Origin of the sequence: Mesorhizobium carmichaelinearum (genome assembly GCF_900199455.1) — a bacterium.
Lineage (GTDB): Bacteria > Pseudomonadota > Alphaproteobacteria > Rhizobiales > Rhizobiaceae > Mesorhizobium > Mesorhizobium carmichaelinearum.
This window is the reverse complement of the sequence record NZ_FZQR01000006.1, coordinates 56620-114290: the sequence shown is the minus strand read 5'-3', so window position 1 is coordinate 114290 and position 57671 is coordinate 56620. Positions and strand designations below refer to the sequence as shown.

Here is a 57671-nt window from a genome sequence, read left to right as displayed (position 1 = left end):
AGAGGGGTTTCCATGCACAGCAGCGACAGTTCAAAGACCATCGGCGGCATCGGCCGAGACCGCATCGCCGAGTTGCGCGAGACCGAAGGTGCGGCCTTCCGCAAGGCGCGGCCGAAATCGCAAGCCAAGGTCGGCAACGGCCTGCCCGGCTTCTTCGGCGGCGTGCCGATGCACTGGATGAACGACTGGCCGACGCCGTTTCCGATCCTGGTCGACAGCGCCAGGGGCGCTGCGATCACCGACATTGACGGCAACAGGCTTGACGATTTCTGCCTTGGCGACACCGGTTCGATGTTCGGCCACTCGCCGCCGCCGGTGGCGCGCGCCATCCGCCGCCAGGCCGGACGCGGCCTGACCTATATGCTGCCCTCGGAAGACGCGCTTGCCATCGGGCCTTTGCTGCAACAACGCTTCGGCCTGCCGTTCTGGCAGATCGCAACGACGGCGACCGACGCCAATCGCTTTGCACTGCGCGTGGCCCGTGCCATCACCGGGCGCGAAAAAATCCTGGTCTTCAACGGCTGCTATCACGGCTCGGTCGACGAGACGATGGTGCGGCTGATCGACGGCAGACCGGTCAACCGGCCGGGACTGGCAGGCGAGTTCCGAGACCTGACCCGCACGGCCAAGGTGATCGAGTTCAACGATGTTGCAGCACTTGAAGCAGCCCTCAAGGACAGGGATGTCGCCTGCGTCATCGCCGAGCCGGTGCTGACCAATTCCTGCATGGTGCTGGCCGCCCCTGGCTTCCACGACGCGCTGCGGAAGTCGACCCGCGAGACCGGCACGCTGCTCCTGATCGACGAGACGCACACGATCTCGACCGGACCCGGCGGCTATACCAGGAAATATGGGCTCACCCCGGACTTCTTCGTGTTGGGCAAGCCGATAGCCGGCGGCGTGCCGGCAAGCGTGTGGGGCATGAGCGACGAGGTCGCCTCGCGCTACGCCGACTACAACAGGACCAAGGAGCCCGGCTATTCCGGCATGGGCACGACGCTGTCGGCCAACCCGCTGCAGTTCGCTGCCATGCGCGCCACGCTGGAGGAGGTGATGACGGCGAAGAATTACGACCGCATGGACCATCTGGCGCGGCGTCTGGATGCCGGGCTGACCGGGGTGATCGACCGCTACCGCCTGCCCTGGCATGTCGCCCGCGTCGGCGCCCGCGTCGAATTCATCTGCGCACCCGGACCGTTGCGCAACGGCGCGCAAGCCGAGACCGCGCATGCACCGGAGCTGGAAGCCGCCATCCATGTCGCGCTGGTCAATCGTGGCGTGCTGATCGCACCCTTCCACAACATGATGCTGATCTCGCCCGCGACCACAGGCGCTCAGGTTAACCGGCTGATCAGCGCCTTCGGCGCGGTTGCGGCAAAGCTTGCGGCATGAGACAAGCGGCCATGGACAATGCCATTGTGACCTCCCCGTCGGGGTCTTCGCCCACCGAGGCGCAAGCCTTTCTCGACACTCATCCCGAGATCGAGGCCTTCGATATCGTGCTGACCGACGCTAACGGTGTCGGCCGCGGCAAGATCGTGCGCCGGCACGAGCTGAAAAGTATTTTCGAGGGTGGCCGGCACATGCCGATCTCGATCCTCGGCCTCGACATCACCGGCGAGGACGTGCACGAGACCGGGCTGATCTGGACCACCGGCGACGGCGATCTCCGGGCATGGCCGATCCCCGGCACGCTGGTGCCGCTCTACGGCACCAATCCGCCGCGCGGCCAGGTGCTGATGGCGATGTACCATCTCGACGGCCAGCCCATGTCGTCGGACCCGCGCCTGGCGTTGGCCCGGCAGGTCGACATATTGGCGGCCAAGGGGCTTTACCCGGCCGGCGCCTTCGAACTGGAATTTTTCCTGCTGGCCAACGAGCGCGACGCCGAGGGCAAGGTGCAGCCGGCGCGCGCGGTGCTCGATGGCCGCGTCTCGGGCAAGACGGAAGTCTATTCCGTCGACCATCTGCACGGCATGGAGCCGCTGTTCTCCGACATCTATGCCGCCGCCAAGGCGCAAGGCATTCCGGCCGAGACGGTGATTTCGGAATATGCGCCGGGCCAATACGAACTGACGCTGAACTACCGCAAGGATGTGATGCGGGCGGCCGACGACCTGGTCATGCTGAAGCGGCTGGTGCGGGCGCAGGCGCGCCGCCACAGCGTGACCGCCTGCTTCATGGCCAAGCCGATCGAGAAATATGCCGGCTCGGGCATGCATTTCCACGTCTCGCTGCAAGACAAGGCGGGCCGAAACGTCTTTGCCGAAGCCGGCGGCGAGAGCTGGTCGCTGCCTTTGCTGCAAGGGCTCGGCGGGCTGATACAGACGATGGCGGAATCGATGCTGGTGTTTGCGCCGCACGCCAATTCCTGGCGGCGCTTCGTTTCACAATCCTATGCGCCGGTGGCGCCGACCTGGGGCGTCAACAACCGTTCGGTGGCGCTGCGCGTGCCGGCGGGCGATGCCAAGAACCGCCGCATCGAGCATCGGCCGTCCGGCGTCGACGCCAATCCCTATCTGATCGCCGCGACGGTGCTGGCCGGCATCATCAAAGGCCTCGACGAAGGGCTCGATCCCGGCCCGGAAACGACCGGCAACGGCTATGAAGCGGCTGTCACTCGTACGACAATGCCGGCGGATTGGCGCGCGGCAATCGAAGCGGCCAAGGCGTCCAGTTTCCTGAAAGGTGCGCTCGGCGAGGATTTGCACCGGACCTTCGTGGCAATCAAACAGTCCGAATATCTGCGCGTGGCGCGCACGGTCAGCGAACTAGATTATCATCTCTACCTGCATGAGGTGTGATGACTTGATGCTGGGCGGCGATCACTTTTTCGCCGCCAGCCTCAAATGAGGTAGCAAACCGGCGTTGCAGAACATATCATGAACGAATGCGTGCTCTCACCGTCCGTGAAAAGCTGGCGATCCTGTCCGACGCCGCCAAATATGACGCCTCCTGCGCCTCATCCGGCTCGGCGAAGAAGGATTCGCTGAAATCCGGCGGCATCGGTTCCACCGAAGGCATGGGCATCTGCCATTCCTACGCACCGGACGGCCGCTGCATCTCGCTCTTGAAAATCCTGCTGACCAATTTCTGCATCTACGACTGCAGCTATTGCATCAACCGCTCGTCCTCGAATGTGAAGCGTGCCCGCTTCAGCATCGACGAGGTGGTGAAGCTGACCATGGATTTTTACCGGCGCAACTATATAGAGGGCTTGTTCTTGTCTTCGGGCGTCATCCGCTCGCCCGACGAGACCATGGGCGAGATGGTCGAGGTGGCGCGGCGGCTGCGGCTGGAGGAAAAGTTCTCCGGCTATATCCATCTCAAAACCATTCCGGAAAGCTCTGCCGAACTGGTCGAGAAAGCCGGCCTCTATGCCGACCGGCTGTCGATCAATGTCGAACTGCCGACCGATGAAGGCGTCAAGAAGCTGGCACCGGAAAAGAAGCCGGAAACGATCCGTCTTTCCATGGCCAGGCTGCGTCAGAAGATGGAGGAAAAGGCCGAGCCGACACTGAGGACCAAAAAGCGGGAACGCTTTGCTCCCGGTGGCCAGTCGACGCAGATGATCGTCGGTGCCGACAAGACATCCGACGACGGCATATTGCACACCAGCGCGCGGCTCTATGGCAGCTATCATTTGCGGCGCGTTTACTACTCGGCCTTCAGCCCAATCCCCGACTCGTCATCGTCCCTGCCGCTTCAAAAGCCGCCGCTGATGCGCGAACACCGGCTTTATCAGGCCGACTGGCTGATGCGGTTTTACGGATTTTCGCAGCCGGAAATCCTGGCCGGCAGCAGCGACGGCATGCTCGACCTTGCCATCGATCCGAAACTCGCCTGGGCGCTGCGCAATCGCGGGCAGTTTCCAGTCGACGTCAACCGCGCAGACCGCGAGGCCTTGTTACGCGTGCCCGGTCTCGGCACCAAGGTGGTGGCTAAAATACTGGAGACCCGCCGCTATCGGCGTATGCGGCTGGAAGATATCGGGCGGATTTGCCAGTCGATCGCCAAGCTTCGGCCGTTCATCATCGCCGAGGGTTGGTCGCCGGGCGCGTTGACCGACAAGGCAGGCTTGCGCGGCAAGATCGTGCGCTCTTGCGAACAACTGTCACTGTTTTGACCATGCAACCGGCTGAGCTCAACCTTGCCCGATACAGTGTGCGGCTCGACAGCGAGACCGATTTTGCTGGCTGGCGCGACGCGGCGCGGCGGCTGGCACTCAACGAGATCCGGCCCGAGGATATCAGCTGGCATGTCACGGCCGGTTCCGACCAGCCGCCGTGCAATTTGCCGGCTGTGCCTGCGGGGACGCAACTTGTGGTGCCGCGCGACTTCATCGCCCGTGCCGAAACCGCCTTTTGCCACTGCGACCCCGGCCGGGTCGCCTTTCTCTACAGGCTGCTGTGGCGATTGCGCAGCGAGCCCAAGCTGCTGGCGATCGCGTCGGATCCCGACACCAGACGGCTCGAGGCGATGGAAAAGGCGGTGCGGCGCGACAGCCACAAGATGCATGCGTTCGTGCGCTTCCGGAAGATGGGCGACGGCGCCGAGGAACGTTATGTCGCCTGGTTCGAGCCCGATCATTTCATCGTCGAGCGCAACGCGGATTTCTTCGTCAGGCGATTCACCGGCATGCGCTGGACGATCCTGACGCCTTACGCTTCCGCCGATTGGGACGGCGAAAGGCTGGTGATCGGGCCCGGTGCCGCCAAGGGTGACGCGCCAGCCGAGGACGATACCGAGGCGCTGTGGCTCACCTATTTCGAGAACATCTTCAATCCGGCACGGCTGAAGGTGAAGGCCATGCAGAAGGAGATGCCGAAGAAATATTGGCGGAACCTTCCCGAGGCCTCACTCATTCCAGAGCTGATCGCAGGAGCGGACAAGGCCGCCAGGGATATGATTGCGAAGATGCCGACCACGCCCGCGCCGCACCATGCCAAGGTGCAGGCCAGGCATTGGCCGAAGCAGCCCGCAGAGACGCCGCAAGATGACGACGCGAGCAGCATTTCCGAGTTGCGTGAGGCCGCGAAAGGCTGCCGTCGCTGCCCGTTGTGGCGCGACGCGACACAGACCGTGTTCGGCGAAGGACCTGATAGCGCCAAGGTGATTTTCGTCGGCGAACAGCCGGGCGATCAGGAGGACCTCGCCGGCAAACCTTTCGTCGGCCCGGCGGGCAAGGTGTTCGACGCCATCCTCGATGAGGCGGGCGTCGACCGGCAGAAGGTCTACGTCACCAACGCGGTGAAACACTTCAAATTCGAGCCGCGCGGCAAGCGCCGCATCCACTCCAAGCCGAATGCCGGTGAAGTACAGGCCTGCCGCTGGTGGATCGACCGGGAATTCGCGCTGATCAAGCCGGAGCTTGCCGTGGCACTCGGCGCAACGGCTGCCTTGTCCTTGCTGGGCAAGGCGGTCCCGGTGACGAAGATGCGCGGCCAGGTGATCGAGCGTGGGGATGGGCTGAGGGTTTTCATCACCATCCATCCCTCCTTTATCCTGCGCATTCAGGAGCCTGCGGAGAAAGAGGCCGAGCGCGAACGGTTCCTGAAGGATATGAGAGAGGTGAAGCGGCTGATGGCTGCTTGATCTGGCTGTCGGTCGGCGCCGCCCCTCATTGCCCTGCCGGACGTTCGTCTTTCGAAAAGCCAAGCAATTGGCTTTTCGTCCGCTGCGCGGACCACTCCTCAACTCCCCGTATGGTGACGGGGAGAAAGACGCCGTCTTCGGCGCTTTCGCCAACGTTTCAAGAAGGGCGCGAAGGCGCACCTAGCTCCCTTCTCCCCGTCACTATACGGGGAGAAGGTGCCGGCAGGCGGATGAGGGGCGGCGCCTGCGCTTGCGCAGAGTAACTGCGACGCGCTCTATCGGATCAGAATCGCCCTCAAATCATTCACATTCGTCCCGGTCGGTCCCGGCACAAATAGATCGCCCACCGCATTGAATGCCGTCCAGGCATTGTTGCCGGCCAGCATCGCCTTGGCGTCGACGCCGGCCGCGCGCATGCGTGAGATGGTCGAGCCGTCGGCGAAGGCCCCGGCATTGTTTTCCGAACCGTCGATGCCGTCGGTATCGGCGGCCAGGGCGTGGATGCCTTGTACGCCGTTGATGCCGATGGCGAAGGCGAGCAGGAATTCAGAGTTGCGGCCACCCTTGCCTTTGGCGCGCAAGGTTACCGTCGTTTCACCGCCCGAGAGAATGAGCACGGGCTTCGCAAAAGGCCGGTTGCGCGTCGCCACTTCGCGCGCGATGGCGGCGTGGACGCCGCCGACCTCACGCGCTTCGCCCTCGATGGCATCGGAGAGGATGACGGCCTCGATGCCTTGCCGCTTCGCTTCGGCCGCCGCCGCTTCCAGCGACACGCCGGCGGAGGCGATCAGATGCACCTCGTTGCGCGAGAAGCGCGCATCTCCGGGATTTGGCGCATCGGCCGCAGGCGACTTGATATGCACCATAACCGAGGCGGGCAGCTTCATGCCATAGGCCGATATCGAGGCCAGTGCGTCTTCGCGGCTGCCAGTATCGGGAACCGTCGGGCCGGAGGCGACAAGGGCCGGGTTGTCACCGGGAATGTCTGAAACCACCAGCGACACCACCTTGGCCGGCCAAGCGGCAGCGGCCAGCCGGCCGCCCTTGATGGTGGAAAGATGCTTGCGGATGGTGTTCATCGCCGCGATCGGCGCGCCGGAGGCAAGCAGCGCCTCGTTGACGGCGATCTCGTCGGCCAGCGTCAGGTCGGCGGCCGGTGACGGCAGCAGCGCCGAGCCGCCTCCAGAGATAAGCGCCACGACGAGATCGTCTTCAGTGAGATCCTGGACCTTGGCGAGCAGACGGCGCGAGGCCTCGAGCCCGGCAGCGTCCGGCACCGGATGCGCGGCCTCAATGATCTCGATGCGCTCGCATTTTGCGCCATAGCCGTAGCGGGTGACGACCAGCCCTTCGATCGGCCCGCCCCAGACCTTCTCGAACGCCGCCGCCATCTGCGCCGAACCTTTTCCGGCGCCAATGACGATTGTGCGACCCTTCGGCTTGGCCGGCAGATGATCCCGGATCGTCCGCTCCGGATCGGCGGCGGCGACGGCAGCGTCGAAGATCGAGCTAAGAAAGGCCCTGGGGTCGAGCACGGTCATTCGGCTTCCCTGGACAATGACAGCCCGTGCTTGTCGATGCCGAGATGATCGCACAGCGCATCGACGACAACACCGTGATCCTCGCGCTCCGGCAGGCCGGAAACCGCGATCACGCCGATAACGCCGGCACCTTTGACCGTCACCGGAAAGCCGCCGCCGGCGAGCACATAGTCCGAGATGTCGAGGCCCTCGCCAAGCTTGAAGGCGCGGTCGGGGCGCTGCTGTTCCAGCACCATGCGATAGGTGCTTCTGAGAAACCGCCTGACCACATTGATCTTGCGCCGCGCCCAGTCGGGGTTGGAAGCATTCGACCCCGGAAAGGCCGCATAGAACAGCGGCCGGTCCCACAGCCTGATGTCGACGATGATGGGCAGGTTTTCGGCGATCGCGCGCTTGCGAATCGCCGAGCCGATCTTGAAGGCAACAGCCTCATCGAAGGCGGAAAAGACCAGCGTCTCTTCCTGTTTCCGGATCAGAGCGATGTCGTCAGCAACGGCCATGTCGTTCCCCTGTCAACTTCGCCGCACGCTTTGACCGATGGCTGCCGCCGGGTCAAGCAATGAACGCATCTGGCGCTTAATTCGCCATGTCGCTCTTGGCCGCCCGGCCCGCGACATAGACCTCGCGCACGGCGCGGTCGTCGCCCAGCGTCTGCAAGAGAAACAATTCCTGCGCCAGCGTCTGCGCCGTTTCCATCCGGAGCCGCATCGCCGGCGTCGCCTGGGCGTCGAGCACGACGATGTCGGCATCGGTGCCCGCTTCCAGCGTACCGATCTTTTCGGCCACCGACAGTGCCTCGGCATTGCCGCGCGTGATCTGCCAGAAGGACTGGAACGGGTTGAGCTTCTCGCCGTTCAGCGCGATTACCTTGTAGCCCTCGTCCATGGTGCGCAGCATGGAATAGTTCGTGCCGCCGCCGACATCGGTGGCGGCGGCGATCCGGATCGACTTGTCGCGGCGGCGAAAGTGCTGATAGCCGAACAGGCCGGAGCCGAGGAACAGGTTCGAGGTCGGGCAGAACACCGCCACCGAACCGCTCTCCGAAAGCGCGTCGGCCTCACGCTCCGACAGATGGATGCAGTGGCCGAACAGGCTCTTTTTGCCCAGCAACCCATAGTGCTCGTAGACGTCGGTATAGTCGCGCGACCAGGGGTAAAGCTGTTGCGTGAAGGCGATCTCGGCATGGTTTTCCGACAGATGCGTCTGCATGTGCAGATCGGGATGTTCGCGGCAGAGCGCGCCGGCCATCTCCATCTGCTCCGGCGAGGAGGTGATGGCGAAGCGCGGGGTGATGGCATAAAACTGGCGGCCCTTGCCGTGCCACTCCGCGATCAGCGCCTTGGTGTCGTCGTAGCCGGATTGCGGCGTATCGAGCACGCCCTCGGGGGCATTGCGGTCCATCATCACCTTGCCGGCGATGTTGAGCATGTTGCGGTCATGCGACTCGGCGAAAAAGGCTTCAGCGGATGCCCTGTGCACCGAGCAGTAGGCGGCCACCGTCGTCGTGCCGTGCCGCACCATCTCGTCGAGGAACAGCCGTGCGATGCGTCGGCCATGCTGCGCGTTGGCGAATTTCGTCTCTTCGGGAAAAGTGTAGGTGTTCAGCCAGTCGAGCAGTTCGGCGCCATACGAGGCGATGACCTGCATCTGCGGGAAATGCACATGGGTGTCGATGAAGCCCGGCAGCAAGAGGTGCGGCCGGTGATCGATTCTTTTGACTCCCTCACCAGCCTGCTTCTCGACCTGCGCATAGGCGCCCGATGCGACGATCCTGCCGTCGCGGATCAGCAGGCCGCCATCTTCCTCGTAACGCCAGGCCGAGTGGTCATCGATGGTTTCGGGCCAGCGCACGAAGGACAGTGTGCGGCCACGCAGAAGTGTCGAAGTCATGCTATTTCCCCGCGCCTTCGAACCAGGCCACCAGCAGCGCCCGTTCCTTGTCGGTGATCTGCGAGACATTGGCGGGCGGCATGGCGTGGCTGCGACCGGCCTGCAGATAGATCTCGCGGGCGTGGTTGGCGATTGCCGCATCACTGTCGAGCATCACGCCCTTGGGCGCATGATAGATGCCTTCATAGACCGGTTCCTGAGCATGGCACATCGAGCAACGGCCGAGCACGGTGTCGCGCACCGCCGGGAAATGCGCCGAGGCGATATAGATGTCCGCCGAGGCGGACGCCTTGGGCTCACCCGTCAGCACCTTCGGCACGGTCGACAGCCAGATGATGATGACGAACAGGACAAGGGCGCCGAGCCAGGTCCAGTGTGGGTTGCCGGCACGCTTGTGCACGGTGTTGAAATAGTGCCGGATCAAGACGCCGATGATGAACACCAGCGAGGCGATGACCCAGTTGAACTCGGTGCCGAACGCCAGCGGATAGTGGTTCGACAGCATCAGGAACAGAACGGGCAGCGTCAGATAGTTGTTGTGGAGCGAGCGCTGCTTGGCGATCTTGCCGTATTTCGGATCTGGCTTGCGGCCGGCGATCAGGTCGGCGACGACGATCTTCTGGTTGGGGATGATGACCATGAAGACGTTGGCCGACATGATCGTGGCGGTGATGGCGCCCAGATGCAGGAAGGCGGCGCGGCCGGTAAACAGGTGGGTCAGCCCCCAGGCGATGAACACCAGCACGCAGTAGAGCACCAGCATCAGGCCGGTGTCGCTTTTGCCAAGCGGCGAGCGGCACAGCAAATCATAGACCACCCAGCCGACACCGATGGTCGCCATCGACAGCAGGATGCCGACCGGCACCGACATTGGCAGCACGTTGGGATCGATCAGGAACAGATCGGCGCCGGCATAATAGACCACGCACAGCATGGCGAAGCCTGACAGCCAGGTGGCGTAGGATTCCCATTTGAACCAGGTCAGGTGCTCCGGCATTTCGGCCGGCGCCACCAAATATTTCTGGATGTGGTAGAAGCCGCCGCCATGTACCTGCCATTCCTCGCCGAAGGCGCCGACAGGCATGCCGGGACGCTGGCGCAGGCCGAGATCAAGCGCGACGAAATAGAAGGACGAGCCGATCCAGGCGATGCCGGTGATGACATGCAGCCACCGCACGGCGAAGCTCAGCCAGTCCCAGAAAATCGCGAAATCCATCATTTGAAATCGTCCCTGCCGATTGGCTGACTTTACGGTGTCGCACGCAAACGGAAAGAGGCGAGGTGTACGATGACTTTCAAAAAAAAATGGAAAATACTAGGTTGGCTATACGCAGCCGCATGAGAGCCACGAAACCGCATGGCCTATCTCGACAACATCGCCGTCTTCGTCCGCGTCGTCGAACTCGGCAATCTGTCGGCGGCGGGCCGTGACATGCGCATTTCGCCGGCGGTCGCCTCCAACCGCATCAAGGAGCTGGAGAAGCATCTGGGCGTCAGGCTGTTCAATCGCACCACGCGGCAATTGATGCCGACCGAGCATGGCACGGTTTTCTACGCAGGCGCAAAGCAGGTGCTGGAGGCGATCACCGAAGCGGAAGCCGCGGTGTCGGCGCTGTCCGGCCAGCCGCGCGGCACCATCCGCGTGACCGCGCCGCTCGGCCTCGGGCGCCGGCTGGTGGCGTCGGGCATTCCCGATTTCCACGACAAATATCCCGATATCGAGGTGCGGCTGAGGCTCTCGGACCACAATGTCGACATCATGAAGGAAGGCATCGACGTCGCCTTCCGGCTCGGCATCATCGAGGATTCCAGCCTCAGGATGCGCGGCATCATGGAGTGCGAACGCGTGCTGGTGGCGGCGCCGAAATATCTCGAGGCGCGCGGCGAACCGGCCGAGCCGCAGGAGCTGATCGGCAAGAAGCATGACTGCCTGATGCTGCGCTATTCCGGCGCGCGCGAATATGTTTGGACGCTGCAGACCCCCACAGGGCCGCAGAAATTCGAGGTGCACGGCCCTTACGACACCGACGATGGCGATGTGCTGACCGGCTGGGCGCTGTCGGGACGCGGCATCATCAACAAGCCGCGCTTCGAGGTCGAACCGTTCATCCGCGACCGGCGGCTTCAGGTGATCCTGGCCAACACGCCGCCGACGCCGGTGCAGTTCGCCGCCGTCTATCCGCACAAGAAGCTGCAGGACCCCAAGGTGCGGCTTTTGCTCGACTTCATGGCCGAGCGCTGCCAGCGGCTGATTAAGGACCTGCTCGCTGGGCGATAAAGCTATAGGAGCGCTATCGGCAGCGCCGCGTTGATGGCGGTTTTGAGACTAGCAATCACACCGTCCATAAATTTCTGCACCTGAGAAAGAACGATGTGTGACGTGTTCGCGATGCCCATGACCAGCAGAAGGCGGGCGTTCTGCACGTACATTTTAGCATCTTTTTTGGTAATCTCGCCGCCGACGACACCCGCTGCTATGTCGGCCAACGATTGTACATAGGCCTTGGCGTACAAAGGTGTTGACTTCTGGATCTTAACCCACGTCTCTCCGCCGATCGTCGCCGCCTGCTGCAGGATCTGGCCGGTCACTGCACTCACGTCCATATTCGCCCCCTTACGGTTTTGCTGGTTTGTCGACGAGGAACGTCTGGATCGCACCCAGAATGGCTGATTCTAAAGTGTGACCAAGCGCGTTCACTTCCAGCCTGCTCAGGATGCCGCCACTCTCGTGGGCATAATGAAGTTGGTCGACATAGAACTGGACCGAATACAACTGAGACTCACGACAGTCGAATTTCAGATAGTCGTCGGGCAGCTTGGTGCGGCTGGTGGCTACCGTTTCAAAATCACGCAAGGAAGCATCCGAGGCGCACGGGACCATCCCTCTCGTCAGCCTAGCTCTCTGTTCCAATCTCTCCAATACATTGTACGTCGAAGCATAGTACGCCGTCGCCTCTTTAGAGGAATAGTTTCGCTCGCTACCACCTGCCGACGCGGAAGCTAAAAAGGTTGACGTATCTTCTGACAGTTTGTTGAGAGTCTGATCAAACATCGCGTCATATGGCGATACGATCGTGACGCACGCCGTAACAAAAAAGGCGAGAAAAATCAGACAGAAGTCCGCTTTAATACTCTTTTTCAAAGTCACCAACCCCCACCGACGCGGACCGACAGTATCGCCAATTTCTCGTCGGCAAATCAATTTGGTGGGAATTTCTTCAAAGCCGACCCGAAAGATCGCATCGTTGTTTCAACCCCACAAGATAAGCTGCTCGACCTCGTGACCGAGCGCTGCCGGCGACTGATCAACGATCTTCTCGCTGGCAAATAGGGGCTGGCCGGCAAGTCAGCGGCAATTGGCCCAGCGCCAGCGGTTGCCATCCCCTGATGTGGCGAACATAGTCCGGGTTCCGTTTCGTCTTGCAGGAACCATCAATGGACAACGGCGCCACAATGCATCTTGCCGTTTCGCTGTTGCCGGGGACCGCCGACACATCGCCTGGGGAAGAGCCGGAATTCAGTGGTCTAGCTGGTCTTGTGCAAAGGGCCGAAGCGGCCGGGATAGACATGGTGCTGCTTGTCGACTCCGCGCCAGCTTCGAGTAACAACGCCGCAAACAGTACCGTGCCTTTCGAAGCGACCACGCTGCTCGCCGCGCTGGCCACGGTGACCAGCAGAATTGGCTTGGTCGCCGCGGCCTCGACGGTTGCCCATCAGCCCTACAATCTGGCGCGCCGCTTTGCTTCGCTCGACATCATCAGCCATGGCCGTGCCGGCTGGAATGCAGTGATGGCGCAGGCCCCTCGCGAAGCCGCCAATTTTAGCCGGCCGGAAGGGTTTTCTGATACCGACTTTCGCCGCCGCAGCGAGGAATATATCGGCATCGTTCAAGGCCTGTGGCAGAGTTGGGATTTGGATGCGCTGCTGTTCGACAAGACCCGTGGCCGCTTCCATGACCCTGAGAAGATGCACCTGCTCGACCACAAGGGCGAATTCTTCTCCGTGCGCGGTCCGCTGAACGTCGCGCGCTCGCCGCAGGATAAGCCGGTGCTGGTGCTGTCGGGCTTGACGGAAGCCGATTTCGACATTGCCGCCCGCACCGCCGATGTCATTTTGCTGGAGAGCGGATCGGTCGAGAGCGCGAAAGCACGCTTTGATGATCTGAAGCGCCGCGCCACGGCGGCTGGGCGCGATCCGGACGCTGTGAAGGTGCTGACGAATATCTCGCTCACCGCCGAAGACAAGCCGGCCGCCACCGCAGACAGGCTGGAAACCCAATTCCGTGCAAAGAGCTGCGACGGTTTCAACATCCGGCTGCCCCAGCAACGTTCGGCACTCGACGATTTCGCTGATCGCGTTCTGCCGGAGTTACGGCAGCGCGGCCTTGTTCGAGAGGGCTATCGCGGCACGACGTTGCGCTCGCATCTCGGACTTGCCGGCGGAGGTGACCAATGACCGCGCGGATGAAGCTCGGCGCCTTCCTTTGGGCGACCGGCCATCACATTGCCGCCTGGCGCCACCCCAAGGCGTATGTGACGGCCGGCATCGATATCGACCATTACATCCAGCTGGCGCGCACGGCGGAAGCGGCGAAGTTCGACATGATCTTCTGCGAGGATGCCGCCGGCTTGCGCGAGGCCGATGTCGGCATCGCCAGCCAGACGTCGCGCTCGATCGGCTTCGAGCCGATCAGCCTGCTTTCGGCGCTGGCGGTCCAGACCAGCCGCATCGGTCTCGTTTCGACGGCGTCGACAAGCTACAACGAGCCTTATGGCCTGGCGCGGACTTTTCTGTCGCTCGACCATCTGAGCCGCGGCCGCGCCGGCTGGAACCTGGTGACCTCGGCCAGCCCCATCGAAGCCGCCAATTTCGGCTCGACCGGCCTCAAGCCGCATGCCGACCGCTACGAGCGGGCGCGCGAATTCGCCGAAGTGGTCACCCGGCTTTGGCAGGGCAAGGCTCCTGGCCATGACGGCCAAAGCTTTTCGGTGCACGACCCGCTCGACCTGCCGCGTTCGCCGCAGGGCGCGCCGGTCATGGTCCAGGCCGGCGCTTCGGATGTCGGCCGCGACCTCGCCGCCCGCACCGCCGATGTGGTGTTCACGGCGGCGCAAACCTTCGAGGAAGCGAAGGCCTTTTATGGCGATCTGAAGGGGCGCATGGCCGCGTATGGACGTGAACCCGACGACATCAAGATCATGCCCGGCGTCTCACCTGTTGTGGCGGAAACCGAAGCCGAAGCCCGCGAGAAACACGAGGAATTGCAGGCGCTGATCCCCGACGATGTCGGCGTGGCGCTGCTCTCCAGCTATCTCAGCATCTCCGATCTGTGGCGCTACCCGATCGACGGGCCGCTGCCCGAACTGCCGGAGAGCGAGGGCATGAAAAGCCGGCAGGCGCTGGTCATCGAACAATCGCGCCGCGACGGCCTTTCCATCCGCCAGCTTGCCCGCCACTTCGCCGGGGCGCGCGGCCATTGGCGCATCGTGGGCACGCCGGCGCAGGTCGCCGACGAATTGCAGGCACGGTTCGAGGGCGGCGCGGCCGACGGCTTCAACGTCATGCCGTCATACTTCCCGGGCGAGCTCGATGCCTTTGCCACGCTGGTCGTGCCGGAACTGCAGCGGCGTGGCCTGTTTCGCCGGGACTATGAGGGCAACACGCTGCGCGAGCATCTGGGCTTGAAACGGCCGGCTTGAGCCGGCTTCTATGCTTCGTCCATCATGCGGGCCGTGCCTGAAACCCTGATCGAGCTGCCTGTCTCGGCCGGAATATCGGCATGCAGGCGCGAACGCATGGCCATGTCTTCGCCTTGCACGACATCGATCGCGCCGCCATGCGGCCATCTGATGTCGCGCAGGTAGCCGGCGAAGGCAGCCGTCGAGGCTCCCGTCGCCGGATCCTCATAGACGCCGCCGGAAGCAAAGGGGTTGCGCGTATGGAACAATCGTGGCGTCTCGGCATGGGCAAGCAGGATCGTCACCAGCCCTTCGCGTCGCATCAGGATTTGCCCGGCTTTCAGATCGTAGCGCATGGCGGCCAGTGCCTCGCGCGATTTGAGGGCCAGCACGAGGTGGTCGGCGCCGCCGTGGATCAGCGCGGGCGGAATGGCCGGATCGAGATCGGTCGTCGCATAGCCGAACAGCGCCAGCGCCTCGGCAATCAGCTGCGGAGGAGCTGGCTTGCTACGTGTCGGCGGCGACTGCAACGCGGCGGCAACGTTCGCCCCATCGCGGAACCCTTCGACGGTGATGCTGGCCTGGTTGAGGGTCAGCGGGAAAATGCCATCGCCAAATTGCCGGACAAGAGCAGCTCCCAAGGCGATGGTGGCGTGACCGCAGAAGGGAACTTCGGATTCCGGCGAGAAATAGCGCACCCGCCAGTTGTCGCCATCCGGTGCGGCAAAGGCCGTCTCCGAGAACCCCACCTCCGCCGCCAGGCGCTGCATCTCGGCGGCATCCGGCAAGACGTCGCCGATCAGGACGCCGGCAGGATTGCCGCCGGTGTTGCCATCCGAAAAGGCCGCGATTTTCAGAACGTTCATATGCCTTCGCCCATGCTGCAAGGCCGGTGGATACCGCAAATGCATTGTTAGGGCGATTGAAAATGGATGAGCGGGCGGGCAGCCTTGGCTAGTCGGCCATGACCTTGTGCTGCCGGACCTGATGGTCGGCATTTGACGCCGTGTTGTGAACAACCAACGCCGTCATAATCTCGGCGGCCGCGAGTGCGGCGATGACGGGCGGGCGCTTGTCCTTGACGGCGTCGCCGCCGATCGGCGAGACGAGACGGGCAAATTCCGCTTCCGTGCCTTCAGCCGATTTCAGGAACCAGTTCTTGAAGGTCGCTTTCTTGGTCTTTGAACCGATCATGCCGACATAGGCCGCGTCGTCGCGTTTCAGCGCTTCGGCGACGATCAGAAAGTCCAGCGCATGATCATGGGTGAGGATAGCGAAGGCCGTGCCGGCGGGCGCGTTGCGCACCTCGGCCTCGGGCATCGGCGTCAGCCGCGTCTCGACGGTTTCCGGCATGCCTTCCAGCGCTTCGGTCCGCGTCTCGATGACGACGCCGTGCACTGGCAGAAGCGCGATTGTTGCGGCCAGCGCCTGGCCGACATGGCCGCCGCCGAAGATGTAGACATGCGGCAGATGCGCTTCTTCGGCTTCCGCGGCCGCGATCAATTCGGCGGCGAGCGGGGCATCGACAAGACGGATCAGGACTTCGACACGCCCGCCGCAGCATTGGCCGATTTCGGGGCCAAGCGGGACATCGAGCGTGGCGCAGACTTCATCGACCTCGATGCGGCTTCCCCTCCCCCTTGAGGGGAGGGTGGCGGCGAAGCCGTCGGGTGGGGTCGCCGCCGGAGTGCTCGACGCCGCCCTAGTGGTGCCTCCTGAGAGGACCCCCTCTGGCCGCTTCGCGGCCATCTCCCCCTCAAGGGTGGAGAAAAGCATCTGCCGGGCCTTGTCGATCGCCATATATTCGAGCTGGCCGCCGCCGATCGTGCCAAAGATCGCCTCCTGCGAGACGAGCATGAAGGCGCCCTTCTCGCGCGGCGTCGAGCCTTTGGTACCGGCGACTTCGACCAGGGCAACCCGGCCGGCGCTGGCAAGAAAGGCTTTCAGGCTTTGCACTTTCGAAGTCATCATTCGCATTCCCGTGAGGGAAACATAGGGTTTTTCGGCCTGAATTGCACGTTTGCAGGATTCAGGCCTTCGCCTCGCCTTTCAGCCGCTCGATCGTCATCAGCACGCGTTCCGGTGTCGCTGGTGCGTCGAGGCGCGGACAGATCCTATGGTCGGCGACGCTTGCCACCGCGTCCGACAGCGCATGCAGCACGGACATGCCGAGCGGGAAGGGTGGCTCACCGACCGCCTTGGAGCGGTGGATCGTCGGCTCTCCGGCTTCCGGCCAGTCGGCCAAAGTGACGTTGAATATCTTCGGCCGGTCGGAGGCGAGCGGGATCTTGTAGGTCGACGGCGCGTGGGTGCGCAGCCGGCCCTTGTCGTCCCACCACAATTCCTCCGTCGTCAGCCAGCCCATGCCCTGGATGAAGCCGCCCTCGATCTGGCCGAGATCGATGGCGCGGTTTAGCGAGCGGCCGGTCTCGTGCAGGATATCGGTGCGCTCGACCACATATTCGCCGGTCAGCGTGTCGACCGAGACTTCCGAGCACGAGGCGCCATAGGCGAAATAGTAGAAAGGGCGGCCCTGTCCCTTGTCGCGGTTCCAGTGGATTTTCGGCGTCTTGTAGAAGCCCGCGGCCGAGAGTTGAATGCGCGCCATATAGGCCTGCTTGACGAGATCGGCGAAGGCGATCTCCTGGTTGCCGATGCGCACCCGGTTGGGCAGGAACAGCACCTGATCGCGCGGCACCTGGTATTTCTCGGCGGCGAAATCGGTCAGCCGATCCTTGATCTGGCGAGCGCCATTCTGTGCCGCCATGCCATTGAGGTCGGAACCGGACGATGCCGCGGTGGCCGAGGTGTTGGGCACCTTGCCGGTGGTGGTCGCGGTGATCTTCACCTGGTCGAGGTCGATCTGGAATTCTTCCGCCACCACTTGCGCGACCTTGAGGTAGAGGCCTTGCCCCATCTCGGTGCCGCCATGGTTCAGATGCACCGAACCATCGGTATAGACATGGACCAGCGCGCCGGCCTGGTTGTAGTGCGTGGCGGTGAAGGAAATGCCGAACTTGACCGGCGTGAGCGCCAGGCCGCGCTTGATGAAACGGCTGTTGGCGTTGAAGGCCGATATCTCGCGCCGCCGTCGCGCGTAGCTGGCGCTTTCCTCGAGTTCGGCGACGATACGCTGGATGATGTTGTCCTCGACCGTCTGGTGGTAAGGCGTGATGTTGCGGTCGCTGGTGCCATAGAAATTCTTCTTGCGGATTTCGAGCGGATCCTTGCCGACCGCGAAGGCAACCTCGTCGATGACGCGTTCGGCACCGACCATGCCTTGCGGGCCACCGAAGCCCCGGAAGGCAGTGTTCGACACGGTGTTGGTGTAGAGCGGCGCCGACTGGGCATGCACGGCCGGCCAGAAATAGGTGTTGTCGCAATGGAACAACGCGCGATCCGTCACCGGGCCCGACAAATCCGACGAGAAGCCGCAACGCGCGGCGAACATGAAATCGACACCGAGAATGTTGCCTTCGCCGTCGAAGCCGACTTCGTAGTCGACGAGGAAATCGTGGCGCTTACCGGTGGCGATCATGTCGTCGTCGCGGTCGGGCCGGATCTTGACGGCGCGATGGTGTCTTTTGGCCGCGATGGCGGCGAGCGCGGCAAACTGGTTGCCTTGCGTTTCCTTGCCGCCGAAACCGCCGCCCATGCGGCGGATTTCCACCGTGATGGCATTGCTCGGCACGCCGAGCGCATGGCTGACCATATGCTGGACTTCGCTCGGATGCTGGGTCGAGGAATAGATAGTGACGTCCTGGTCCTCGCCGGGAATGGCCATGGCGATATGGCCTTCAAGATAGAAATGCTCCTGGCCGCCGACCCGCATTTTTCCCTTCAGCCGGCGCGGCGCCGCCTTGATCGCAGCGGCGGCGTCGCCGCGCTTCAAGGTAAGCGGCGGCGTGACGAGCTTGTCCTTCCTTGGATCGAGTTCGCCAATGTCGGTGACGAAAGGCAATTCCTTGTACTCGACCTTGGCCAGCCTGGTGGCGCGGCGTGCCTGTTCGCGGGTTTCGGCGATAACGCAGAAGATCGGCTGGCCGAAGAACTCGACCTTGCCGTCGGCGAGCACCGGCTCATCGTGCCGACCGGTCGGAGAAATGTCATTCTCGCCCGGCACATCCTTTGCAGTCAGCACATCGATGACTCCGGAAGCGGCGCGCACCGCCGAAAGGTCCATGCGGGTGATGGTGGCATGCGCGGCGGCCGAGAGCCCGAGGCAGCCATGCAGCGTGCCGGCCGGCTCCGGCATGTCGTCGATGTAGACAGCCGTGCCGCTGACATGCTTGTGGGCGGAATCATGCCGCTGATCGGTAGCGACGCCGCCGACGATCTTCTCGGCCTTGAGATTTGATGTGGCGTGCTTGTTCATCATGCCGCCTCGTTGCGGGACACCTGGAAGGGTGCCCTGGTGCCGGTGGTTTCGACGAAGAAGCGCAGCAACAGATTCTTGGCCGTAAGAGCCCGGTATTTGGCTGACGCCCGCATGTCGGTGAGCGGGGTGAAATCCCCAGCATATTCGGCCATCGCCGTCTCGACCGTCTCTTCGGTCCAGGGTTTGCCGAGCAGCGCCTTTTCGACCGCGGACGCCCGCTTCGGCGTCGCCGCCATGCCGCCATAGGCGATGCGCACATCGGCGACCGTACCGTCCTTGGCCAGCGTCAGGAAGAAGGCACCGAGGGCCGCCGTGATGTCCTCGTCGCGGCGCTTGGTGATCTTGTAGACGGCAAATTTTTCTCCCTTGGCCGGCACGGGCACATGCACGGACTCAACGAATTCGCCCGGTTGCCGGTCCTGCTTGCCATAGGCGATGAAGAAGGTTTCCAGCGGGATCGTGCGCCGCTTCTTGCCCTTGCGCAGCGTCAGGCGCGCGCCGAGCGCGATCAGGGGCGGCGGCGTGTCGCCGATCGGCGAGCCGTTGGCGATGTTGCCGCCGATGGTGCCCATGTTGCGCACCTGTTCGCCGCCGATGCGGTCGAACAAAGGCCCCAGCGCCGGGATGCGTTTGGCCAGAGTCGAAAAGGCTTCGGTGTAGGTGACGCCGGCGCCGATCGATATGACACCCTTGTCTTCGGCGATGGTGCACAGCCCGTCGAGATTGCCGATGAAGACGACCGGCGAGATGTCGCGCATATGCTTGGTCACCCACAGGCCGACATCGGTCGAACCGGCAACGATGGTGGCGCCGGGCTCTTTGTCCAGTATGGCGGCGAAATCATCGACATCAGCCGGCACGATGAGCCGCGCCTTGGCCGAACCGATCTCGATCCGGGCGCCGTCCTGCATGGCTTCGAGCCTCGCCGTGATCGCCTTGCGCTCCACCGCCAGCGGATCCCTTGCCGCCTTGCCGTAGCTTGAGATGGCGTGTGCGGCGCGCATGATCGCTTCATAGCCGGTGCAGCGGCAGAGATTGCCTTGCAAGGCCTTTTCGATGGCCGCGTTCGACGGATCGGGCGATTTCATCCACAAACCATACAGCGACATGACGAAGCCCGGCGTGCAGAAGCCGCATTGCGAGCCATGGAAATCGACCATCGCCTGCTGGACGGGATGCAACTGGCCGGGCTCACCGCGCAGATGCTCGACCGTCACGACATGGGTGCCGTCGAGCGAGCCGAGGAAGCGGATGCAGGCATTGACGCTTTCATAGACCAGCCCACCAGCCGAGAGTTTGCCGACCAACACGCTGCAGGCGCCGCAATCGCCCTCGGCGCAGCCTTCCTTGGTGCCGCGCAGCGAACGGTCGAGCCGCAGCCAGTCGAGCAAGGTCGCGTCGGGCGCCAGCGAGGACAGCACGACATCCCTGCCATTCAGGATGAAGCGGATCTCGTTGCGGACAGAAATCTTGGCCATGCCTCAGCTCCCCCTGTAGGTCGAATAGCCATAGGGCGAGATCAGCAATGGTACATGATAATGCACCGCTTCCGCCATGCCGAAGCGGATCGGCACGCTGTCGAGGAAGGCCGGCTCAGGCAGCTTTGTGCCCTGGCCGCGCAGATAATCGCCGGCCGCGAACACCAGTTCGTATTCTCCGGTGCGGAATTCCGCTCCGGCGAGCAGTGGTGCGTCGCAGCGGCCGTCGGCATTGGTGACAACGGTCTTCAGATGTGCCCGCGCGTCGCCCTCAAGGTGATAGAGCGCGATCGACAACCCGGCAGCCGGCTTGCCGGTCGCGGTATCGAGGACATGGGTCGTCAGACGCCCGCCATCGGCTTTCGACGTTTCTGCCATTGGCCGCCTCCCATCCAGGTACATCAGAACAATAGTGGTGAATTGTGCGCCAATTAAAGGCGATGCATAAGTCCCGGTCGAGCGGAGTGCGACAAAAACACTTTCAAAAATTTTCGGGGGAATGCGAGAAGCACCCTTTCGATATCCTGATCATAACTTCCGGCAGCGTCCGGCAGGGAGGGGTAATGCGTTACGAAAGAGACATGCGCGGCTACGGAGCCAATCCGCCTGATCCGAAATGGCCTGGCGGGGCGCATGTCGCCGTGCAGTTCGTCGTCAACTACGAAGAGGGCGGCGAGAATTGCGTGCTGCACGGCGACAAGGCCTCTGAAGCCTTCCTGTCGGAGATTGTTGGCGCGGCGCCCTGGGTGGGGCAGCGCCACTGGAACATGGAATCGATCTACGAATATGGCGCGCGGGCCGGCTTCTGGCGGCTGCTGCGCCTGTTCAGCGAAGCCCAGGTGCCGGTGACCTGCTACGGCGTCGCCACCGCACTTGCCCGTTCACCCGACCAGGTCACGGCCATGCAGGACGCCGGCTGGGAGATTGCCTCGCATGGGTTGCGGTGGATCGACTATCGCGACCACAGCGCCGAGGATGAGCGCAGTGACCTCGAAGCGGCGATCAAGCTGCATTACGAGGTGACCGGCCAGCGCCCGACCGGCTGGTATACGGGCCGCACCTCGGTCAACACGGTGCGGCTGGTCGCCGAAGAAGGTGGCTTCGACTACGTCTCGGACACCTATGACGACGAACTGCCTTACTGGTTCGAGCATGCGGGCGGCACGCAGCTCATCATTCCCTATACGCTCGACGCCAACGACATGCGCTTCGCCACGCCGCAGGGCTTCAATTCGGGCGACCAGTTCTTTGCCTATCTCAAGGATAGTTTCGACACGCTCTATGCCGAGGGCCGGGCCGGACGGTCGCGCATGATGAATATCGGCCTGCATTGTCGCCTTGTCGGGCGTCCGGGCCGGGTGGCGGCGCTGAAGCGCTTCGTCGACTATGTCCGGTCGCACGACAAGGTCTGGCTGGCGCGGCGCATCGACATCGCCAGGCACTGGCAGGAGAACCATCCCTATAAGCCGGCGGCGCTGCGCCCGTCGAAGATGGAATTCGAGACGTTCGTCCACACTTTCGGCGGCGTGTTCGAACATTCGCCGTGGATTGCCGAGCGGGCCTACGAGTTGGAGCTCGGCCCGGCGCACGATACGGCGGGCGGCCTGCACAATGCGCTCTGCCGTATCTTCCGTGCCGCCAGCGAGACCGAACGGCTCGGTGTCCTCAACGCCCATCCCGACCTTGCCGGGAAACTGGCCAAGGCCAAGCGGCTGACGGCGGAATCGACCCGGGAACAAGCCTCAGCCGGCCTCGACGCGCTGACTGACAAGGAACGTGAACTGTTCTCCAAGCTCAACGCTGCCTACGTCACCACCTTTGGCTTCCCCTTCATCATCGCGGTGAAGGGCAAGACCAAGGAGGAAATCCTCGCGGAATTCGAGGCGCGCATCGGCAACAGCCGGGGCGTCGAATTCGAGACCGCCTGCAAACAGGTCGAGCGCATCGCGCTACTCCGCCTCAAAGACATGCTACCGCAATAGGTTTGAACCCATGGATACGATCAGGATGCCAGAGCGCACCTACTACGCACCGCATGGCGGCCATTCCGGCCAGACGGAACTACTGACAGGCCGTGCCGTCTTCACCGAGGCCTATGCCGTCATCCCCAGAGGCGTGATGCAGGATATCGTCACCAGCGCCTTGCCGTTCTGGGACAAGACCCGCGTCTGGATCCTGTCGCGGCCGCTATCCGGCTTTGCCGAGACGTTCTCGCAGTACATTGTCGAGGTCGCGCCCGGCGGCGGCAGCGAGCGGCCGGAGCCCGACGCCGGCGCCGAGGGTGCCCTGTTCGTGGTCGAAGGCGAACTGACGGTTCTGCTGGGCGGCACGAAACACGTCTTGAGACCAGGCGGCTTTGCCTTCCTGCCGCCGGCGAGTGGCTGGACGGTTCGCAACGAAAGCAAGGCTGCTGTTCGTTTTCATTGGATTCGCAAGGCTTACGAGGTCGTCGATGGTCTCGACGTGCCGGAGGCCTTCTTCACCAATGAACAGGATATCGCGCCGACGCCGATGCCCGGCACCGAAGGCCGCTGGGCGACGACACGGTTCGTCGATCCCGCCGACCTGCGGCACGACATGCATATGACCATCGTCACGCTCGAGCCGGGCGCCGTTATTCCCTTCGCCGAGACCCACGTCATGGAACACGGGCTCTACGTGCTGGAAGGCAAGGGGGTCTATCGCCTCAACCAGGACTGGGTCGAGGTCGAGGCCGGCGACTATATGTGGCTGCGCGCCTTCTGCCCGCAGGCCTGCTATGCCGGCGGCCCCGGCAAATTCCGCTATCTGCTCTACAAGGACGTCAACCGGCACGCCAAGCTCGGCGGGGCGGGCATTGGCGGTCGCGCGCGGTGACCCGCATCACAGCACAGAAGCTGACCCGCGAGAGCTTTGCCGCATTCGGCGATGTCATCGACATGGGCGGCGACAACCACTACCCGATCAATGGCGGCAAGGCCGAGCGCTACCACGACCTCGCCACGGCCGAAGCTGCAGGGCCGAACGCCCGCGTGCTGATCTCGATGGTGCGCGGCACGCCCTACGAACTGCCGCTGAAACTGACCATGGTAGAGCGGCATCCTTTCGGCAGCCAGGCCTTCATTCCGCTGTCGCCGCGTCCGTTCCTGGTCGTCGTCTGCCATGACGGCAAGGAAGGGCCGGGCGAACCGCACGCCTTCATCACCGCGCCCGGACAAGGCATCAACTATTCCCGCAATCTCTGGCACGGCGTGCTGACGCCGCTCGGCGAGCCCCAGGATTTCCTGATCGTCGACCGCGGCGGCGACGGCTCCAATCTCGAAGAGTTTCATTTCTCGCACGCCTACGAGATCCATCTCCCTGAAAGCTTTTGATTCCCATGACCGACATTTCGCTGATCGACCGCCTGCTCGACGTCATCGAGCACGACATCGTGCCGAGGACGGCGGAAGGCGTCGCGCACGGCAACAAGCTGTTCGGCGCGGCGATCCTGCGCAAGGACGACCGCTCGCTGGTGCTGGCCGAAACCAATAACGAGATCGAAAACCCGCTCTGGCATGGCGAGGTGCATTGCCTGAAGCGGTTTTACGAGATGCCCAGGGCCGAGCGCGTCGACACCAAGGACGCGCTGTTCATCGCCACGCACGAGCCCTGCTCGCTTTGCCTGTCGGCGATCACCTGGACCGGCTTCGACAATTTCTACTACCTCTTCAGCCACGAGGATTCGCGCGACAGTTTTGCCATCCCGCACGACCTGAAAATCCTGAAAGAGGTCTTCACCCTCGATCCCGGCGGCTACAATGCCGAGAACGCCTATTGGAAGAGCTTTTCCATCCGCAGGCTGGTGCGGGCGCTGCCCGAGGCAGAACGCCAGCGGCTGGAGACACGCATCGGCAAAATCTCGGTACGCTACGACGAACTGTCCGACGCCTACCAGGCGAGCAAGGGCGAAAACGACATTCCGCTGAACTGAGGTGTGAGGCAGGTAGCGGCACAGGTCGCATAATTCGCTGCTCCAGTCGCGAATGGCGATTGAAAGTTGCGTCGCCACCGGGCGTTATGCGCACCCATGAAAACCATCACTGAATTTCCCCGCAAGGTCGTCGAATTCCCCGATATGGGCATCGTCATGCCGGATGGCTGCCGGCTGTCGGCGCGGGTGTGGATGCCCGAGGATGCCGGCTACAATCCGGTGCCTGTCATCCTCGAGCACCTGCCCTACCGCAAGCGCGACAGCACCATCTTTCGCGATCAGCTGACGCATCCCTATTTCGCCGGCCACGGCTATGCCTCGATCCGCGTCGACATGCGCGGCAATGGCGATTCCGAAGGGCTGATGGACGACGAATATTCCGAGCAGGAATTGCAAGATGCCTGCGACGTCATCGCCTGGGCCGCAAGCCAGCCCTGGTGCAACGGCAATGTCGGCATGATGGGCATTTCCTGGGGCGGCTTCAACTGCCTGCAGGTGGCGGCCAAGCAGCCGCCGGCGCTGAAGGCGGTGATCAGCCTGTGCTCGACCGTCGACCGCTATGCCGACGACATCCACTACAAGGGCGGCTGCCTGCTGATCGAGAATTTCGGCTGGGCCTCGACGATGCTCTCCTATTCGTCGCGGCCGCCGGATCCGCTGATTGTCGGCGACAACCGCTGGCGCGATCTGTGGCTAACCCGACTGGAGAACGAGCCCTTCCTGGCGCCGCTGTGGCTGAAGCACCAGCATCGCGACGCCTATTGGAAACGCGGCTCGATCTGCGAGGATTTTTCCGCCGTCAAGGCAGCCGTGCTGTCGATCGGCGGCTGGCATGACGGCTACCGCAACACGATCTCGCACCTCGTCAGCAACATCGAGGCGCCGGTCAAGGGCATTGTCGGCCCGTGGATCCACAAATATCCGCATTATGCCGGACCCCAGCCGGCCATTGGCTTCCTGCAGGAAGCGCTGCGCTGGTGGGACCACTGGCTGAAGGGTGCCGAGACCGGCGTCGAGGACGATCCCGCCTACCGCGCCTATGTGATGGACAGTGTGCGCCCGGCCCGTTGGCATCCCGAGCGGCCCGGCCGCTGGGTGGCGGAGCAACAATGGCCGTCGCCAGCCATCAAGACGCAAACGGTCGAGCTGATCTCCGCAGGCAGCAAACCGGCCATTGTCGCCTCGCCGCAGAATTGTGGCCTCGCCGGCGGCGAATATTTCCCGTTCACCTTCGGCCCGGAACTGCCGGGCGACCAGCGTCCCGACGATGCGCTGTCGGTGTGTTTCGACCAGCCGGAACTCTCCGAGGCGATCGACATTGTCGGTGCGCCGGAAGTCCAGGTCACGCTCTCGTCCGACCGCCCGCAGGCCAACATTGCGGTGCGGCTCTGCGACGTGCATCCCGACGGCGCTTCGGAACTGATTTCTTATGGGGTGCTCAACCTGACGCACCGCAGTTCTCACGAATTCCCGCAGGCGCTGGTGCCTGGCGAAACCGTGTCGGCGCGTGTCGTGCTCGATCAATGCGCCTACCGCGTGCCGGCCGGCCACCGCCTGCGCATCGCCGTGTCGAACGCCTATTGGCCTATGATCTGGCCCTCGCCGGAGCCGGTCCAGCTGACCTTGTCGGCGGCGAAATTGTCGCTGCCACTACGCCCGCTTGCGCCAGGCGCCGAAGCGACGTTCGCCGAGCCGGAAGGTGCCACGCCTTGGGCGACCGAGACGATCCGTGCAGCCAATTCCGAACGCCATGTCGATCGCGACGAAAAGACGGGAATCGTCACGCTTTCCATAGCGGATGATTTCGGCGCGGTGCGCGATCTCGACCACGGCCTGGTCAATGGCAGCATCGCCCGCGAGACCTGGGCGATCCATCCCGACAATCCATTGTCGGCGTCGGGGAAAACACACTGGACGCAGACACTGTCGCGAAATGGATGGTCGGCCCGCACCGAGACATGGGCCGAGATGCGATCGGACGAACAAAACTTCATCGTCAGCGCCAGAATCGAGGCTTATGAGGGCGAAAAAATCGTCTTCGAACGTAATTTCGAGGAAAAGATTCCGCGCGCGCTTGTTTGAGCGCTGACGCCGTTGGTCCAAATGCGACGTACGATTTACGCCACGGCATGTCGCATTCGGTCTTGCTTACCGCTTTCCCTTACGGTCATTATTCCCCTCACAAGAAGCAAGAAAATCGACCGCAGAGTCGAACCAACAGAGTGAGGAACTCAAATGTCAAACGAACTGGAATTCCTTAGCCGGCGTGTTGCAGCAGGCAAACTGAGCCGTCGTGATTTTCTCGGCCGGGCGGCAGCGCTCGGCATCGCCGCGCCCTTCGCCAACTCGCTGCTTTCAAGCGCGGCGCGGGCGGCGGGGCCGGTCAAGGGCGGCACGCTGAAGGCCGGCCTGGTCGGCGGTGAATCCACCAACAGCCTCGATCCGGCGCTGATGATGACGCAGGTGCCTTTCGCCTTCGGCAAGTGCTGGGGCGAAATGATCGTCGAGCTGTCGCCGGACGGCAAGCTCGAGAACCGCATCGCCGAGGAGATCGGCTCCTCGGACGATGCGAAGACCTGGACTCTGAAAATCCGCGACGGGGTCGAATTCCACAACGGCAAGACCGTGACCGCCGAGGACGTAGCCGCCACGCTCGAGCGTCATTCGGACGAGAAGTCGAAATCCGGCGCGCTCGGCTACATGAAGGGCATCGCGACCATCAAGGCCAGCGGCAAGGAAGTGGTGCTGACGTTGAAGGAGGCCAATGCCGACCTTCCCTACCTGCTCAGCGACTATCACCTGATCGTCCAGCCGAACGGCGGCAAGGACAAGCCCGACGCCGGCATCTCGGCCGGCCCCTATGTGGTCAAGACCAACGAGCCCGGCGTGCGCCATGGCGGCGAGCGTTTCGCCAACTACTGGCAGGGCGACAAGATGGGCCATGCCGACCAGATCGAAGTCATCGTCATCAACGATGCCACGGCGCGCACGGCGGCCCTGCAGGGCGGCCAGGTCAACATGATCAACCGCGTCGAGCCGAAGATCGTCGACCTGATCAAGCGCGTGCCGGGCGTCACCATCCGCAACCATGCGGGTCCGGGCCACTATGTCTTCATCATGCATTGCAACACAGCACCCTTCGACAACAACGACCTCAGAATGGCGCTGAAGCTCGCGATCGACCGCGAAGAGATGCTGACCAAGGTGCTGCGCGGCTATGGCTCGCTCGGCAATGACTTCCCGATCAACTCGTCCTATCCGCTGTTCACCGAGATCGAGCAGCGCAAGTACGATCCCGACAAGGCCAAGTTCCACTACAAGAAATCAGGCCATGACGGCACCGTGCTGCTCAGGACCTCCGACGTCGCCTTCCCCGGCGCGGTCGATGCCTCGCAGCTCTTCCAGCAGAGCGCGGCCAAGGCCGGCATCAAGATCGAGCTCAAGCGCGAGCCCGGCGACGGCTACTGGAACGAGGTCTGGAACAAGCAGCCCTTCTGCGCTTCCTATTGGGGCGGACGCTCGACGCAGGACCAGATGTACTCGACCGCCTATCTGTCGACCGCCGACTGGAACGACACGCGTTTCAAGCGCCCGGACTTCGACAAGATGGTGCTGGCGGCGCGCGCCGAGCTCGACGAGGCCAAGCGCAAGCAGATGTACCACGACATGGCGGTGCTGGTGCGCGACGAAGGCGGCCTGATCCTGCCGATGTTCAACCAGTTCATCGACGCGACAGGCGCCAAGGTGGATGGCTGGGTGGACGATCCGCACCAGGAACTGATGAACGGCTACGCCCTGGCGAAGTGCTGGCTGCAGGCCTGAGTCCGGCTTTGCAGAGATGTCTTCACCCATCTTGAAGCTAATTGCCCAGCGCATTGCGCTGGGCATCCTCCTTCTGTTGGCCATTTCGGTCCTGATCTTCGCCGGTACGCAAATCCTGCCCGGCGACGTCGCGCAAGCCATTCTCGGACAATCGGCGACGCCGGAGTCGCTCGCCAATCTGCGCGAGCAGCTCGGGCTGAACGACCCGGCCTATGTCAGGTATTTCCACTGGCTCGGCGGCGTGCTGACCGGCAACCTTGGCACGGCCATGTCGAGCGGCCAGGATATCGCCACCTCGATCAAGGGCCGGCTGTGGAACACACTGTTCCTCGCCTTCTGGGCGGCGATCGTGGCGGTGCCGCTGGCGATCATCCTCGGTCTGATTGCGGTGCGTTACCGCAATGGCTGGGTCGACAAGCTGATCTCTGGACTGGCGCTCGCGTCAACCTCCTTCCCGGAATTCTTCATCGGCTATGTGCTGGTCTACTTCTTCGCCGTGAAGTGGCAGATCTTCCCTGGCATCTCGACTGTCTATGAAGGCATGCCGTTCGGTGAGCGGATGCAGGCGATCGCGTTGCCGGCGACGGCGCTGACGCTGGTGGTGCTCGCCCACATGATGCGCATGACGCGCGCGGCGATCCTCAATGTCATGCAGTCGGCCTATGTCGAGACGGCGGAACTGAAAGGCCTGTCAGCGTTCAACGTCATCCGCAAGCACGCCTTCCCCAATGCCATCGCGCCGATCATCAACGTCGTTATGCTCAACCTTGCCTATCTCATCGTCGGCGTCGTCGTGGTCGAGGTGATCTTCGTCTATCCCGGCATGGGACAATATCTCGTCGATCACGTCACCAAGCGTGACGTGCCGGTGGTGCAGGCCGTCGGCCTGATCTTCGCCGCCGTCTACATCAGTCTCAACATCATCGCGGACATAGCGGCGATCATCGCCAATCCGCGTCTCCGACATCCGAAATAGGGGGCGGGCATGCTCGATATCAAACGCATCCCCATCCCCGCGCTGATCGGCATAATCCTGACCGCACTGTTCGTGCTGGCGGCGGTCTTCGCACCCTGGATCTCACCGCATGACAACGCTGAGATCGTCGGCGATGTCTGGCAGCCTATGTCGGCGGCGCATTGGCTGGGCACCGACAATCTCGGCCGCGATCTGTTGTCGCGGATGATCTACGGCGCCCGCATCACCTTGTTCATCGCGGTGCTGGCCACCGCGCTGTCGTTCTCGCTCGGCGCCATACTGGGCTTCTCGGCGGCGGTGTTCGGCGGCTGGTTCGACACGATCCTGTCGCGCCTCGTCGACCTCCTGATGTCGATCCCGACGCTGATCATGGGCCTGGTCGTGTTGTCGGTGCTTCCGACCAACCTGGTGACGCTGATCATGGTGATGGGCATTCTCGATTCGACACGCGTCTATCGCCTGTCGCGAGCGGTGGCCGTCGACATCAATGTCATGGACTATGTCGAAGCCGCCAAGCTGCGCGGCGAAGGCAGCGCCTGGATCATCTTCCGCGAAATCCTGCCCAATGCGCTGTCGCCGCTGGTTTCCGAACTCGGCCTGCGCTTCATCTATGCGGTGCTGTTCCTGTCGACGCTGTCCTTCCTCGGTCTTGGCGTGCAGCCACCGGATGCCGACTGGGGCGGCATGGTCAAAGAAAACAAGGACGGCATCGTCTTCGGCATCGGCGCGGCACTGATCCCGGCGGCGGCGATCGCCATGCTGGCGATCTCGGTCAACCTCGTCGCCGACTGGGTGCTTAACCGTACGACCAGCCTGAAGGGAGGACGCGGGTGATGGCCGACAGCAAAGCGAAGCCTGGCCTGCTCCTCGACATCCGCAATTTGCGCATCGAGGCCACCGTCTACCCGCCCGGCGAGCCGCCGAAGAACATCGTGCTGGTGCATGACGTCTCGTTGACGCTGGAAAAGGGCAAGGTGCTGGGCCTGATCGGCGAATCCGGCGCCGGCAAGTCGACAATCGGCCTGTCGTCGATGGGCTATGGCCGCGGCGGCGTGCGCATCACCGGTGGTGAGGTCATCCTAAACGGCCGCGATATCCTGAAGGGTGGCAAGGAAGGTTTCCGCAAGCTGCGCGGCCGCGAGGTCTGCTATGTCGCGCAATCGGCGGCGGCGGCCTTCAACCCGGCGCACAAGCTGATGGATCAGGTGGTGGAAGCCACTCTGCTGCACGGCACGGCGACACGCGCCGAGGCCGAGAAGCGCGCCGTTGCGCTGTTCAAGAAGCTCAGCCTGCCAAACCCCGAAACCATCGGCGAACGCTTTCCGCACCAGGTCTCGGGCGGCCAGCTGCAGCGCGTGATGACGGCGATGGCGCTGTGCTCGGAGCCGGACTTGATCGTCTTCGACGAGCCGACAACGGCGCTCGACGTGACGACGCAGATCGACGTGCTGGCGGCAATCAAGGATGCTATCCGCGACACCCATGTGGCGGCGCTCTACATCACCCACGACCTTGCCGTTGTCGCCCAGGTCTCCGACGAAATCATGGTGCTGCGCCATGGCCGACTGGTCGAATGGGGCGGCACAAGGCAGATCATCAAGGAACCACGCCAGGAATACACCAATGCGCTGGTCTCGGTGCATGAGATCGAACATGCCGAACAGAAACCCGGCACCACACCGTTCCTGTCGGTCAAGAACGTCACCGCTGCCTATGGCCGCAGCCACATCAAGGTGCTGAAGAACGTTTCGGTCGACATCTATCCCGGCCAGACGCTGGCCGTGGTGGGTGAGTCCGGCTCCGGAAAGTCGACGCTGGCGCGCGCCATCACCGGTTTGCTGCCGCCAGAGGAAGGCACCGTCACTTTCGACGGGCGCCCGCTGGCTAACCGGCTGGCCGACCGGCCGAAAGAAGATCTGCGCCAGTTGCAGATGATCTATCAGATGGCGGATGTGGCGATGAACCCGCGCCAGACCGTCGGCACCATCATCGGCCGGCCGCTCGAATTCTATTTCGGCATACGCGGTAAGGAACGCGACCGGCGCGTTGCCGAGCTGCTCGACAAGATCGAGATGGGCAAAGGCTTTTCCGACCGGTACCCGGCCGAGCTTTCCGGCGGCCAGAAGCAGCGTGTCTGCATTGCTCGTTCACTCGCCGCCAAGCCCAAGCTGATCATCTGCGACGAGGTAACGTCGGCGCTCGACCCGCTGGTCGCTCACGGCATCCTAGAGCTGCTGCTCGAGTTGCAGAAGGAGGAGAACGTCGCCTATCTGTTCATCACTCACGACCTTGCCACGGTGAAGTCGATCGCCGATTCGATCGCGGTGATGTATCGCGGCGAAGTGGTGCGCTATGGGCCGAAGAGCAAGGTACTGACCCCGCCCTTCGATGACTATACCGATCTTCTGCTTTCCTCGGTTCCCGAGATGGAGATCGGCTGGCTGGAAAAAGCGATCAAGGGGCGGCGCATGGCCAGCGCGGGGAACTGAGCAATTCCAGGGAAAGTGCGAACCTTCCGGAATTGCGTCAGACAAAGGAATAGCTCGAACCGCCGGGCTGGGGCGACTGTCGTCATCGGTATGCAACACTAAAGCGCCACACGTCCTTGCGGACGGGCGCTGCTCGTGACGTTGTTTTCAACAAGGGGTAGGACATGAAGACTGAACTCGACCATCTCGCTGATCTCGCCGGCCAGGGCCGGATATCGCGTCGCGACTTCCTTGGCCGCACCGCGGCACTGGGTGTGTCGGCGGCGCTGGCAACGACGCTGGCCGGGAAAGCCTTCGCACAAACGCCGGTCAAGGGCGGCATCCTCAAGGCCGGCCTGCAGGGCGGCGAATCGACCAACAGCCTCGACCCGGCTCTGAACCTCAGCCAGGTCACTTTCAGTTTCTGCAAGCAGTGGGGTGAATTCCTGGTTCGCCTCAAGCCGGATGGCGGCGTGGAGAACCTCATCGCCGAAGAGATCGGCGCTTCCGCCGACGCCAAGACATGGACGATCAAGGTGCGCGACGGCATTGAATTCCACAATGGCAAGACCGTGACCGCCGACGACGTCGCGGCCACGCTCGAACGACACGCCGACGAGAAGTCGAAGTCGGGCGCGCTGGGCGTGCTGAAGAACATCAAAAGCATCAAGCCGAATGGCAAGGAAGTGGTCGTTACGCTGGGCGACGCCGATGCCGACTTCCCCTATCTGATGGCCGACTACCACCTCGTCATCCAGCCGAATGGCGGCAAGGACAATCCGAATGCCGGCATCAGCGCCGGTCCCTACAAGGTCACGGTCAACCAGCCCGGCGTGCGCCATGGCGGCGAGCGCTTCGCCAATTACTGGCGCGGCGACAAGGCGGGCCATGCCGACCAGATCGAGATCGTCGTCATCAATGACGCGACGGCACGGCTTGCTGCTCTGCAGGGCGGCCAGGTGCAGATGATCAACCGTGTCGAACCGAAGGTCGTCGACCTGGTCAAGCGCATTCCCGGCGTCAGCATCGAGAACGTCTCGGGCCGTGGCTACTATCCGTTCAACATGTTCTGCGACACGGCACCGTTCGATAACAATGACCTGCGCATGGCGCTCAAGCTCGCCATGGACCGCGACGAACTGCTGGAAAAGATCCTGCGTGGCTACGGCTCGGTCGGCAACGACTTCCCGATCAACGAAGCCTACCCGTTGTTTTCCACCGATATCGAGCAGCGCAAGTTCAATCCGGAAAAGGCGGCCGCGGCCTACAAGAAGTCGGGCCATAGCGGTTCGATCCTGCTGCGCACCTCCGACGTCGCTTTCCCGGGCGCCGTCGATGCCGCGCAGCTTTACCAGCAGAGCGCCGCCAAGGCCGGCATCAAGATCGAGATCAAGCGCGAACCCGGCGACGGCTACTGGTCGGAAGTCTGGAACAAGCAGCCCTTCTCGCTCTCCTACTGGGGCGGTCGACCGACGCAGGACCAGATGTATTCCACCGGCTATGTCTCGACCGCCGACTGGAACGACACCCGCTTCAAGCGGCCGGAATTCGACAAGATGCTGTTCACCGCCCGCGCCGAACTCGACCAGGCCAAGCGCAAGGCGATCTACCACGACATGGCGGTGCTGATGCGCGACGAAGGCGGACTGATCGTGCCGTTCTTCAACCAGTTCATCGACGCGGCCGCCACCAACAAGATCAGCGGCTACGTCAAGAACCCGAATGGCGAAATGATGGATGGCTATGCGCTCGGCGAGTGCTGGCTCAACGCTTAGCCGAACGCTGCCTGTTTGATTCACGTGCCCCGTCTGATTCACCTGTAAGAACGCCGTGTGCCTGAAACGGCATGCGGCGTTCCCGTTTAACTGCTAGACATCATGGAGCAGCCCATGGCGCTCAAATCCAAGCTTCTGCTGATCATCCTCGATGGCGTGCCCTACCGGAACTGGCGCCGGCTGATGGGCAATCTCGAGGGTTGGGTGCAATCGGGCGAAGCGCGGGTCTGGAAGATGCGCTCGGTGCTGCCGTCGACCTCGGCCTGCTGCTACGCTTCCATCCACACCGGCGTGTCGCCGCAGGTGCACGGCATCCTTTCCAACGAGAACCGGTTCCGGGTCGAGCAGCCCGACATCTTCTCGGAAATCAGCAAGGCCGGCGGCAAGACCGGGGCGGTGACCCATTCCTACTGGTCGGAATTCTTCCGGTCCTACCCGTTCGATCTGGTCGAGGACATGGAATATGACGAGCCTGGCGGGCCGATCACGCATGGCCGCTTCCACACCATGACCGGCTACAACGCCCGCAACCAGATGACGCCGAGCGATGTCGACCTGTTCGCGACGCTGACCATGCTGACGAAACGCCACGGCATCGACTACGGCATCCTGCACACCTGCACGCTGGATTCGATGGGTCACCGCTTCGGCCATGACTGCCACGAGATGGACCATGCCGTCTATGCGATGGACGGCATGCTGGCAGCCTTTCTGCCGGGCTGGATCGAAGCCGGCTACGAGGTCATGGTCACCGCCGATCACGGCCAGACCGACCGCGGCCACCATGGCGGCCATGACGACGAGATGCAGGATTTCGCGCTGTATTATTTCGGTCCTGCGAAAGGTCCCGAGGGCGATATGCTGCTCGACCAGTTACAGCTGGCGCCGACGGTGCTGAGCCGGCTCGGTGTGCCGGTGCCGGCGACGATGAAGGCTAAGTCTTTCTTGGGGTGATGTGAACGCGACGTCGGCGCCGCCCCTCATCCGCCTGCCGGCACCTTCTCCCCGTATAGTGACGGGGAGAAGGGCGACACTCTGGCAACCGCCCCGCTCTTCGGTTAGCCTCCGCAAATTCCTTGGCGGAGGATGAACCTTTTTGGACCGATCAGCGACAGAGCAGACAGGAGCCAGGCGGCTCGACCGGCCATGACGGCGGCGACGGAAACCGATCGCGCGCTTGTCGACCGGGTCGCGAAGGGCGACCGTGCCGCCGTGCGGCTGCTGTTCATGCGTCACCACGCGCGGGTCTACCGCTTCGTGGCGCGCCAGACGGGATCGGAAATGATGGCTGACGATATCGCGAATGAGGTGTTCCTAGAACTGTGGCGCCAGGCGCCAGGGTTCGAAGGGCGCTCCGAAGTCTCGACATGGCTGCTCGGCATCGCCCGGTTCAAGGCGCTGTCGCTGCTGCGCAAGAAAAAGGAAGACTGGATCGACGACGAGGCGGCCGCCGCGGTGCCTGACAGCGCCGACACGCCGGAGGTCGTCACCATGAAAGAGGACAAGGCCGCCGCCTTGCGCCGCTTCATCGACGCCTTGCCCGAAGAACACCGCACGGTGATCGATCTTGCCTATTATCACGGACAGTCGGTGACCGAGATCGGCGAGGTGCTCGGCATCCCGGTCGCGACCGTGAAGACCCGGATGTTCTACGCCCGCAAGAAACTCGGCGAGGCCCTCAAGGCCGCCGGTTACGACAGGGGGTGGCCATGAGCGCCGCTGAAAAGATGTCGCGCCGCGACGAAATGGAAACGCTGCTGCCGTTCTATCTGAACGGCTCGCTGGAAGGTTCCGACCTCGAAGCCGTCGAGGAATGGCTGGCGACGGATCCGGCGGCGATGGCAGCCCTTGGCGAGGCCGAGGCCGAATTCTCCGGTACATCGGCCGCCAATGAAGCCATCCGCCCGCCCGCCGATGCGCTCAGCCGCTTCGCCAGGGCGCTCGATGCCGAGGCCGGACCCGCACGCAAGCCGGCAGGCTCGTCCTGGCTGGCGCAGGCCTGGGGCCGCTTCATGGCGGTGCCGGTCGGCGTCGCCTGGGCGGCGGCCGCGGTCCTGCTGGCGCTGATCGCGGTGCAGTCCCTGGTGCAGCCCGGCGGCAAGGGCAAGGATTTCGAGATTGCCGGGGCAGAAGACGATCTGGCGAAAATACCGTTCGCGCTGGTCAAGTTCAAACCGGATGCGAAGATGTCGGACATTTCGGCATTCCTCGGCAGCAACGGGCTGAAGGTCATCGGCGGGCCGACCGCCGACGGCGTCTTCCGGCTGGCCATCCCCGCCGCCAACGCAGCCGATTACGCCAAGCAGCTTGGCCTTATTGCTGCCCAGCCGTTCGCGGACACTGTGATCGAGGGAAGGAAACCGGCTGATGGCGGCTGAGGCGGCCCTTCGATTTGCGGCGATCCTTGCGGCGGCGATGACAATCGCCGCCGTGCCTGCGTCGGCCCAGACCAACGCCGCCAACAGCGACCAGACGAAGATCGACTGCCGCAACGGCACCAATGCCGCCGGCGCCAACTGCGCTAAGGACGGCAGCGGCGCCAGCGACAATGCCGGCGGTGCGGGTCCTGCCCAGGCCGGCGCCGTCTTTCTGCCCGCCCTGATCGTCGACCTGTTTCCCAATCCGGTCGCGCCTCCGGCACCGGTACCGACGCCACGACCAGAACCGGCGGCGCCACCGGGCAACAATCAGGCCGGCCCGCCGGCCGGCGGTCCGATCATCTCGCCGACCGATCTCATTGCCGTTCAGCCGCCGCGCGCGGTGGCCGGCGAGTTCGTGCCCGACGAGGTGCTGGTGACCGTTGACGGCGATGCCGGCGCCGTGCAGCAGATCGCTGCCTCCTTCGGCCTCGAAGTGCGCTCGCAGCGCCAGTCCCGGCTGCTCGGCACCACGCTGGTGCGCTTCGGCATTCCCGACGGCCGCCCCGTCGGCGTCGTGCTGGCGCAGCTTGCCGCCGACGGCCGTACGCAGCGCCGCGAACCCAATCACATTTATACACTGCAGCAGGCCGCGGGCATCGTGAACTATGCCTTCGGCCGCATCGAACTCGATTCCAAGCAGGCGAGCGGCGAAAACGTCAGGGTTGCCGTCATCGATACCGGCATCGACGACGCCAATCCGGCACTGGCCGGCGTCATCGCCGCGCAGTTCGACGCCATGCCCGACGTGCCGATCGAAAAGCGCGACCACGGCACCTCGGTCGACGGGCTGATCGCCGGCGTCGGCGCGCTGGAAGGCATGGCGCCGGGCGCCAGGATCTATCACGCCCGCGCCTTCGAAGGCGGCAAGTCGACCATGGACGTCATCCTGTCAGCGCTCGACTGGGCGGCGGAGCAGAATGTCAGCATTGTCAATATGAGCTTCGTCGGGCCGAAGAACGATCTGCTCGGCGCCGCCTGCCGCAATGCAAGGGCACTCGGCATGGTGCTGGTCGCCGCCGCCGGCAATAACGGGCCGAAGGCGCCCTATGGCTACCCCGCAGCCTTCGACGGCGTCATCGCGGTGACCGCCACCGACGCCAAGGACGCTCTGATGCCGCAAGCCAATCGTGGCGCCTATGTCTTCATTTCCGCGCCCGGCGTCGAGATGGTGGCGCCGAGCGGCGCCGGCTCCGACGTCGTCACCGGCACCTCGTTCGCCGCCGCGATCGTCAGCGGCGCCATCGCCAATCTGATCCATGCTTCGCCCGACCGCTCGGCCGACGGCATCGAGAAGGCGCTGGCGGCAACGGCCAAGGATTTGGGGCCTAAGGGGCGCGACAATGATTTCGGCTATGGGCTGCTGGACATCAAGGCGGCCGAGGCGGCGAAGGAGTGAGTGTTGCTCCTGGCTTCTGTTTATGCTGCCGGGAGCTGCCGGGTTCGGCCGATTTGCAGAAACAACGCGGATGCAAGACAAAACCCGACGACAGCCAGCCCGATTACAACAAGCCATCGCATCAACGCCGCCTGCTCATCGTGGCCGATGACGCGGTAGAGACCGTTGATCTCGACCATTTCCGTGTCGGACAACCGCTTCTTGGGCAGTGTCCGGTCGGTGTAGAAATATTTGGTCATCGCGTTGAATTCGAGTTCGCTTCCATTGAACATCTCGGTGGGGTTCAGGTCTGACGTGACATGGCCCTCATAGGTGAGTTCCTGCGTGGTGCGAATGTCGACATTGTTGAAGTCAGGCTCTGTGGCGCCTGGATGAAACCAGCCTGGCGAAAACACCGTGAATGACCCGGAGCGGTGCAGATGGGTAACCGGCTGGTTGACGATCTCGACCACTTTCTGTTTCGACCGCGCGACTTCCGCATTTGCCTTTCCGATCGCTGGCAACGTCCAGAAGATTGCACCGGCAACCATCAGCAAAAGGCCCGTCAGACCAAGCAGAAACACGATATGGCCGATAGGACGCGCCGGTCTTGTTGCATGGTGAACTGCGGTGGCCGGGGCGCGGCTGTCGCGCCCGCGCCGGCCGAAAACCGCGCTGGGCTGATTGGTGTTCATCGGCTCATGCTCGAACAGGCGGGCTAACGCCGCGTTAATGGGCCCTCGTCGTTGCTTCAAAACCGAGGTCACTTTTGAGTGACATTCATCAGAAGGTCCGCTTCGGGCCGAACCCGGTCGTTCACAGTGATTGGACCTAGCCCTACGCCGGCGCCCCGGCGACAGATCCCCTGACCACCAGATCGACCGGCCAGACTTCGCCGCGAGCGCCTTCTTCCAGTCCCGATATCCGCGCGGCCAGCCGTTCGGCGACGCGGGCGCCGGCGAGACGGATCGATGAGCGCGTCGTCGACAGCGGCACGGAAAAGTTCTCCGGCTTCAGCCAAGGGAAGACGTCGTCATGGGCGATCAGCGAGACGTCGCCGGGGATCGTCAGGCCGAGGTCGCGCACCGCGCGCACGACGCCCAGCGCCATGATCAGGCTGGAGCAGGCGATCGCCGTCGGCGCGTCGCTCTCCTCCAGCAGACGCCTGGTGGCGCGGTAACCGTTCTCCTCGGTCATGACCACGGAGCAGACGTGGCGTTCGCCCAAGGTCAGCCCGCTTGCGGCAAGCGCCCGGCGCACGCCGCGCTCGCGATGGATGGCGAAGGTCTCGCGGTCGTCGCCATTGATCAGCGCCAGCCGCCGGTGGCCGAGTTGCACCAGCAGGCGCGCCGCCTCGTGGAAAGCACCCTCATTGTCGATGTCGAGATAAGGATAGTCGAAATCGAAGCCTTCACTGCGACCATGGACGAGGAAAGGAATGCCGAGCGTGCTGACCAGCGACACCCGACTGTCCTGCGGCCTCGGCGAAGAGATATAGACGGCATCGACCTGCCGGTTGGCGACGATGCGCCGATAGGTCGTCTCCTGATCATCAGCGTCGGCCGGCGACAGCACGAGATCAAGCTCGTGCGAGCGGGCATAATCGCCGAGGCCGGACAGGAATTCGACGAAGTGCGGATCGATGTCGACGGTCGCACCCGTGGGCAGGACGTAGCCGATCATGCCGGACTTGCCGGTCGCCAGCCGCCGCGCACTCGGATTGGGGCGATAGCCATGGCGCTTGGCGGCGTCCATGACGCGCCTGCGCGTTTCCTCGTTGACCTCCGGGTAGCCGTTCAATGCCCGGCTTACCGTGGTCTGGGAGAGCGCCAGCATTTGCGCGAGCTGCTTGAGGTTCACAACGGTCTCCATTCCCTCAAAGCGCTTTTAAATTGAATCGACCCAAGCGCCACTAGGGCGCGACGGCACCGGGACGACCATAGTCAGGGTTGGGACCGGTTTGAAACAAAAAATTGCTGTTGCGCCGCCAAAAAAGCATGCTGCGCTGCACTTTTCAGCGTCAAAATCTACAAAATTAAATCGATTAGTTTACTGAGCCTCTTGACTTCCGCTCGATTCAATGGCGTGATCGGAAAAGCCAAAGCGCTTTGGAAGACTCTTCGAAAGGTTGCGGTTCCCTTGCGACTGAGTCACAGTCCTGCGGCGTCGGCGGGCGGAATGGAGGTTCCGTCCGGTGCATGTGACCCACTGGGAGGAATACCGATGAAGAAAATGCTTTTGCTGGGTGTTGCGTTTGGTGCGCTCGCCCTTGGCGCGCCCGCGCATGCTGAACTGAAGTTCAAGCCGGGCGAAGATCCGAAGTTTCACTGGGCGAATTTTGAAGACCTCAAGAAGGTCGACCTCAAGGGTGAGACGCTGACCATCTTCGGGCCGTGGCGCGGCGAGGATGAGACGCTTGTCCGTTCGGTGCTCGATTATTTCTCCGAGGCGACCGGGGCGGAGGTGAAATACTCCTCCTCCGAAAATTACGAGCAGCAGATCGTCATCGACACCCAGGCCGGCAGCCCGCCGAACATCGCCGTCCTGCCGCAGCCGGGCCTGATCCAGGATCTTGCTTCCAAGGGCGTGCTGACCCCGCTGGGCGACGACGTCGCTGCCTGGATCAAGGAGAACTACGCCGCCGGCGACTCCTGGGCCAAACTCGGCACCTATACGGGCAAGGACGGCAAGTCGGCTTTCTATGCCTTTCCCTACAAGATCGACGTGAAAGGTCTGGTCTGGTATTCGCCCGACAATTTCCAGGAAGCCGCCTACAAGGTGCCGAAGACCCAGGAGGAACTGGCCGAGCTCGAAAAGAAGATCATCGCCGATGGTGGCAAGCCCTGGTGCATCGGACTTGGCTCCGGCGGCGCGACCGGCTGGCCGGCGACCGACTGGGTCGAGGACATCATGCTCAGGACGCAGCCGCCTGAAGTTTACGACAAGTGGACAAAGAACGAGATTCCGTTCACCGATCCGGCAGTGGTCAACGCCATCGACATCTTCGGCAAGATCGCTACCGACGACAAGATGGTGGATGGCGGCGCCAAGGCGGTGGCCGCGACCGACTTCCGCGACAGCCCGAAGGGCCTCTTCACCGTGCCGCCGAAGTGCTACATGCACCATCAGGCATCGTTCATCCCCTCCTTCTTCCCGGAGGGCGTAAAGCTTGGCCAGGATGCGGACTTCTTCCCCTACCCGCCCTACGCCTCCAAGCCGGAACTCGGCACGCCGCTGGAAGTCGCCGGAACGCTGGTGATGATCACCAAGGACTCCAAGGCTTCGCGCGAATTCATCAAGTTCCTCGAGATGCCGCTCGCGCATGAATTGTGGATGGCGCAGAAGAGCTTCGTCACGCCCTTCAAGGGTGCCAACAAGGACGCTTATGGCAGCGATGCGCTGAAGAAGCAGGGCGAGATCCTGGTCGGAGCGACGACAGTCCGCTTCGACGGTTCGGACCTGATGCCCGGCAAGGTCGGCGCCGGCTCATTCTGGACCGGCATGATCGATCTGGTCGGCGGCAAATCCGCCCAGGACGTGGCCACCGACATCCAGAAGAGCTGGGATGCCATCAAGTAGCCAGCTGGCAGGTAGCAGCCGCTTCGGCTGCGGTTAGAACTTCCTGATCCACAGACTGGATCCGGGCCCTGTCGGCCCGGATCCGCCCGGCGATGCACGCCGGACCAATTTGCGTTCGCTCGTTCCGATTAACTGAATCGGCGCATCGCCACATCGCCAAGGCCGTTCCAAGCCTGGCTGATCATGCGCAGGGAGAGGGACCCATGGCGGCTCAGATTTTCTCGGCCATATTCGTCATCATCATCGGCGTCGGCGGCTGTGTCGCCTATTTTTGGGGCGCCAACAAACTGCTCGACCTGACCTTCCCTTCACGCGGGGTCTCCGGCACGGCTGCCATCAACAATCTGCGTCGGCAGGGCCTGGTGCGGCCATGGCTGTTCGTCGGCCCGGCGCTGATCATTCTCACCATCTACCTGATCTACCCCGTGATCGCGACATTGTGGCTCTCTTTCCTCGACCGCGGCGGCACCAGTTTCGTCGGGCTCGCCAATTACGAGTGGGCTTTACGCGATCCAGATCTCCGACGCTCGATCCTGAACAACCTCTTCTGGCTGGCAGTGGTGCCGGCCGCCTGTACCTTCCTCGGCCTGATCATCGCCGTGCTCACCGACAAGATCTGGTGGGGCACGATTGCCAAGAGCCTGATCTTCCTGCCGCTGGCCATCTCGTTCGTTGGCGCCAGCGTGATCTGGAAGTTCATCTACGAATATCGCGGCGAGGGCCAGGTGCAGATCGGCCTGCTCAACGCCATCATCCAGCACTTCGGCGGCCAGCCGCAGGTGTGGATATCGCTGCCGTTCTGGAACAATTTCTTCCTGATGATCATCCTGATCTGGATCCAGACCGGCTTTGCCATGGTCATCCTGTCCTCGGCGCTGCGCGGCATTCCGGAAGAGACGCTGGAAGCCGCCGTCATCGACGGCGCCAATCCGTTCCAGATCTTCTGGAAGATCATGGTGCCGCAGATCTGGGGCACCATCGCGGTGGTGTGGACCACGATCACCATTTTGGTGCTGAAAGTGTTCGACATCGTGCTGACCATGACCAACGGCCAGTGGAACAGCCAGGTGCTGGCCAATCTGATGTTCGACTGGATGTTCCGCGGTGGTGGCGATTTCGGCCGCGGCGCCACAATCGCCATCATCATCATGATCGCGGTCATCCCGATCATGGTGTGGAATATCCGCCAGGCGAACAAAGAGACAGGAGGACACTGAGATGGCCGTCGCGACCGGGAATTCCTTCGCCAGCCGTTTCGGCGTTCACATCGCGGTGCTGGTCTTCGTTGCCATCTGGACCATTCCGACGCTCGGCATCCTGGTCTCGTCGCTACGCGACAAGGACCAGATCGTCGCTTCGGGCTGGTGGAATTCGTTCGCCAGTTCCAGCCAGACCGAAGCCGGGCGCCTGCCGCCCGCCTCGACGCAGAAAGAGAAGGACGGCAAGTTCGTCCTCGAGGGCAACATCTTCGGCGACGGCGCCAAGCGCAACATCAGCGCCTTCGGCGTCAAAGCAGCGGCCCCGACGCAATATCCGGCTGGCACATCGGCAGACCTGGGTGACGGCGTGACCCTGCAGGTCAATGCCGACGGCAGTTTCGTCATGGCCTCGCCCAAGGCGTTCGAAGGCGACCGCGGCCAGCGCCTCTACTATGCCTCGTCGGCGCCGCCGAAATTCACCACCGAAAACTACGATACCGTGCTGTTTTCGGAAGGCATCGGCCGCTCGTTCATGAACTCGCTGACCGTCACCATCCCGGCGACCGTCATCCCGATCCTGATCGCCGCCTTTGCCGCCTACGCACTGGCCTGGATGCGGTTTCCTGGCCGGGCGCTGCTGATTGCGGTCATCATCGGCCTCCTGGTGGTGCCGCTGCAGATGTCGCTGATCCCGCTGCTCAAGCTCTACAACAATGTCGGTGCGTTCTTCGGCGTCCCGTCGAAGACCTATCTCGGCATATGGCTGGCGCATACCGGCTTCGGCCTGCCTTTCGCCATCTATCTGCTGAGGAGCTATATTGCCGGCCTGCCGCGCGAGATCATGGAATCGGCGCGCATCGACGGCGCCAGCGATTTCGAGATCTTCGTCAAGATCGTGCTGCCGCTGTCCTTCCCGGTGCTGGCCTCCTTCGCCATCTTCCAATTCCTGTGGGTATGGAACGATCTGTTGGTGGCGATGGTTTTCCTTGGTACGGCACCCGACCAGATCGTGTTGACGGCCAAGCTCAACGCGCTGCTCGGCTCTCGCGGCGGCAACTGGGAGATCCTGACGACATCGGCCTTCATCACCATCATCGTGCCGCTGATCGTCTTCTTCTCGCTGCAGCGCTATTTCGTCCGCGGGCTGCTTGCCGGCTCGGTGAAAGGAGGCTGAGACCATGCAATCCGCTTTGAAAGCCAGTTCGAACCCTGACCTCGCCATCGATCGCGACTGGTGGCGAGGCGCGGTGATCTACCAGATCTATCCGCGCAGCTACCAGGATTCGAACGGCGACGGCATCGGCGATCTCAAGGGCATCATTCAACGGCTCCCCTACATCGCCGCGCTCGGTGCGGATGCGATCTGGATCTCACCCTTCTTCAAATCGCCGATGAAGGATTTCGGCTACGACGTCTCGGACTATTGCGACGTCGATCCGATGTTCGGCACGCTGGCCGATTTCGACGCGCTGACGGCGGAGGCGCACCGACTCGGCCTCAAGGTGATGATCGACGAGGTGCTGTCGCATACGGCCGACAGCCATCCGTGGTTCAAGGAAAGCCGGTCGAGCCGCAGCAATCCTAAGGCAGACTGGTATGTCTGGGCGGACGCCAGGCCCGACGGCACGCCGCCCAACAACTGGCTGTCGATCTTCGGCGGCTCGGCCTGGCAGTGGGACACCAGCCGCCAGCAATATTATCTGCACAATTTCCTGGCCGAGCAGCCCGACCTCAACTTCCACAACCGCGAAGTCCAGGACGCGCTGCTCGAGGTCACCCGCTTCTGGCTGGAGCGCGGCGTCGACGGCTTCCGCCTCGACACGATCAATTTCTACTTCCACAGCCAGGGCCTGGAAAACAACCCGCCGCTGCCGCCGGAAGAGCGCAACGACCAGACTGCACCGGCGGTCAATCCCTACAATTACCAGGACCATATCTACGACAAGAGCCGACCGGAAAACCTCGGCTTCCTCGAACGCTTCCGCGCGCTGCTCGACGAATATCCGGCGACCGCAGCGGTCGGCGAGGTTGGCGATTCGCAGCGCGGGCTGGAAGTGGTGGCCGCCTATACCGCCGGCGGCAAGCGCGTGCACATGTGCTATTCCTTCGACTTCCTGGCGCCGGAAAAGATCAGCGCGGACAAGGTCCGCTCGGTGCTGGAAGCCTTCGGCAAGGTCGCCAGCGACGGCTGGTCGTGCTGGGCTTTTTCCAACCATGACGTGATGCGCCCGGCCTCGCGCTGGGCGGCCAGCGAAGCCGACCCGATCGCCTATCTCAAGGTTATCTCGGCCTTGCTGATGTCGCTGCGCGGCTCGGTCTGCCTCTACCAGGGTGAAGAGCTCGGGCTCGGCGAAGCCGAACTGCGTTTCGAGGATCTGCAGGATCCCTACGGCATCCGTTTCTGGCCGGAATTCAAGGGCCGTGACGGCTGCCGCACACCCATGGTGTGGGATGGCGACGCCAAGAATGGCGGCTTCTCCCAGGCAAAGCCCTGGCTTCCGGTGCCGGCCAAGCATCTGGCGCAGGCGGTCAATGTCCAGCAGGGCGATCAGGCTTCGCTGCTCGAGCACTACAGGCGCTTCCTGACCTTCCGCCGCGCCCATCCGGCACTGGCCAAGGGCGACATCACCTTCATCGAAAGCGAGGGCGACACTGTCGCCTTCACGCGCCGCGCCGGCAATGATGAGGTCGTCTGCGTCTTCAACCTCGGCGCCAAGCCGGCCAAGGTTGACCTTGGCAACCGATCCCTGCAACCTTTGCCAGGACACGGGTTTTCCGGGCAGGCGAGCCCCGGTTCGATCGAGCTCGGCGGTTACGGCGCCTGGTTCGGACGGATCGACTGAATTTTTGAGACATCACTGGGAGGAAACCAATGGCCGATGTCAATCTGAGACAAGTGAAGAAATCCTACGGCAACCTGCACATTCTCCACGGCATCGACCTCGATATCACATCGGGTGAGTTCATCGTCTTCGTCGGCCCGTCGGGCTGCGGAAAGTCGACATTGCTGCGGTCGATCGCCGGGCTCGAGGAAATCACCTCCGGCGAACTCAAGATCGCCGGTGAGGTCGTAAACGACGTGCCGCCGTCCAAGCGCGGCATCGCCATGGTGTTCCAGTCCTACGCGCTCTATCCGCACATGACTGTCTACGACAACATGGCGTTCTCGATGAAGATCGGTAAGGAGAACAAGGCCGAGATCGACCGGCGTGTGCGCCAGGCGGCGGAAATCCTGCAGCTGACCAAATATCTCGACCGGCTGCCCAAGGCGATGTCGGGCGGGCAGCGCCAGCGCGTCGCCATCGGCCGCGCCATCGTGCGCAATCCGAAAGTGTTCCTGTTCGACGAGCCGCTGTCGAACCTCGACGCCGCCCTGCGCGTCGCCACCCGCATCGAGATCGCCAAGCTGAAGGAATCGATGCCCGCCACGACGATGATCTACGTCACCCACGACCAGGTCGAGGCAATGACGCTGGCCGACCGCATCGTGGTGCTGAAGGACGGCCATATCGAACAGGTCGGCACGCCGATGGACCTCTACAAGAAGCCCGGCAATCTGTTCGTTGCCCAGTTCATCGGCTCGCCGGCCATGAACATCCTGCCGGCGACCATCGACAAGACCGGCAACCCGACCGTCGTCAGCCATGTCGGCGGGCGCAAGGCGACGGTGCCGATCACGACGCCCGCCTCGGCAAAGGGCGCCGCTGTAAGCTTCGGCGTGCGGCCGGAAGACCTCATGGTCGCCACCGGCGCGGACTATCTGTTCGAGGGAACCGTCGATTATGTCGAGCAGCTCGGCGAGGTCCAGCTTGTCTATGTCGATATCGGCCGCGCCGACCTGCCGCTGGTGACCAAGCTGCCCGGCAACGTCGAGGTCAAGCGCGGTTCGACGCTGCGGTTGAGCGCCAATGCCGAGGACCTGCATATCTTCGATGCGGACGGGCATTCCTTCGCGCTGCAAAAGCCGGAAGCAAAGGCGGCCTGAGGCCGTCAGTCCTGCTGGGTCGAGGCGACACAAAAAGAGCGGCGGGCCAGGCCCGCCGCTCTTTTTGGAAAATTGGCTTCGGCTGTTAGTGGTTGCCGAAGCGGTCCCGGTCGCTGCTCTGAGGGATCGACTTCTGCGCGTCGCCCGACGAATTGAGCAGCTTGTAGACGGGCGAGCCGCTGTCGCGGATCGAAGCCGTACGCGAGTTGTCAACCGAAGTCACAGCAGGCTGGTTGGCAGCATTGGAGCCATAATTGTCACTGCCTGCGAAAGCGCTGCCGGAGATGGCAAGAACGGCGGCGGCGGCAAGGATGATCTTCTTCATTTCAAGTCTCCTGAATTTCTGGATTTCGCCGGGACAGCGGGCATGCCCACCGTCCCGCTGCGAACCGGCTATTAGTTGTTGCCGAAAAGGTTGCGGTCAGCGCCCTGCTGGGTAGGCGCCTGAGTGGCCGGAGCCGACTTCTTGATCGAAGCGGTGTACGAGCTGTCGTTCGAAGCAGCAGCAGGCTGGTTGGCACCGTTGGAGCCATAGTTGTCGCTGCCGGCGAAAGCGCTGCCGGAGATGGCCAGAACGGCGGCGGCAGCAATGATGAACTTCTTCATGTTAGTCTCCTGAATTTCTTGAGGTCGGCCGGAGCGGCGGGCGAAAAAACCCGCCATTGGCCGCTGTTAGTTGTTGCCGAAGAGGTTGCGGTCAGCACCCTGGACAGGCGCCTGGGCAGCCGGTTCCGACTTCTTGGTCGAAGCGGTGTGCTGGCTGTCGACAGAAGTGGCTGCAGCGGCATTCGAACCATAGTGGTCGCTACCAGCGAAGGCGCTGCCGGAAATAGCCAGAAGGGCGACGGCAGTGAGAACAATCTTTTTCATTTTGGGCACTCCAGTATTTTTTCTGTCCGTCTAGCGGCGTGTCTTGGGATTAAAATCGCGTCGTTCGGACAGCCCCGATGTGGGAAAGCCAGCCAGCCGTTTCCAATCACGAAGTTGTTCCGTGTGGACCAAGAATCCACCACTTGAAATTGTGCCAAGGCCTTCCGTGTCATATATTTTTGTTTTTGATATCAAACTGTTAGGCAAAACCAGCGCCGCGATCACCAACTGTATCGGCGGCCCAGCGTTCACACCGTCCTGCACGCACCGTCAACAGAAACGAACCGTTCGGTTCGATTTTAGAATCTGCTAATAGTCACTTTTCGAAACCGTTAACCTTTTTTGCTGCCGTTTCGGGTCGATCTGGGTAGCCGGCATCGCCGTCAACGAGACGATTTTCGTGACCGCTGTCCTTGACCCGATCGTTTCGCATGCGTGTCGCGCCGCATGGATGCGATGTCGCTTTCATGCCGATGTCGCAAACGCTGTCGTGATTAGATCATGGCATCTCAGGTGCCGCTTCGTGACGACGGGGCGGAGAATTGGGAAGCCGGTCAAAGTCCGGCGCTGCCCCCGCAACGGTGGTGGAGTTCAAGTCGCAACGGGAGACCACTGGGCGAAAGCCTGGGAAGGTGTCGCGACCGTCCGCAAGGACACTCCAGAGCCCGGAAACCAGCCCGAGATAGTTGAACTCGACTGATCGCGGTGGGCGGTCAAGAGGCGGATGCTGGATATCCGGCGCGAGCCGGCGTGCGGCCGATCCTTCCTCAATCACCACCATAGTCAGTCCTTAAATGAAGAGGACAGGACATGGATGCGCGCAACGATATGCTGAGGCTCTTGAACAGCCGCAGGGACGGGTTCTCGCTTGAGCAGCCCTTCTATACCGATCCCGATTTCTTCAAGCTCGACATGGAGCTGATCTGGTATCGCGACTGGCTGTTCATCGGCCATGATTGCGAACTGCCGAAGCCCGGCAGTTTCATCACCGTGCAGATCGGCGACTATCCGGTCGTGCTGGTGCGCGATCAGCAGGGCAAGATCAATGCCTTCCACAATTCCTGCCGCCATCGCGGCAGCCGCGTCTGCAACACCGACAAGGGCATGGCCGCCAAGCTGGTCTGTCCCTATCACCAGTGGACCTATGAGCTGGACGGAAGGCTGCTGTTTGCCCGACAGATGGCCGACGGTTTCGACAAGAGCCAATTCGGCCTGAAGCCGGTCGCCTGCGAAAGCGTGGCCGGCTACATCTTCATCTGCCTGGCCAAGGAGCCGGCCGACTTCGCGCCGATGCGGGCGATGATCGAACCCTATCTCAAACCGCACCGGCTCAGCGAAGCCAAGATCGCCTTTGAGAGCACGATCGTCGAGAAGGGCAACTGGAAGCTGGTCTGGGAAAACAACCGCGAGTGCTACCATTGCGCGGGCAATCACCCGGAACTGTGCAAGACCTTTCCTGAAGCTCCAACGGTGACCGGCGTGCAAGGCGCCGACAGCGATCCGGAGATGCTGGCGCACTGGGCGAAATGCGAGGCGGCCGGCCTGCCGAGCAAGTTCCGCATCGACCCGGCCGGGCAATACCGTGCCACAAGGGCGCCGCTGCTGCGCGACGCGGTCAGCTACACGATGAACGGCAAGCGGGCGGTGAAGAAGAACCTCTCCGACAGCGTCTCGGCCGACCGCATCGGCACGTTGATGCACTATCACTACCCGACGACCTGGAACCATATCCTCATCGACCATGCCGTCACCTTCCGCGTGCTGCCGATCAGCGCCACGGAAACGGCGGTGACGACCAAATGGCTGGTGCACAAGGATGCGGTCGAGGGCGTCGATTACGATCTTGCCGAACTCACCCATGTCTGGACCGAGACCAACGACCAGGACCGCCGCATCGTCGAGGAAAACGCCTTTGGCATCCTGTCGCCGGCCTATGAGCCCGGTCCCTATTCCGAGTTGCACGAAGGCGGCGTGATCCAGTTCGTCGACTGGTACGCGCGCTTCATCGGTCCGCGCCTTGCCGACGACGGCAGGCCGGCGTTGCGCAGCGTTGCTTGAGAGGTTGAAGGATGAATGCGATGACGGATCTTGGCCTCTATCGCCATCTCGACCAGATGGCACCCTGGAACGACAGGCTGCAGGTGCTGGAAGTGATCGGCGTGAGCGACGAGGCGCCTGACGTCAAGACCTTCACCTTCCGCTCCGACAACCAGACCTGGTTCCGCTACAAGCCGGGCCAGTTCGTGACGCTGGAACTGCCGACATCGGATGGGCCGCTGATGCGCACCTATACGCTGTCGTCGTCACCGTCGCGGCCGTTCTCGATCGCGGTGACGGTGAAGGCGCAGGCTGGTAGCATCGGCACACGCTGGATGTTCGAGCATCTGAAGCCAGGTTCCCACGTCAAGGCCTACGGGCCGGCGGGCGACTTTTCGCTGCACAGCCATCCGGCAGCCAAATATCTGTTCATCTCGGCCGGTTCCGGCGTGACACCGATGATGTCGATGCTGCGCTGGCTGAACGACTGCGCGCCATGGACGGATGTCGGCTTCGTCAACTGCGCCCGGCGTGCCGAAGAGATCATCTTCCGCAAGGAGCTCGAACTGCTCGGCGGCCATATGCCCGGCCTGTCGCTCGGCTTCATGATCGAGGAGCGGTCGAGCCGCGAGGGCTGGTATGGCCATATGGGCCGCATCGACGCCATCCGGCTGCCGCTGCTGGCACCCGATTTCCGCGAGCGCGAGATCTTCTGCTGCGGCCCGGACCCCTTCATGCGCGCCGTGCGCGGCATGCTGGAGGCCGCCGGCTTCGACATGACGAAATACCACCAGGAGAGCTTTGCCGCACCCGTGGTGGAGGAAATCCCGGCGCCGTTCGCCGCGCCGGACAGCGTGGCCGTTCCCGTCGAATCCGCAACACCGATCCGCTTCGCGCTCTCGGACGTCGATGCCGACTGCGTCGCCGGCCAGACCGTGCTGCAGACGGCGCGCGCCTCCGGCGTGCGGATCCCCGCGGCTTGCGAATTCGGCCTGTGCGGCACCTGCAAGGTGAAGAAAGTCTCCGGCGCTGTCGAGATGAGCCACAATGGCGGTATCCTCGACCATGAGATCGACGACGGCTTCATCCTGGCCTGCTGCTCGAAGCCGCTGTCGGCACTCGAAATCGAAGCGTAGACACTATCGGGTCGGACCTGCGCTGCATGGTCCTTGGCCGCCCCTGAAGCAAACGGGTGCCGCGCTTTCGCGGCCAGGTGACGCCGGACATGACGAGCCGCACGCTCGTGCTGGAGGCGTCGCCTTCGACCTGTCCCGGGCACGGGACGGCGTTATCGTCGCGGGCTGGCGCCCTGCCTTGCCATCTGCTTTTGGCAGAAATCCTCTCCGTTCAGCCGACCGTTGCGGACGAGCCGCAATGCGGCTCGCAGGTCGGCCGTTCCAACCCAATCGCCCGGATCACCGGCGGAACAATTCCGTGAACGCCATGCCTCGTCGAGCAAGTCACGGGTCGGGGCGGGCGCAATAATCATTTGTTTTTTCACGGTTTTTTGAAACCCCGCACATCGCCACCGGCTTCAGGATTTTAAAGTTCGCGCGCCGCTTGACATTTGTCGATAGCAACTTGACTATTGTCATCATCGGCATTTGAGCGGGAGATCACGTGCCGATCGGCATCCGACAGGGATTAGCCGAAGTCATGGGAGGACGATGGTGGAGCTGCTGCTCGAAGTGGAAGGGCTGAAGAAGTCCTTTGGTGGTGTCGCGGCCTTGCGCGACGGCCGCTTTCAGCTTCGCGCCGGCACGGTTCACGCGCTCTGCGGCGGCAATGGCGCCGGCAAGTCAACCTTCCTGAAGATCCTGATGGGAATCCAAAGGCGCGATGCCGGCTCGATCCGCCGCCGTGGCAAGGACGTGGAATTCGCCAGCCCCGCCGACGCGCTGGCCTCCGGGATCGCCATCATCGAGCAGGAGCTGAGCCCGGTTCCCCACATGACGGTCGCCGAGAACATCTATCTCGGCCGCGAGCCGAAGGCACGGTTCGGCGGCATCGATTTTCGCGCCATGAACCGCGCCGCGCAAAAACTTCTGGACGACCTCGAATTCGACATTCGAGCCACCCAATACATGATGAACCTCTCGGTCGCGCAGATGCAGTTGGTCGAGATCGCCAAGGCGCTCAGCCACGACGCCGAGGTCATCTTCATGGACGAGCCTACGTCGGCGATCGGCGAACGGGAGGCGCAGCACCTGTTCGCCGCGATCGGCCGCTTGCAAAGGCAGGGCCGAGGCATCGTCTACGTGTCGCATCGCCTGTCGGAGATCTTCCAGGTCGCCGATTCCTACACGGTCTTCCGGGATGGTTCCTATGTCGGCAGCGGTGCGCTAGCCGAGATCGACCGCCCCGGCCTGATCCGGATGATCGTCGGCCGTGAGCTGTCCGAGGAATACGTCAAGACCAACACACCGACCGAGGAAACCGGTCTCGAAATTATCGGGCTGACCTGTCCGAACAAGATCGAGGACATCTCCTTCTCAGCACGCAAGGGCGAGATCTTCGGCATTTACGGCCTGATGGGCGCCGGACGGACGGAAATCTTCAATTGCCTGTTCGGGCTCGATCGTCCTTCGGCCGGAACCATCGCCATCGACGGAAAAACGGTCGCCATCGCGAAGCCGGCCGATGCGATGGCGCTCGGGCTGGCGCTGGTCACCGAGGACCGCAAGCTCACCGGCCTCAATCTTTCCGATTCCGTGCGCGCCAACATCTGCATGGCCAGCCTGCCCGAGATGAGCCCGGCCTTTGCCATGGACCGGCCGCGCGAGGCGGAAGCAAGCCGCCGGATGCGGGAGCGGTTTCAGATCAAGGCGGCGCGCGACACCATGCCGGTCTCCAGCCTGTCGGGCGGCAACCAGCAGAAGGTGGTGCTCGGCAAATGGTTCCTGCGCAACCCGAAGGTGCTGCTGCTGGACGAGCCCACCCGTGGCGTCGATGTCGGCGCCAAGCGTGAAATCTACCGGATCATCTGCGACTTCGCCGCCTCCGGCGGCACGGTGGTGATGATCTCTTCCGAGATCGATGAAGTTCTCGGGATTTCGGACCGGATCATGGTGATGCGGGCCGGCAGAAGCGCCGGAATCTTCAGGCGGGAGGAAACGGATGCGCAATCCCTCGTCCATCTATCGACCTGAACAGGGTTCGGCGGCAAAGGAGCCAGGAATGTCGGTTGGCGACAAGAAGACGACGCAAGGCTGGCTCGGTTCCGAGCAGCGCCGGCTGCTGATCCAGGAGTACGGCATCTTCCTTGCCTTCCTGATCCTGGTGGCGGTGCTGTCGGTCTCCAACGAGTTCTTCCTGACGGCCGGCAACATCTCCAACGTGCTGCTGCAGACGTCGATCAACGGTGTTCTGGCGATCGGCATGACCTTCGTCATTCTCACCCGCGGCATCGATCTTTCGGTCGGCTCCGTCGTCGCGCTCGCGGGGATCGTCAGCGCCAGCTTCATGACCAGTTCGGCGACCGCCGGCGTTGCCGGCGCACCCTATCCGGTCGCCTTGGGCCTCGGCATCGGCCTGCTGGTCGGCATTGCCTGCGGCGCGATTTCCGGCCTCATCGTGTCGCGCTTCTCGGTGCCGGCCTTCGTGACGACGCTCGGCATGCTTTCTGCAGCGCGCGGCATGACGCTGATCTATGGCGGCGGCCGTCCGGTTCCGGCGCTGACGCCGGCTTTCCGCTGGATCGGCACTGGCGACGTGTTCGGCATACCCGCGCCGGTCATCATTCTTGCCGTCGTGTTCGCCGTGTCGTGGTGGATCCTCAACCGGACGCGTTTTGGCCGCTACATCTATGCCGTCGGCGGCAACCCGCACGCCGCCAGGACCTCGGGCATCGACATCACCCGTATCCAGTTCCTCGTCTATGTCATTTCCGGCGGTCTTGCCGGTTTCGCCGGGATGCTGCTGAGCGCCCGCACCGGGTCAGCACTCCCCCAGGCCGGCATTGCCTATGAGCTCGATGCGATCGCCGCGGTGGTGATTGGCGGAACCAGCCTGTCGGGAGGCGTCGGCCGGGTGACCGGCACGCTGATCGGCGCGCTGATCATCGGCGTCATGAACAACGGCCTCGATCTGATGGGCATCCAATCCTATTACCAGCAGGTCCTCAAGGGCGCCCTGATCGTCGGCGCCGTGATGCTCGACCAGAAGCGAAACTACGGGGCCTAGGCCCCCTTCAAGTACCGGACCCGCGTCAGCGCGTCCGCTGCAAGGCGAACCATGTCGGTCGCTCACTCAAGGTGGAGGTAACGAAATGAAAAGATGGATGATCGCGCTCGCATCCGCGACCGCGCTTTTGGCCGCGCCAGCCATGGCACAGGACAAGATCAAGATCGGCGCCGCGCCCTACGGGCTGAACGCCGAGTTCATGCAGATCTGGGTGGCGGCGCTGCAGGAGCATCCCGCCGTCAAGAGCGGCGAGGTCGAACTGACGGTGTTTGACGGCCGCTATGACGCGCTGGTGCAGCAGGACCAGTTCAAGACGATGGTCACGCAGAAATACAATGCGATCATCTTCGCGCCGATCGACGTCGACGCCGGCGCTGCCGCCGTGCAAGCCGCCGCCGACGCCGGCATTCCCGTCATCGGCTCGAACACCCGCGTCCATTCCGATCTTCTGACCTCCTATGTCGGATCGGACGACACGATCTCGGGCTACATGGAAGCCAAGACCGTGCTCGACAAGATCGGCTGCAAGGGCAATGTCGTCATCCTTGAAGGTCCGGTCGGCCAGTCCGCGCAGATCTCGCGCCTGGAAGGCAACAAGAAGGCGCTGGCCGAATGCCCTGACGTCAAGGTGCTCGAGGACCAGACGGCAAACTGGTCGCGCGCCGAGGCCCAGACGCTGATGGAAAATTGGCTCACCGCTCACCCGAACCAGATCAACGGCGTGATCGGCCAGAACGACGAAATGGCGCTCGGCGCCATCGAGGCGATCAAGGCCGCCAAACTTGACGTCAAGAGCTTCGCCATTGCCGGCATCGACGGCATCACCGACGCGCTGCATGCCGTCAAGAACGGCGACATGACCTCGATCCTGCAGGACGCGCGCGCCCAGGCGCAGGGCGCGCTCGACCTCGCCATCCTCAATGCCAAGAAGGGCGAGTACAAGCCGCAGTCCGACATCTGGGAGACCTACAAGGACATGCCTTGGAAGGACGGCAAGGAGAAGCTCTACAATGTGCCGTGGACGCCGGTGACGGCGGACAATGTCGACAAGCTGCTTGCGACGCGCAAGTGATCCAGCAGCGGGGCGGGCTTTGCAGCCCGCCCCGCACCCCATCAGGCCGAGAAGAGAACCATGACCGAAACAATCGATGTTGATCTCAATTTTTCGCTGGGCGGCAAGGTCGCCCTGGTCACCGGCGGTGCTTCTGGCATCGGCAGCGCCATCGCCTCGGCATTCACCGCCAAGGGCGCCATTGTCGGGGTGATCGATATCAATGAAGCGGTTGCGCAGGCAAAAGCCGCCGAACTCGGCAATGGTGCGAAAGCCTTCGTCTGCGATGTGTCCGATCCGCAGTCCGTGGCGGCGATGTTTGCAGCGGCGCAAGCGGCATTCGGCCATATCGACATCGTCGTCAACAGCGCCGGCGTCGTCATGCTTGCCCCCGCTGAGGAGCTCGGCCTCGACGCCTGGGACAAGACCATCGCCATCAATCTCAAGGGAACGTTCCTTATTTCCCAGGCCGCCGGGCGCGCCATGATCAAGGCCGGCAAGGGTGGCAAGATCATCAATATGGCCTCGCAGGCCGGCACGGTGGCGATCGACCAGCACGCCGCCTACTGCGCCTCGAAATTCGGCGTCATCGGCCTGTCCAAGACGCTTGCCGCCGAATGGGGCAGGCACGGCATCACGGTCAATACGATCTCGCCGACCGTAGTCCTGACCGAACTCGGCAAGAAGGCCTGGGACGGACCGCGCGGCGAGGCGCTGAAGCTGCGCATCCCGACCGGCCGCTTCGCCTTTCCGCAGGAAATCGCCGCGGCTGCCGTGTTCCTCGCCTCGAACGGCGCCGACATGATCAACGGCGCCGACCTTCTGGTCGACGGCGGCTACACCATCATCTGAGCGGCGGGAGCAACCATGCAGCGTTTCATCAACAATCCGGACGAGGTCGTCGAGGACACGGTCAAGGGCTTCGTCAAGGCGCATGCCGGCATCGTCAGGCTCGGCAGCAGCAACCCGCGCGTCATCGCGGCCCGCCATGCCCCGGTCCCCGGCAAGGTCGGCGTGATCACCGGCGGCGGCTCCGGTCACGAGCCGGCCTTCATCGGCTACACCGGCCGCAACATGCTGGACGCGGTCGCTGTCGGCGAATTGTTCTCCTCGCCGACGGCCAAGAGCTTTCTCGACGCGGCGCGCGAAGCCAATGGCGGCAAAGGTGTCGTCTGCCTATACGGCAACTATGCCGGCGACAACATGAATGTGAAGATGGCCATCAAGCTGGCCGCCAAGGAAGGCATCGAGATCGCCACCGTCGTCGCCAATGACGACGTCTGCTCGGCGGGACCCGACGAGCGCGAAAAGCGCCGCGGCGTCGCCGGCGAGATCTTCATGTGGAAATGCGCCGGTGCGCTGGCCGCGGAAGGCGCAAGCCTCGACGCGGTGCAAGCGACGGCGCAAAGGGCGATCGACAATTGCCGCTCGATCGGCGTCGGGCTTGGTCCCTGCACGCTGCCCGCCGTCGGGCATCCGAATTTCCTGATCGAGCCGGGCACGATGGAGGTCGGCATCGGTCACCATGGCGAGCCGGGTGTGCGCGTCGAGCCGCTGAAGCCTGCGGCCGACATTGCGCGGGATATGGTCAAGATCGTGCTCGACGATCATGCGCTCGCGGCCGGAACCGAAGTGGTGGTGCTGGTATCCGGCCTCGGCGCGACGCCAGTCAACGAGCTCTACATCCTCAACGACACCATCGAGGCCGAGATCGTCGGACGCGGCCTCACCATCCACAAGACCTATGTCGGCAACTATTTCACCTCGCTGGAAATGGTCGGCGCCACACTCACCGTCATGGCGCTCGACGCCGAGCTGAAACGGCTGCTGGACGTCGATGTCGATTGTCCCGCAAGGCTTTAGGAAACAGGCAAATGCAGCAGTTCGACAATGCTTCTGCGGGCGACATCGTGCTTTCGCTCGCCGACCGGATCATCGAAAACCGCGCCTATCTCAGCGAGATCGACGGCAAGATCGGTGACGGCGACCATGGCGTCAACATGGCCAAGGGCTTCGGCATGGCGGCGGACAGGATCAGGGGCAACGACATGTCGCTGGCCTCGGCCTTCGATACGCTCGGCACCGTGCTGATGACCGAGATCGGCGGCTCCATGGGGCCGCTCTATGGCATCATGTTCACCCAATTCGCCGAAACGATCGAAGCCTCCCCGTCGATCGGCGCCGACACCTTCGGCGCCATGCTGGGCAGCGGTCTCGAAGGCATCCAGACGATCGGATCGGCCAAGGTCGGCGACAAGACGCTGCTCGACGCGCTGGTGCCGGCGATCGAGGCCTTCAACGGCGCCAACGCCGCCGGCAAGCCGTTTGCGGACGCGCTCGACGCGATGGCCGCCGCCGCCGAGCAGGGCCGCGACAGCACAAGGGACCTCGTGGCCAGGATCGGCCGCGCCAGCCGGCTCGGCGAACGCTCGGTTGGCGTCCTCGACGCCGGCGCGACATCCTGCGCGTTGATCCTGGCAACCCTGGCGTCCGGCGCCAAGCAGAAGCTGCTGAAGTCCGCGACCGCCGGCCATTGATTTATGACTATGCTCCTCCCGAGCAAAGGCTCCCGGCTGACATTGCAGCCGGGAGCGCGCTAGAGCGGTTCAGCGTCTGATGGAACCGCCGAACCGCTCTAACTCTTTGTTCTTGCGCAATTCCGGGCGGAAAACCGTTTCACACTTTTCCTGGAATTGCTTTAGGTGACCGATCGCAGGAAGATTGAGAGTTCGCCTGTTTGCGCTCATCTTGACGATCGATCTTGGATTCGGGGAAACCAGGCAGCATGACCGGCAAGACATCATCGGCGCGCAAGAATGGAACCGAGGCGGCGGCCGAGCCTATCCCCCTGCGCTACGGCGACGATCCGTATGTCTGGGCCTGCTGGCTTTACTACGAAGACCATATGACGCAAGGCGACATCGCCGAGATCATGGGCATATCGCGGGCGACGGTGAACAGCTATCTGGCCGACGCCCGTGCCCGCGGCATCGTCAACATCTCGCTCGAACCGTCGCGGCTGAGCTCGTTGTCGATCGCGCAGGAACTCAAACGCCATTTCGGCCTGCATGACTGCCTGGTCGTGCCGAGCGACGACAATACGCGGCCGCTGATCGACCGCCTCGGCGGGGCGGCGGCGCAGGCGCTGGCCAAATTGTTGAAATCCGGCGACACGCTTGCGGTCGCCTGGGGACGCACGGTGCTGGCGATTGGCGAGCAGGCATCGGTGCCCGGCCTGCAGGACGTCACCGTCGTCCAGGCGACCGGCGGAACGGCCGCCAACTTTGCCTATACGCCGGAGCTCTGCGCCTCGGCCATCGCCGGTGCCGTCAAGGCGCGGCTGATCAACATCACCGCGCCCGCGGTCGTGTCCACCGCCGAAGTCCGCGACATGCTTTTGCGCGAGCCGCTTATCCAGAG

Annotated in this window: 51 protein-coding genes and 1 riboswitch (1 of these 52 running past the window's edge); of the genes, 35 read left to right on the top strand and 16 right to left on the bottom strand. The window is 63.1% G+C overall.

Translation table 11 applies throughout. The annotated features are described in order from the left end of the window. Positions 1–12: 12 nt before the first annotated feature. From CKW40_RS15675 to CKW40_RS15660, 4 genes are all read left to right on the top strand, one after another. On the top strand, positions 13–1392 hold the full coding sequence (locus tag CKW40_RS15675) for an aspartate aminotransferase family protein (protein ID WP_095200805.1): 1380 nt from the start codon (positions 13–15) through the stop codon (positions 1390–1392). A gap of 11 nt (positions 1393–1403) precedes the next feature. Then, a complete protein-coding gene (locus CKW40_RS15670) occupies positions 1404–2804 on the top strand; it encodes a glutamine synthetase family protein (protein WP_095200804.1) in 1401 nt (466 codons plus the stop codon). A gap of 86 nt (positions 2805–2890) precedes the next feature. Next, the gene (locus CKW40_RS15665) at positions 2891–4126 is read left to right on the top strand and encodes a putative DNA modification/repair radical SAM protein (RefSeq protein ID WP_095200803.1); all 1236 of its coding nucleotides are present in this window, start codon (positions 2891–2893) and stop codon (positions 4124–4126) included. A gap of 2 nt (positions 4127–4128) precedes the next feature. After that, the gene (locus CKW40_RS15660; RefSeq protein WP_095200802.1) at positions 4129–5595 is read left to right on the top strand and encodes a UdgX family uracil-DNA binding protein; all 1467 of its coding nucleotides are present in this window, start codon (positions 4129–4131) and stop codon (positions 5593–5595) included. Between the two features lie 275 nt (positions 5596–5870). Here CKW40_RS15660 and CKW40_RS15655 read toward each other — a convergent pair whose 3' ends face one another. The 4 genes from CKW40_RS15655 to CKW40_RS15640 form a co-directional block, all read right to left on the bottom strand. Beyond that, positions 5871–7136: a glycerate kinase type-2 family protein gene (locus CKW40_RS15655; protein WP_095200801.1), complete on the bottom strand. Its 1266-nt coding sequence runs from the start codon at positions 7134–7136 to the stop codon at positions 5871–5873. Continuing rightward, the gene (locus tag CKW40_RS15650; RefSeq protein ID WP_095200800.1) at positions 7133–7636 is read right to left on the bottom strand and encodes a heme-degrading domain-containing protein; all 504 of its coding nucleotides are present in this window, start codon (positions 7634–7636) and stop codon (positions 7133–7135) included. Before CKW40_RS15650 ends, CKW40_RS15655 begins: the two co-directional genes overlap by 4 nt. A 76-nt stretch (positions 7637–7712) precedes the next feature. After that, the gene (gene guaD, locus CKW40_RS15645) at positions 7713–9026 is read right to left on the bottom strand and encodes a guanine deaminase (protein WP_095200799.1); all 1314 of its coding nucleotides are present in this window, start codon (positions 9024–9026) and stop codon (positions 7713–7715) included. Between the two features lies 1 nt (position 9027). Continuing rightward, positions 9028–10245, bottom strand: coding sequence for a urate hydroxylase PuuD (locus tag CKW40_RS15640; protein WP_095200798.1), 1218 nt, complete (start codon positions 10243–10245; stop codon positions 9028–9030). Between the two features lie 138 nt (positions 10246–10383). Between CKW40_RS15640 and CKW40_RS15635 the strand changes: the two genes are divergently transcribed. Further along, complete coding sequence (locus tag CKW40_RS15635) at positions 10384–11304, top strand: LysR family transcriptional regulator (protein ID WP_095200797.1); 921 nt, start codon at positions 10384–10386, stop codon at positions 11302–11304. Between the two features lie 2 nt (positions 11305–11306). On the opposite strand, the gene CKW40_RS15630 is transcribed toward CKW40_RS15635, so the two are convergent. Together CKW40_RS15630 and CKW40_RS15625 are read right to left on the bottom strand one after the other, a co-directional pair. Continuing rightward, positions 11307–11630 carry a hypothetical protein gene (locus CKW40_RS15630; RefSeq protein ID WP_095200796.1) on the bottom strand — a complete coding sequence of 108 codons (324 nt, stop codon included), beginning with the start codon at positions 11628–11630 and terminating at the stop codon, positions 11307–11309. Positions 11631–11640: 10 nt separating this feature from the next. Further along, on the bottom strand, positions 11641–12174 hold the full coding sequence (locus tag CKW40_RS15625; protein WP_143748308.1) for a hypothetical protein: 534 nt from the start codon (positions 12172–12174) through the stop codon (positions 11641–11643). Positions 12175–12461: 287 nt separating this feature from the next. Here CKW40_RS15625 and CKW40_RS15620 point away from each other — a divergent pair, with 287 nt between their 5' ends. Together CKW40_RS15620 and CKW40_RS15615 are read left to right on the top strand one after the other, a co-directional pair. Further along, on the top strand, positions 12462–13481 hold the full coding sequence (locus CKW40_RS15620) for an LLM class flavin-dependent oxidoreductase (protein WP_095200794.1): 1020 nt from the start codon (positions 12462–12464) through the stop codon (positions 13479–13481). After that, positions 13478–14725 carry an LLM class flavin-dependent oxidoreductase gene (locus tag CKW40_RS15615; protein ID WP_095200793.1) on the top strand — a complete coding sequence of 416 codons (1248 nt, stop codon included), beginning with the start codon at positions 13478–13480 and terminating at the stop codon, positions 14723–14725. The genes CKW40_RS15620 and CKW40_RS15615 overlap by 4 nt, the downstream gene beginning before the upstream one ends. A gap of 8 nt (positions 14726–14733) precedes the next feature. On the opposite strand, the gene CKW40_RS15610 is transcribed toward CKW40_RS15615, so the two are convergent. The 5 genes from CKW40_RS15610 to uraH form a co-directional block, all read right to left on the bottom strand. After that, positions 14734–15570 carry a PhzF family phenazine biosynthesis protein gene (locus CKW40_RS15610; protein WP_095200792.1) on the bottom strand — a complete coding sequence of 279 codons (837 nt, stop codon included), beginning with the start codon at positions 15568–15570 and terminating at the stop codon, positions 14734–14736. Positions 15571–15658: 88 nt separating this feature from the next. Then, a complete protein-coding gene (gene xdhC, locus CKW40_RS15605) occupies positions 15659–16672 on the bottom strand; it encodes a xanthine dehydrogenase accessory protein XdhC (protein WP_095201025.1) in 1014 nt (337 codons plus the stop codon). A gap of 61 nt (positions 16673–16733) precedes the next feature. Then, positions 16734–19079 carry a xanthine dehydrogenase molybdopterin binding subunit gene (xdhB, locus tag CKW40_RS15600; RefSeq protein WP_095201024.1) on the bottom strand — a complete coding sequence of 782 codons (2346 nt, stop codon included), beginning with the start codon at positions 19077–19079 and terminating at the stop codon, positions 16734–16736. Next, positions 19079–20560, bottom strand: a complete 1482-nt coding sequence (gene xdhA / locus CKW40_RS15595) for a xanthine dehydrogenase small subunit (protein WP_095200791.1) — start codon at positions 20558–20560, stop codon at positions 19079–19081. The genes xdhB and xdhA overlap by 1 nt, the downstream gene beginning before the upstream one ends. 3 nt (positions 20561–20563) lie before the next feature. Beyond that, complete coding sequence (gene uraH, locus CKW40_RS15590; protein ID WP_095200790.1) at positions 20564–20938, bottom strand: hydroxyisourate hydrolase; 375 nt, start codon at positions 20936–20938, stop codon at positions 20564–20566. Positions 20939–21123: 185 nt separating this feature from the next. On the opposite strand from uraH, the gene puuE reads away from it, so the two are divergent. The 14 genes from puuE to CKW40_RS15520 all read left to right on the top strand — a co-directional run bounded on the left by puuE (position 21124) and on the right by CKW40_RS15520 (position 37369). Further along, a complete protein-coding gene (gene puuE / locus CKW40_RS15585) occupies positions 21124–22542 on the top strand; it encodes an allantoinase PuuE (RefSeq protein WP_095200789.1) in 1419 nt (472 codons plus the stop codon). A 10-nt stretch (positions 22543–22552) separates the two neighbouring features. Continuing rightward, positions 22553–23416 carry a bifunctional allantoicase/(S)-ureidoglycine aminohydrolase gene (locus tag CKW40_RS15580; protein WP_095200788.1) on the top strand — a complete coding sequence of 288 codons (864 nt, stop codon included), beginning with the start codon at positions 22553–22555 and terminating at the stop codon, positions 23414–23416. After that, a complete protein-coding gene (locus CKW40_RS15575) occupies positions 23413–23913 on the top strand; it encodes an ureidoglycolate lyase (protein WP_095200787.1) in 501 nt (166 codons plus the stop codon). The genes CKW40_RS15580 and CKW40_RS15575 overlap by 4 nt, the downstream gene beginning before the upstream one ends. 5 nt (positions 23914–23918) lie before the next feature. Further along, the gene (locus tag CKW40_RS15570; RefSeq protein ID WP_095200786.1) at positions 23919–24512 is read left to right on the top strand and encodes a nucleoside deaminase; all 594 of its coding nucleotides are present in this window, start codon (positions 23919–23921) and stop codon (positions 24510–24512) included. Positions 24513–24608: 96 nt separating this feature from the next. Then, positions 24609–26594: a CocE/NonD family hydrolase gene (locus tag CKW40_RS15565; protein ID WP_095200785.1), complete on the top strand. Its 1986-nt coding sequence runs from the start codon at positions 24609–24611 to the stop codon at positions 26592–26594. Between the two features lie 153 nt (positions 26595–26747). Then, the gene (locus tag CKW40_RS15560; RefSeq protein ID WP_095200784.1) at positions 26748–28334 is read left to right on the top strand and encodes an ABC transporter substrate-binding protein; all 1587 of its coding nucleotides are present in this window, start codon (positions 26748–26750) and stop codon (positions 28332–28334) included. Positions 28335–28350: 16 nt separating this feature from the next. After that, the gene (locus CKW40_RS15555; RefSeq protein ID WP_095200783.1) at positions 28351–29310 is read left to right on the top strand and encodes an ABC transporter permease; all 960 of its coding nucleotides are present in this window, start codon (positions 28351–28353) and stop codon (positions 29308–29310) included. A 9-nt stretch (positions 29311–29319) separates the two neighbouring features. After that, on the top strand, positions 29320–30144 hold the full coding sequence (locus CKW40_RS15550; RefSeq protein WP_095200782.1) for an ABC transporter permease: 825 nt from the start codon (positions 29320–29322) through the stop codon (positions 30142–30144). Further along, positions 30144–31799 (top strand): ABC transporter ATP-binding protein, encoded by a 1656-nt coding sequence (locus CKW40_RS15545; protein ID WP_095200781.1) that lies wholly within the window; start codon positions 30144–30146, stop codon positions 31797–31799. Before CKW40_RS15550 ends, CKW40_RS15545 begins: the two co-directional genes overlap by 1 nt. A gap of 164 nt (positions 31800–31963) precedes the next feature. Further along, a complete protein-coding gene (locus CKW40_RS15540) occupies positions 31964–33553 on the top strand; it encodes an ABC transporter substrate-binding protein (protein WP_095200780.1) in 1590 nt (529 codons plus the stop codon). Positions 33554–33667: 114 nt separating this feature from the next. After that, positions 33668–34507 (top strand): alkaline phosphatase family protein, encoded by an 840-nt coding sequence (locus tag CKW40_RS15535; protein ID WP_095201023.1) that lies wholly within the window; start codon positions 33668–33670, stop codon positions 34505–34507. Between the two features lie 192 nt (positions 34508–34699). Then, positions 34700–35266 carry a sigma-70 family RNA polymerase sigma factor gene (locus tag CKW40_RS15530; RefSeq protein WP_095201022.1) on the top strand — a complete coding sequence of 189 codons (567 nt, stop codon included), beginning with the start codon at positions 34700–34702 and terminating at the stop codon, positions 35264–35266. Beyond that, positions 35263–35931, top strand: coding sequence for an anti-sigma factor (locus CKW40_RS15525; RefSeq protein WP_095200779.1), 669 nt, complete (start codon positions 35263–35265; stop codon positions 35929–35931). The genes CKW40_RS15530 and CKW40_RS15525 overlap by 4 nt, the downstream gene beginning before the upstream one ends. Then, the gene (locus CKW40_RS15520; protein WP_095200778.1) at positions 35921–37369 is read left to right on the top strand and encodes a S8 family serine peptidase; all 1449 of its coding nucleotides are present in this window, start codon (positions 35921–35923) and stop codon (positions 37367–37369) included. Before CKW40_RS15525 ends, CKW40_RS15520 begins: the two co-directional genes overlap by 11 nt. A 20-nt stretch (positions 37370–37389) precedes the next feature. Here the strand turns inward: CKW40_RS15520 and CKW40_RS15515 are convergent, their stop codons facing one another. After that, on the bottom strand, positions 37390–38115 hold the full coding sequence (locus CKW40_RS15515) for a hypothetical protein (protein WP_143748307.1): 726 nt from the start codon (positions 38113–38115) through the stop codon (positions 37390–37392). A gap of 70 nt (positions 38116–38185) precedes the next feature. Then, positions 38186–39208 carry a substrate-binding domain-containing protein gene (locus tag CKW40_RS15510; RefSeq protein WP_095201021.1) on the bottom strand — a complete coding sequence of 341 codons (1023 nt, stop codon included), beginning with the start codon at positions 39206–39208 and terminating at the stop codon, positions 38186–38188. Between the two features lie 363 nt (positions 39209–39571). On the opposite strand from CKW40_RS15510, the gene CKW40_RS15505 reads away from it, so the two are divergent. The 5 genes from CKW40_RS15505 to CKW40_RS15485 all read left to right on the top strand — a co-directional run bounded on the left by CKW40_RS15505 (position 39572) and on the right by CKW40_RS15485 (position 46111). Beyond that, complete coding sequence (locus CKW40_RS15505) at positions 39572–40927, top strand: ABC transporter substrate-binding protein (protein WP_095200776.1); 1356 nt, start codon at positions 39572–39574, stop codon at positions 40925–40927. Between the two features lie 203 nt (positions 40928–41130). Further along, on the top strand, positions 41131–42144 hold the full coding sequence (locus tag CKW40_RS15500) for a carbohydrate ABC transporter permease (protein WP_095200775.1): 1014 nt from the start codon (positions 41131–41133) through the stop codon (positions 42142–42144). Position 42145: 1 nt separating this feature from the next. Further along, positions 42146–43300 carry a carbohydrate ABC transporter permease gene (locus CKW40_RS15495; protein WP_095200774.1) on the top strand — a complete coding sequence of 385 codons (1155 nt, stop codon included), beginning with the start codon at positions 42146–42148 and terminating at the stop codon, positions 43298–43300. Between the two features lie 4 nt (positions 43301–43304). Beyond that, positions 43305–44969 carry a beta-galactosidase BglA gene (bglA, locus tag CKW40_RS15490; protein ID WP_095200773.1) on the top strand — a complete coding sequence of 555 codons (1665 nt, stop codon included), beginning with the start codon at positions 43305–43307 and terminating at the stop codon, positions 44967–44969. 29 nt (positions 44970–44998) lie between these two features. Then, positions 44999–46111, top strand: coding sequence for an ABC transporter ATP-binding protein (locus CKW40_RS15485; protein ID WP_095200772.1), 1113 nt, complete (start codon positions 44999–45001; stop codon positions 46109–46111). 85 nt (positions 46112–46196) lie between these two features. Here the strand turns inward: CKW40_RS15485 and CKW40_RS15480 are convergent, their stop codons facing one another. The 3 genes from CKW40_RS15480 to CKW40_RS15470 form a co-directional block, all read right to left on the bottom strand. Then, entirely contained in the window at positions 46197–46436 is a 240-nt protein-coding gene (locus CKW40_RS15480; protein WP_095200771.1) for a DUF680 domain-containing protein, read from the bottom strand. A 71-nt stretch (positions 46437–46507) separates the two neighbouring features. Then, positions 46508–46717, bottom strand: coding sequence for a DUF680 domain-containing protein (locus CKW40_RS15475; protein ID WP_095200770.1), 210 nt, complete (start codon positions 46715–46717; stop codon positions 46508–46510). A gap of 66 nt (positions 46718–46783) precedes the next feature. Continuing rightward, a complete protein-coding gene (locus CKW40_RS15470; RefSeq protein WP_095200769.1) occupies positions 46784–46981 on the bottom strand; it encodes a DUF680 domain-containing protein in 198 nt (65 codons plus the stop codon). 494 nt (positions 46982–47475) lie between these two features. Next, positions 47476–47676: riboswitch (cobalamin riboswitch) on the top strand. A gap of 115 nt (positions 47677–47791) precedes the next feature. Here CKW40_RS15470 and CKW40_RS15465 point away from each other — a divergent pair. The 9 genes from CKW40_RS15465 to CKW40_RS15425 form a co-directional block, all read left to right on the top strand. After that, positions 47792–49039 carry an aromatic ring-hydroxylating oxygenase subunit alpha gene (locus CKW40_RS15465; protein WP_095200768.1) on the top strand — a complete coding sequence of 416 codons (1248 nt, stop codon included), beginning with the start codon at positions 47792–47794 and terminating at the stop codon, positions 49037–49039. A gap of 20 nt (positions 49040–49059) precedes the next feature. Beyond that, on the top strand, positions 49060–50154 hold the full coding sequence (locus CKW40_RS15460; RefSeq protein ID WP_095201020.1) for an FAD-binding oxidoreductase: 1095 nt from the start codon (positions 49060–49062) through the stop codon (positions 50152–50154). 534 nt (positions 50155–50688) lie between these two features. After that, complete coding sequence (locus CKW40_RS15455; RefSeq protein WP_095201019.1) at positions 50689–52167, top strand: sugar ABC transporter ATP-binding protein; 1479 nt, start codon at positions 50689–50691, stop codon at positions 52165–52167. A gap of 28 nt (positions 52168–52195) precedes the next feature. Then, entirely contained in the window at positions 52196–53200 is a 1005-nt protein-coding gene (locus CKW40_RS15450) for an ABC transporter permease (protein ID WP_095200767.1), read from the top strand. A gap of 85 nt (positions 53201–53285) precedes the next feature. Further along, a complete protein-coding gene (locus CKW40_RS15445; RefSeq protein ID WP_095200766.1) occupies positions 53286–54272 on the top strand; it encodes a substrate-binding domain-containing protein in 987 nt (328 codons plus the stop codon). A gap of 60 nt (positions 54273–54332) precedes the next feature. Then, on the top strand, positions 54333–55103 hold the full coding sequence (locus CKW40_RS15440) for an SDR family oxidoreductase (RefSeq protein ID WP_095200765.1): 771 nt from the start codon (positions 54333–54335) through the stop codon (positions 55101–55103). Between the two features lie 15 nt (positions 55104–55118). Then, the gene (locus tag CKW40_RS15435) at positions 55119–56114 is read left to right on the top strand and encodes a dihydroxyacetone kinase subunit DhaK (protein WP_095200764.1); all 996 of its coding nucleotides are present in this window, start codon (positions 55119–55121) and stop codon (positions 56112–56114) included. An 11-nt stretch (positions 56115–56125) separates the two neighbouring features. Then, complete coding sequence (dhaL, locus tag CKW40_RS15430; RefSeq protein WP_095200763.1) at positions 56126–56788, top strand: dihydroxyacetone kinase subunit DhaL; 663 nt, start codon at positions 56126–56128, stop codon at positions 56786–56788. A 248-nt stretch (positions 56789–57036) separates the two neighbouring features. Beyond that, a protein-coding gene (locus CKW40_RS15425; protein ID WP_095200762.1) for a bifunctional sugar-binding transcriptional regulator/dihydroxyacetone kinase subunit DhaK crosses the window boundary here: on the top strand, positions 57037–57671 show its 5' end (the start). Its footprint extends 1447 nt past the window's final position; only the first 635 of its 2082 coding nucleotides appear in the window; its start codon is at positions 57037–57039; its stop codon lies beyond the right edge, outside the window.

Bases quoted from the DNA above. Each gene is read 5' to 3' on its own strand.
- CKW40_RS15450 (WP_095200767.1), top strand. From the start codon at position 52,196: ATGTCGGTTGGCGACAAGAAGACGACGCAAGGCTGGCTCGGTTCCGAG.
- CKW40_RS15495 (WP_095200774.1), top strand. From the start codon at position 42,146: ATGGCCGTCGCGACCGGGAATTCCTTCGCCAGCCGTTTCGGCGTTCAC.
- bglA (WP_095200773.1), top strand. From the start codon at position 43,305: ATGCAATCCGCTTTGAAAGCCAGTTCGAACCCTGACCTCGCCATCGAT.
- CKW40_RS15570 (WP_095200786.1), top strand. From the start codon at position 23,919: ATGACCGACATTTCGCTGATCGACCGCCTGCTCGACGTCATCGAGCAC.
- CKW40_RS15635 (WP_095200797.1), top strand. From the start codon at position 10,384: ATGGCCTATCTCGACAACATCGCCGTCTTCGTCCGCGTCGTCGAACTC.
- CKW40_RS15540 (WP_095200780.1), top strand. From the start codon at position 31,964: ATGAAGACTGAACTCGACCATCTCGCTGATCTCGCCGGCCAGGGCCGG.
- CKW40_RS15475 (WP_095200770.1), bottom strand. From the start codon at position 46,717: ATGAAGAAGTTCATCATTGCTGCCGCCGCCGTTCTGGCCATCTCCGGC.
- CKW40_RS15440 (WP_095200765.1), top strand. From the start codon at position 54,333: ATGACCGAAACAATCGATGTTGATCTCAATTTTTCGCTGGGCGGCAAG.
- CKW40_RS15580 (WP_095200788.1), top strand. From the start codon at position 22,553: ATGGATACGATCAGGATGCCAGAGCGCACCTACTACGCACCGCATGGC.
- CKW40_RS15435 (WP_095200764.1), top strand. From the start codon at position 55,119: ATGCAGCGTTTCATCAACAATCCGGACGAGGTCGTCGAGGACACGGTC.
- puuE (WP_095200789.1), top strand. From the start codon at position 21,124: ATGCGTTACGAAAGAGACATGCGCGGCTACGGAGCCAATCCGCCTGAT.
- CKW40_RS15610 (WP_095200792.1), bottom strand. From the start codon at position 15,570: ATGAACGTTCTGAAAATCGCGGCCTTTTCGGATGGCAACACCGGCGGC.
- dhaL (WP_095200763.1), top strand. From the start codon at position 56,126: ATGCAGCAGTTCGACAATGCTTCTGCGGGCGACATCGTGCTTTCGCTC.
- CKW40_RS15630 (WP_095200796.1), bottom strand. From the start codon at position 11,630: ATGGACGTGAGTGCAGTGACCGGCCAGATCCTGCAGCAGGCGGCGACG.
- CKW40_RS15480 (WP_095200771.1), bottom strand. From the start codon at position 46,436: ATGAAGAAGATCATCCTTGCCGCCGCCGCCGTTCTTGCCATCTCCGGC.
- CKW40_RS15530 (WP_095201022.1), top strand. From the start codon at position 34,700: ATGACGGCGGCGACGGAAACCGATCGCGCGCTTGTCGACCGGGTCGCG.
- CKW40_RS15670 (WP_095200804.1), top strand. From the start codon at position 1,404: ATGGACAATGCCATTGTGACCTCCCCGTCGGGGTCTTCGCCCACCGAG.
- CKW40_RS15465 (WP_095200768.1), top strand. From the start codon at position 47,792: ATGGATGCGCGCAACGATATGCTGAGGCTCTTGAACAGCCGCAGGGAC.
- CKW40_RS15485 (WP_095200772.1), top strand. From the start codon at position 44,999: ATGGCCGATGTCAATCTGAGACAAGTGAAGAAATCCTACGGCAACCTG.
- CKW40_RS15675 (WP_095200805.1), top strand. From the start codon at position 13: ATGCACAGCAGCGACAGTTCAAAGACCATCGGCGGCATCGGCCGAGAC.
- CKW40_RS15665 (WP_095200803.1), top strand. From the start codon at position 2,891: ATGCGTGCTCTCACCGTCCGTGAAAAGCTGGCGATCCTGTCCGACGCC.
- xdhB (WP_095201024.1), bottom strand. From the start codon at position 19,079: ATGAACAAGCACGCCACATCAAATCTCAAGGCCGAGAAGATCGTCGGC.
- CKW40_RS15560 (WP_095200784.1), top strand. From the start codon at position 26,748: ATGTCAAACGAACTGGAATTCCTTAGCCGGCGTGTTGCAGCAGGCAAA.
- CKW40_RS15655 (WP_095200801.1), bottom strand. From the start codon at position 7,136: ATGACCGTGCTCGACCCCAGGGCCTTTCTTAGCTCGATCTTCGACGCT.
- CKW40_RS15660 (WP_095200802.1), top strand. From the start codon at position 4,129: ATGCAACCGGCTGAGCTCAACCTTGCCCGATACAGTGTGCGGCTCGAC.
- CKW40_RS15650 (WP_095200800.1), bottom strand. From the start codon at position 7,636: ATGGCCGTTGCTGACGACATCGCTCTGATCCGGAAACAGGAAGAGACG.
- CKW40_RS15500 (WP_095200775.1), top strand. From the start codon at position 41,131: ATGGCGGCTCAGATTTTCTCGGCCATATTCGTCATCATCATCGGCGTC.
- guaD (WP_095200799.1), bottom strand. From the start codon at position 9,026: ATGACTTCGACACTTCTGCGTGGCCGCACACTGTCCTTCGTGCGCTGG.
- CKW40_RS15505 (WP_095200776.1), top strand. From the start codon at position 39,572: ATGAAGAAAATGCTTTTGCTGGGTGTTGCGTTTGGTGCGCTCGCCCTT.
- CKW40_RS15445 (WP_095200766.1), top strand. From the start codon at position 53,286: ATGAAAAGATGGATGATCGCGCTCGCATCCGCGACCGCGCTTTTGGCC.
- CKW40_RS15620 (WP_095200794.1), top strand. From the start codon at position 12,462: ATGGACAACGGCGCCACAATGCATCTTGCCGTTTCGCTGTTGCCGGGG.
- CKW40_RS15565 (WP_095200785.1), top strand. From the start codon at position 24,609: ATGAAAACCATCACTGAATTTCCCCGCAAGGTCGTCGAATTCCCCGAT.
- CKW40_RS15555 (WP_095200783.1), top strand. From the start codon at position 28,351: ATGTCTTCACCCATCTTGAAGCTAATTGCCCAGCGCATTGCGCTGGGC.
- CKW40_RS15525 (WP_095200779.1), top strand. From the start codon at position 35,263: ATGAGCGCCGCTGAAAAGATGTCGCGCCGCGACGAAATGGAAACGCTG.
- CKW40_RS15615 (WP_095200793.1), top strand. From the start codon at position 13,478: ATGACCGCGCGGATGAAGCTCGGCGCCTTCCTTTGGGCGACCGGCCAT.
- CKW40_RS15460 (WP_095201020.1), top strand. From the start codon at position 49,060: ATGACGGATCTTGGCCTCTATCGCCATCTCGACCAGATGGCACCCTGG.
- CKW40_RS15550 (WP_095200782.1), top strand. From the start codon at position 29,320: ATGCTCGATATCAAACGCATCCCCATCCCCGCGCTGATCGGCATAATC.
- xdhC (WP_095201025.1), bottom strand. From the start codon at position 16,672: ATGACTTCGAAAGTGCAAAGCCTGAAAGCCTTTCTTGCCAGCGCCGGC.
- CKW40_RS15470 (WP_095200769.1), bottom strand. From the start codon at position 46,981: ATGAAAAAGATTGTTCTCACTGCCGTCGCCCTTCTGGCTATTTCCGGC.
- uraH (WP_095200790.1), bottom strand. From the start codon at position 20,938: ATGGCAGAAACGTCGAAAGCCGATGGCGGGCGTCTGACGACCCATGTC.
- CKW40_RS15520 (WP_095200778.1), top strand. From the start codon at position 35,921: ATGGCGGCTGAGGCGGCCCTTCGATTTGCGGCGATCCTTGCGGCGGCG.
- CKW40_RS15535 (WP_095201023.1), top strand. From the start codon at position 33,668: ATGGCGCTCAAATCCAAGCTTCTGCTGATCATCCTCGATGGCGTGCCC.
- CKW40_RS15545 (WP_095200781.1), top strand. From the start codon at position 30,144: ATGGCCGACAGCAAAGCGAAGCCTGGCCTGCTCCTCGACATCCGCAAT.
- xdhA (WP_095200791.1), bottom strand. From the start codon at position 20,560: ATGGCCAAGATTTCTGTCCGCAACGAGATCCGCTTCATCCTGAATGGC.
- CKW40_RS15640 (WP_095200798.1), bottom strand. From the start codon at position 10,245: ATGATGGATTTCGCGATTTTCTGGGACTGGCTGAGCTTCGCCGTGCGG.